Annotated in this window: 48 protein-coding genes and 2 pseudogenes (1 of these 50 running past the window's edge); 35 read left to right on the forward strand and 15 right to left on the reverse strand. The window is 73.6% G+C overall.

The features are described from left to right. Positions 1-110: the 5' end (the start) of an acyl-CoA synthetase gene (locus tag AAT21_RS19820; protein WP_046778119.1), read on the reverse strand. 1,528 nt of this gene lie to the left of the window's left edge; 110 of the gene's 1,638 nt are visible here — the first part of the coding sequence; it begins with the start codon at positions 108-110; the stop codon falls past the left edge of the window. A 189-nt stretch (positions 111-299) separates the two neighbouring features. On the opposite strand from AAT21_RS19820, the gene AAT21_RS19825 reads away from it, so the two are divergent. From AAT21_RS19825 to AAT21_RS19865, 9 genes are all read left to right on the forward strand, one after another. Beyond that, positions 300-1,100 carry a crotonase/enoyl-CoA hydratase family protein gene (locus tag AAT21_RS19825; protein WP_046778120.1) on the forward strand — a complete coding sequence of 267 codons (801 nt, stop codon included), beginning with the start codon at positions 300-302 and terminating at the stop codon, positions 1,098-1,100. Positions 1,101-1,265: 165 nt separating this feature from the next. Then, a complete protein-coding gene (locus AAT21_RS19830) occupies positions 1,266-2,228 on the forward strand; it encodes a Zn-ribbon domain-containing OB-fold protein (RefSeq protein ID WP_046778121.1) in 963 nt (320 codons plus the stop codon). Next, positions 2,228-3,343, forward strand: coding sequence for a thiolase domain-containing protein (locus AAT21_RS19835; RefSeq protein ID WP_046778122.1), 1,116 nt, complete (start codon positions 2,228-2,230; stop codon positions 3,341-3,343). Before AAT21_RS19830 ends, AAT21_RS19835 begins: the two co-directional genes overlap by 1 nt. Beyond that, positions 3,340-4,506: a thiolase domain-containing protein gene (locus AAT21_RS19840; protein WP_046778123.1), complete on the forward strand. Its 1,167-nt coding sequence runs from the start codon at positions 3,340-3,342 to the stop codon at positions 4,504-4,506. Before AAT21_RS19835 ends, AAT21_RS19840 begins: the two co-directional genes overlap by 4 nt. A gap of 132 nt (positions 4,507-4,638) precedes the next feature. Next, complete coding sequence (locus AAT21_RS19845; protein ID WP_373024377.1) at positions 4,639-4,866, forward strand: DUF397 domain-containing protein; 228 nt, start codon at positions 4,639-4,641, stop codon at positions 4,864-4,866. Between the two features lie 161 nt (positions 4,867-5,027). Next, positions 5,028-5,444: an ACT domain-containing protein gene (locus AAT21_RS19850; RefSeq protein WP_046778529.1), complete on the forward strand. Its 417-nt coding sequence runs from the start codon at positions 5,028-5,030 to the stop codon at positions 5,442-5,444. A gap of 204 nt (positions 5,445-5,648) precedes the next feature. Continuing rightward, on the forward strand, positions 5,649-8,471 hold the full coding sequence (locus AAT21_RS19855) for an ATP-binding protein (RefSeq protein WP_235438946.1): 2,823 nt from the start codon (positions 5,649-5,651) through the stop codon (positions 8,469-8,471). 34 nt (positions 8,472-8,505) lie between these two features. Further along, positions 8,506-8,859, forward strand: a complete 354-nt coding sequence (locus AAT21_RS19860; RefSeq protein WP_046778126.1) for a maleylpyruvate isomerase N-terminal domain-containing protein — start codon at positions 8,506-8,508, stop codon at positions 8,857-8,859. A 305-nt stretch (positions 8,860-9,164) separates the two neighbouring features. Further along, the gene (locus AAT21_RS19865; RefSeq protein WP_030960903.1) at positions 9,165-9,665 is read left to right on the forward strand and encodes a hypothetical protein; all 501 of its coding nucleotides are present in this window, start codon (positions 9,165-9,167) and stop codon (positions 9,663-9,665) included. Between the two features lie 64 nt (positions 9,666-9,729). Here the strand turns inward: AAT21_RS19865 and kstD are convergent, their stop codons facing one another. The 3 genes from kstD to AAT21_RS19880 all read right to left on the reverse strand — a co-directional run bounded on the left by kstD (position 9,730) and on the right by AAT21_RS19880 (position 13,346). Beyond that, a complete protein-coding gene (gene kstD / locus AAT21_RS19870) occupies positions 9,730-11,523 on the reverse strand; it encodes a 3-oxosteroid 1-dehydrogenase (protein ID WP_046778127.1) in 1,794 nt (597 codons plus the stop codon). A 149-nt stretch (positions 11,524-11,672) separates the two neighbouring features. Next, positions 11,673-12,065 carry an MmcQ/YjbR family DNA-binding protein gene (locus AAT21_RS19875; protein WP_046778128.1) on the reverse strand — a complete coding sequence of 131 codons (393 nt, stop codon included), beginning with the start codon at positions 12,063-12,065 and terminating at the stop codon, positions 11,673-11,675. A gap of 156 nt (positions 12,066-12,221) precedes the next feature. After that, positions 12,222-13,346, reverse strand: a complete 1,125-nt coding sequence (locus AAT21_RS19880) for an aminoglycoside phosphotransferase family protein (protein WP_046778129.1) — start codon at positions 13,344-13,346, stop codon at positions 12,222-12,224. Positions 13,347-13,574: 228 nt separating this feature from the next. Here AAT21_RS19880 and AAT21_RS19885 point away from each other — a divergent pair, with 228 nt between their 5' ends. Then, the gene (locus AAT21_RS19885) at positions 13,575-15,074 is read left to right on the forward strand and encodes a DNA-binding protein NsdB (RefSeq protein WP_046778130.1); all 1,500 of its coding nucleotides are present in this window, start codon (positions 13,575-13,577) and stop codon (positions 15,072-15,074) included. 172 nt (positions 15,075-15,246) lie between these two features. Here AAT21_RS19885 and AAT21_RS19890 read toward each other — a convergent pair whose 3' ends face one another. Further along, a complete protein-coding gene (locus AAT21_RS19890) occupies positions 15,247-16,668 on the reverse strand; it encodes a PP2C family protein-serine/threonine phosphatase (protein ID WP_046778131.1) in 1,422 nt (473 codons plus the stop codon). Positions 16,669-17,154: 486 nt separating this feature from the next. Between AAT21_RS19890 and AAT21_RS19895 the strand changes: the two genes are divergently transcribed. The 13 genes and pseudogenes from AAT21_RS19895 (at position 17,155) to AAT21_RS19955 (ending at position 32,019) form a co-directional block, all read left to right on the forward strand. Next, positions 17,155-19,383: a xanthine dehydrogenase family protein molybdopterin-binding subunit gene (locus AAT21_RS19895; protein ID WP_046778132.1), complete on the forward strand. Its 2,229-nt coding sequence runs from the start codon at positions 17,155-17,157 to the stop codon at positions 19,381-19,383. A gap of 21 nt (positions 19,384-19,404) precedes the next feature. Further along, complete coding sequence (locus AAT21_RS19900; protein WP_046778133.1) at positions 19,405-19,860, forward strand: (2Fe-2S)-binding protein; 456 nt, start codon at positions 19,405-19,407, stop codon at positions 19,858-19,860. A 169-nt stretch (positions 19,861-20,029) separates the two neighbouring features. Then, on the forward strand, positions 20,030-21,517 hold the full coding sequence (locus AAT21_RS19905; RefSeq protein WP_046778134.1) for a helix-turn-helix domain-containing protein: 1,488 nt from the start codon (positions 20,030-20,032) through the stop codon (positions 21,515-21,517). Between the two features lie 51 nt (positions 21,518-21,568). Then, a complete protein-coding gene (locus tag AAT21_RS19910) occupies positions 21,569-23,518 on the forward strand; it encodes an APC family permease (protein ID WP_046778135.1) in 1,950 nt (649 codons plus the stop codon). A 149-nt stretch (positions 23,519-23,667) separates the two neighbouring features. Continuing rightward, entirely contained in the window at positions 23,668-24,231 is a 564-nt protein-coding gene (locus tag AAT21_RS19915) for a TetR/AcrR family transcriptional regulator (RefSeq protein ID WP_046778136.1), read from the forward strand. A 57-nt stretch (positions 24,232-24,288) separates the two neighbouring features. Then, a complete protein-coding gene (locus tag AAT21_RS19920) occupies positions 24,289-24,909 on the forward strand; it encodes a DUF6461 domain-containing protein (protein ID WP_052757887.1) in 621 nt (206 codons plus the stop codon). 127 nt (positions 24,910-25,036) lie between these two features. Next, a pseudogene (locus tag AAT21_RS19925) lies at positions 25,037-25,258 on the forward strand (helix-turn-helix domain-containing protein); the annotation flags it as partial. 181 nt (positions 25,259-25,439) lie between these two features. Continuing rightward, positions 25,440-25,853: a hypothetical protein gene (locus AAT21_RS19930; RefSeq protein WP_046778138.1), complete on the forward strand. Its 414-nt coding sequence runs from the start codon at positions 25,440-25,442 to the stop codon at positions 25,851-25,853. Continuing rightward, positions 25,850-26,641 carry a hypothetical protein gene (locus tag AAT21_RS19935; protein ID WP_046778139.1) on the forward strand — a complete coding sequence of 264 codons (792 nt, stop codon included), beginning with the start codon at positions 25,850-25,852 and terminating at the stop codon, positions 26,639-26,641. The genes AAT21_RS19930 and AAT21_RS19935 overlap by 4 nt, the downstream gene beginning before the upstream one ends. 71 nt (positions 26,642-26,712) lie before the next feature. Then, a complete protein-coding gene (locus AAT21_RS19940) occupies positions 26,713-27,132 on the forward strand; it encodes a roadblock/LC7 domain-containing protein (protein ID WP_046778140.1) in 420 nt (139 codons plus the stop codon). A gap of 137 nt (positions 27,133-27,269) precedes the next feature. Continuing rightward, positions 27,270-27,644, forward strand: a complete 375-nt coding sequence (locus AAT21_RS19945; protein WP_030654066.1) for a hypothetical protein — start codon at positions 27,270-27,272, stop codon at positions 27,642-27,644. A gap of 190 nt (positions 27,645-27,834) precedes the next feature. Next, a complete protein-coding gene (locus AAT21_RS19950; protein ID WP_046778141.1) occupies positions 27,835-31,410 on the forward strand; it encodes a bifunctional glycosyltransferase/CDP-glycerol:glycerophosphate glycerophosphotransferase in 3,576 nt (1,191 codons plus the stop codon). 126 nt (positions 31,411-31,536) lie between these two features. Beyond that, complete coding sequence (locus tag AAT21_RS19955) at positions 31,537-32,019, forward strand: VOC family protein (RefSeq protein WP_046778142.1); 483 nt, start codon at positions 31,537-31,539, stop codon at positions 32,017-32,019. A gap of 146 nt (positions 32,020-32,165) precedes the next feature. Here the strand turns inward: AAT21_RS19955 and AAT21_RS19960 are convergent, their stop codons facing one another. Next, complete coding sequence (locus AAT21_RS19960) at positions 32,166-32,900, reverse strand: SIR2 family NAD-dependent protein deacylase (RefSeq protein ID WP_046778143.1); 735 nt, start codon at positions 32,898-32,900, stop codon at positions 32,166-32,168. Between the two features lie 162 nt (positions 32,901-33,062). On the opposite strand from AAT21_RS19960, the gene AAT21_RS19965 reads away from it, so the two are divergent. The 3 genes from AAT21_RS19965 to AAT21_RS19975 are packed head-to-tail and all read left to right on the forward strand — an operon-like array spanning position 33,063 to position 35,369. Next, entirely contained in the window at positions 33,063-33,512 is a 450-nt protein-coding gene (locus AAT21_RS19965) for a hypothetical protein (protein ID WP_235438948.1), read from the forward strand. A 43-nt stretch (positions 33,513-33,555) separates the two neighbouring features. Beyond that, positions 33,556-34,518: an ATP-grasp domain-containing protein gene (locus tag AAT21_RS19970; protein ID WP_046778144.1), complete on the forward strand. Its 963-nt coding sequence runs from the start codon at positions 33,556-33,558 to the stop codon at positions 34,516-34,518. Continuing rightward, the gene (locus tag AAT21_RS19975) at positions 34,515-35,369 is read left to right on the forward strand and encodes a GNAT family N-acetyltransferase (protein ID WP_046778145.1); all 855 of its coding nucleotides are present in this window, start codon (positions 34,515-34,517) and stop codon (positions 35,367-35,369) included. Before AAT21_RS19970 ends, AAT21_RS19975 begins: the two co-directional genes overlap by 4 nt. 78 nt (positions 35,370-35,447) lie before the next feature. Here the strand turns inward: AAT21_RS19975 and AAT21_RS19980 are convergent, their stop codons facing one another. Further along, positions 35,448-35,891 carry a subtilase-type protease inhibitor gene (locus AAT21_RS19980; RefSeq protein ID WP_046778146.1) on the reverse strand — a complete coding sequence of 148 codons (444 nt, stop codon included), beginning with the start codon at positions 35,889-35,891 and terminating at the stop codon, positions 35,448-35,450. Between the two features lie 337 nt (positions 35,892-36,228). Between AAT21_RS19980 and AAT21_RS19985 the strand changes: the two genes are divergently transcribed. Together AAT21_RS19985 and AAT21_RS19990 are read left to right on the forward strand one after the other, a co-directional pair. Next, entirely contained in the window at positions 36,229-36,966 is a 738-nt protein-coding gene (locus tag AAT21_RS19985) for an ABC transporter ATP-binding protein (protein ID WP_046778147.1), read from the forward strand. Next, positions 36,960-39,410, forward strand: coding sequence for an ABC transporter permease (locus AAT21_RS19990; RefSeq protein ID WP_046778148.1), 2,451 nt, complete (start codon positions 36,960-36,962; stop codon positions 39,408-39,410). The genes AAT21_RS19985 and AAT21_RS19990 overlap by 7 nt, the downstream gene beginning before the upstream one ends. A 53-nt stretch (positions 39,411-39,463) precedes the next feature. Here the strand turns inward: AAT21_RS19990 and AAT21_RS19995 are convergent, their stop codons facing one another. Together AAT21_RS19995 and AAT21_RS20000 are read right to left on the reverse strand one after the other, a co-directional pair. Continuing rightward, positions 39,464-39,925, reverse strand: coding sequence for a Crp/Fnr family transcriptional regulator (locus AAT21_RS19995; protein ID WP_200904424.1), 462 nt, complete (start codon positions 39,923-39,925; stop codon positions 39,464-39,466). 120 nt (positions 39,926-40,045) lie between these two features. Then, complete coding sequence (locus AAT21_RS20000; RefSeq protein WP_046778149.1) at positions 40,046-40,354, reverse strand: hypothetical protein; 309 nt, start codon at positions 40,352-40,354, stop codon at positions 40,046-40,048. Positions 40,355-40,612: 258 nt separating this feature from the next. Between AAT21_RS20000 and AAT21_RS20005 the strand changes: the two genes are divergently transcribed. After that, a complete protein-coding gene (locus AAT21_RS20005) occupies positions 40,613-42,556 on the forward strand; it encodes a glycoside hydrolase family 5 protein (protein WP_046778150.1) in 1,944 nt (647 codons plus the stop codon). Between the two features lie 267 nt (positions 42,557-42,823). Beyond that, positions 42,824-45,556 carry a DNRLRE domain-containing protein gene (locus tag AAT21_RS20010; RefSeq protein WP_046778151.1) on the forward strand — a complete coding sequence of 911 codons (2,733 nt, stop codon included), beginning with the start codon at positions 42,824-42,826 and terminating at the stop codon, positions 45,554-45,556. A 64-nt stretch (positions 45,557-45,620) separates the two neighbouring features. Here the strand turns inward: AAT21_RS20010 and AAT21_RS39165 are convergent. Beyond that, a pseudogene (locus tag AAT21_RS39165) lies at positions 45,621-45,755 on the reverse strand (GNAT family N-acetyltransferase); the annotation flags it as partial. A 46-nt stretch (positions 45,756-45,801) separates the two neighbouring features. After that, a complete protein-coding gene (locus AAT21_RS20020) occupies positions 45,802-46,257 on the reverse strand; it encodes a hypothetical protein (RefSeq protein ID WP_046778153.1) in 456 nt (151 codons plus the stop codon). Positions 46,258-46,347: 90 nt separating this feature from the next. Here AAT21_RS20020 and AAT21_RS20025 point away from each other — a divergent pair, with 90 nt between their 5' ends. Next, entirely contained in the window at positions 46,348-46,644 is a 297-nt protein-coding gene (locus AAT21_RS20025) for a hypothetical protein (protein ID WP_046778154.1), read from the forward strand. 7 nt (positions 46,645-46,651) lie between these two features. Here the strand turns inward: AAT21_RS20025 and AAT21_RS34565 are convergent, their stop codons facing one another. Continuing rightward, entirely contained in the window at positions 46,652-47,095 is a 444-nt protein-coding gene (locus tag AAT21_RS34565; RefSeq protein ID WP_052757888.1) for a hypothetical protein, read from the reverse strand. 414 nt (positions 47,096-47,509) lie between these two features. On the opposite strand from AAT21_RS34565, the gene AAT21_RS38390 reads away from it, so the two are divergent. Continuing rightward, positions 47,510-48,313, forward strand: a complete 804-nt coding sequence (locus AAT21_RS38390) for a peptidoglycan-binding protein (protein ID WP_052757889.1) — start codon at positions 47,510-47,512, stop codon at positions 48,311-48,313. Positions 48,314-48,351: 38 nt separating this feature from the next. Here AAT21_RS38390 and AAT21_RS20045 read toward each other — a convergent pair whose 3' ends face one another. Next, a complete protein-coding gene (locus AAT21_RS20045; RefSeq protein WP_046778155.1) occupies positions 48,352-49,095 on the reverse strand; it encodes an SDR family NAD(P)-dependent oxidoreductase in 744 nt (247 codons plus the stop codon). Between the two features lie 203 nt (positions 49,096-49,298). Between AAT21_RS20045 and AAT21_RS20050 the strand changes: the two genes are divergently transcribed. The 3 genes from AAT21_RS20050 (at position 49,299) to AAT21_RS20060 (ending at position 52,046) form a co-directional block, all read left to right on the forward strand. After that, positions 49,299-50,375 (forward strand): RNA ligase (ATP), encoded by a 1,077-nt coding sequence (locus AAT21_RS20050; RefSeq protein ID WP_046778156.1) that lies wholly within the window; start codon positions 49,299-49,301, stop codon positions 50,373-50,375. Between the two features lie 33 nt (positions 50,376-50,408). Beyond that, positions 50,409-51,005 carry an HD domain-containing protein gene (locus AAT21_RS20055; protein ID WP_046778157.1) on the forward strand — a complete coding sequence of 199 codons (597 nt, stop codon included), beginning with the start codon at positions 50,409-50,411 and terminating at the stop codon, positions 51,003-51,005. A 123-nt stretch (positions 51,006-51,128) separates the two neighbouring features. Continuing rightward, positions 51,129-52,046 carry an NADP-dependent oxidoreductase gene (locus AAT21_RS20060; protein WP_046778158.1) on the forward strand — a complete coding sequence of 306 codons (918 nt, stop codon included), beginning with the start codon at positions 51,129-51,131 and terminating at the stop codon, positions 52,044-52,046. Between the two features lie 23 nt (positions 52,047-52,069). On the opposite strand, the gene AAT21_RS20065 is transcribed toward AAT21_RS20060, so the two are convergent. Beyond that, a complete protein-coding gene (locus AAT21_RS20065; RefSeq protein ID WP_046778159.1) occupies positions 52,070-54,955 on the reverse strand; it encodes a poly(A) polymerase in 2,886 nt (961 codons plus the stop codon). Beyond that, complete coding sequence (locus AAT21_RS20070; protein WP_046778536.1) at positions 54,942-56,759, reverse strand: RNA ligase family protein; 1,818 nt, start codon at positions 56,757-56,759, stop codon at positions 54,942-54,944. The genes AAT21_RS20065 and AAT21_RS20070 overlap by 14 nt, the downstream gene beginning before the upstream one ends. Positions 56,760-56,772: the final 13 nt, after the last annotated feature.

A 56,772-nucleotide genomic window follows, 5' to 3' on the forward strand; every position in this document is an offset into this window, starting at 1 on the left:
GTGAGGCGGCGCTCGGCGCCGGTCCCGGGGTGGTCCACGTACACGAGGGCCTCGCGGTCCGGGACCACGTCCACGACCGACTCGAACAGGTCGGCAAGGTTGTACTCCACCGTTCCTCCTGAACCCCGTTGTTCCCGACGACTGGCCCCCGTGGCCGGCTGCTCAGGCGGTCATTAGAGCGCCGTGGCCGGCAACTGGGAAGGGAACCGTCCAAGAAATCTGACTGAGTGTCAGAAAACTATTGAACTGCACCCTCCCCTACTGCAACCTGTTCTAGGTCTTGAGACGGGAGGACGGCAATGGGTGGGACGGAACACCTGACCGTGGAACGCCGCGGCGCCACGCTGGTGCTCACCATGAACAGGCCCGAGGCGAAGAACGCGCTCTCGCTGCCACTGCTGGTGGGGCTGTACGACGGCTGGCTGGAGGCGGACGCCGACCACGAGATCCGCTCCGTGGTCCTGACCGGTGCGGGCGGCGACTTCTGCGCCGGCATGGACCTCAAGGCACTGGCCGGCAAGGGCATGGCCGGCGACCAGTACCGGGACCGTCTCAAGGCCGACCCCGACCTGCACTGGAAGGCGATGCTCCGGCACCATCGGCCGCGCAAGCCGGTGATCGCGGCGGTGGAGGGCTACTGCGTGGCCGGGGGCACCGAGATCCTCCAGGGCACCGACATCCGGGTGGCGGCCGAGAGCGCCACCTTCGGCCTCTTCGAGGTCAAACGGGGACTCTTCCCGATCGGCGGCTCCACGGTGCGGCTGCCCCGGCAGATCCCGCGCACGCACGCGCTGGAGATGCTGCTGACCGGGCGCCCGTACTCGGCCGGGGAGGCCGCGCGGATCGGGCTCGTCGGGCGGGTCGTCCCCGACGGTACGGCGCTCGAGGCGGCCCTGGAGATCGCCGAGCGGATCAACGCGTGCGGGCCGCTGGCGGTCGAGGCGGTCAAGGCGTCGGTCTACGAGACCGCCGGGCTGACGGAGGCGGAGGGCCTGGCCTCCGAACTCCTGCGCGGCTGGCCGGTCTTCGACACGGCGGACGCGAAGGAGGGGGCGCGGGCCTTTGCCGAGAAGCGGCCCGCGGTGTACCGGCGGGAGTAGCTCGGGCCCGGCCGGGCCCGGGCCCGTGGCGACCCATGGCCGTGCCCGTGTCCTTGCCCGGGTGCGGCGCCGCTGCCGGGGGCTCCGCCCCCGGACCCCCGCGCCTCAAACGCCGGCGGGGCTGGCTTTTGCCGTACCCGTAATCAATCGCATCGGAGAGTCACCATGACAGCAGCCTCCCCACCGGAGGTGCTCCGCGCGCCTCTCGTCGTCGAGTTCCCCTTCACCCGGTCCCTCGGACCGGTTCAGGGCGCGTTCCTCACCGGCCTGCGCGAGCGCGTCGTGCTCGGCGTGAAGGCCTCCGACGGCAGGGTGGTGGTTCCACCCGTCGAGTACGACCCCGTCACCTCCGAGGAGGTCCGCGAACTCGTCGAGGTCGCCGCCACCGGCACCGTCACCACCTGGGCCTGGAACGACCGGCCCCGCCCGAACCAGCCCCTCGGCACCCCCTTCGCCTGGGTCCTGGTCAAGCTCGACGGCGCGGACACCGCCCTCCTGCACGCCCTCGACGCCCCCGGCCCCGACGCCGTGCACACCGGCCTGCGCGTCCGCGTCCGCTGGGCCGCCGAACGCACCGGCGCCATCACCGACATCGCCTGCTTCGAACCGGACGAAACCCCCGCCGCCGCGACCGGGGCCACCCCCCACGACGGCGTCTTCCAGGACGCCGTCACCGGCATCGTCGCCGAGGCCCGCCTCGACTACGTCTACAGCCCCGGCCGGGCCCAGACCGCCTACATCAACGCCCTCTCCCAGCGGCGGATTGTCGGCGAGCGCTGCCCCTCCTGCCACAAGGTGTACGTCCCGCCGCGCGGCGCCTGCCCCACCTGCGGGGTCGCCACCACCGACCGGGTCGAGGTCGGTCCGGCCGGCACGGTCACCACCTTCTGCATCGTCAACATAAAGGCCAAGAACCTCGACATCGACGTTCCCTACGTCTACGCCCACATCGCCCTCGACGGCGCCGGCCTCGCCCTCCACGGCCGGATCGGCGGCATCCCGTACGACCAGGTCCGCATGGGCCTGCGCGTCGAGCCCGTCTGGACCGAGGGCGGCCGCTACCCCGACCACTACCGCCCCACCGGCGAGCCGGACGCGGACTACGAGGCGTACAAGGAGCTCATCTGATGACCGGGCCCAGGACGAGCAGGTACGCGCGCGACGTGGCCGTCGTCGCCTTCGCGCAGAGCGACCACCTGCGCCGCACCGACGAGCTCAGCGAGGTCGAGATGGTCATGCCGGTCCTCCACGAGGTGCTGGCCGCCACCGGACTGAAGGCCGGGGAGATCGGCTTCACCTGTTCCGGATCCAGCGACTACCTGGCCGGCCGAGCCTTCTCCTTCACCATGACCCTCGACGGGGTCGGCGCCTGGCCGCCGATCTCCGAGTCCCACGTCGAGATGGACGGCGCCTGGGCCCTCTACGAGGCCTGGGTCAAGATCCAGACCGGCGAGGCGGACACCGCGCTCGTCTACTCGTACGGGAAGTCCTCGCCCGGCTCTCTGCGTGACGTCCTCACCCGCCAGCTCGACCCGTACTACCTCGCCCCGCTCTGGCCCGACGCGGTGGCCCTGGCCGCCCTCCAGGCCCAGGCCCTCGTCGACGCGGGCGAGACCGACGAGTCCGCCCTGGCGGCCATCGCGGCGCGCAGCCGGGCCGACGCCGCAGCCAACCCGCACGCCCAGCTGCGCGGCGCCGTCCCGCAGGGCGACTACCAGGTGCGGCCCCTGCGGACCGGGGACTGCCCGCCCGTCGGCGACGGCGCGGCCGCCGTGGTCCTCGCCGCCGGCGACCTCGCGCGGCAGCTGTGCGAACGCCCCGCCTGGATCACCGGCATCGACCACCGCATCGAGGCGCACGGCCCGGGTCTGCGTGACCTCACCGATTCGGCGTCCACCCGGATCGCCGCCCAGCACGCCGGCGTCTTCGACGCCCCGGTGGACACGGCGGAACTGCACGCGCCGTTCTCCTCCCAGGAGGTGGTGCTCCGCAAGGCCCTCGGGCTCGGCGGCAGCGGCACAGACAGCGGCTCCGGCACAGACAGCGGCTTCGGCGCCGTTGCCGTCAATCCGTCCGGCGGGGCGCTCGCCGCCAACCCGATGATGGCCGCCGGCCTGATCCGCATCGGCGAGGCGGCCGCGCGCATCCACCGGGGCGCATCCGACCGGGCCGTCGCCCACGCCACCTCCGGCCCCTGCCTCCAGCAGAACCTGGTCGCCGTCCTGGAAGGGGACCCAAGGTGAACAAAGAGCCCGTCGCCGTCGTCGGCATCGGCCAGACCAAGCACGTGGCGGCCCGCCACGACGTCTCCATCGCCGGCCTGGTCCGCGAGGCCGCCGTGCGCGCCCTCGCCGACGCCGAGCTGACCTGGGCCGACATCGACGCGGTCGTCATCGGCAAGGCCCCCGACTTCTTCGAGGGGGTGATGATGCCGGAGCTGTACCTGGCGGACGCGCTCGGCGCCGTCGGCAAGCCGATGCTGCGCGTGCACACGGCCGGTTCGGTCGGCGGGTCCACCGCGCTCGTCGCCGCCAACCTCGTCGCCGCCCGCGTCCACCGCACGGTCCTCACCCTCGCCTTCGAGAAGCAGTCCGAATCGAACGCCATGTGGGGGCTCTCGCTCCCCGTCCCCTTCCAGCAGCCCCTGCTCGCCGGCGCCGGCGGCTTCTTCGCCCCGCACGTGCGCGCGTACATGCGGCGCACCGGCGCGCCGGACGCGGTCGGCTCGCTCGTGGCGTACAAGGACCGGCGCAACGCGCTGAAGAATCCATACGCGCACCTGCACGAGCACGACATCACCCTGGAGAAGGTCCAGGCATCGCCGATGCTGTGGGACCCGATCCGGTACTCCGAGACCTGCCCGTCCTCCGACGGCGCGTGCGCCATGGTCCTCACCGGCCGGGCGGGCGCGGCCCGTTCGCCGAAGCCGCCCGCCTGGGTGCACGGCGGGGCGATGCGCAGCGAACCCACCCTCTTCGCCGGCAAGGACTTCGTCTCGCCGCAGGCCGGCAGGGACTGCGCGGCCGACGTCTACCGGCAGGCCGGGATCACCGACCCGCGCCGGGAGATCGACGCGGTCGAGATGTATGTGCCGTTCTCCTGGTACGAGCCGATGTGGCTGGAGAACCTGGGCTTCGCCGAGGAGGGCGAGGGCTGGAAGCTCACCGAGGCCGGCGTCACCGAGCTCGACGGCGACCTTCCGGTCAACCCGTCCGGCGGCGTGCTGTCCACCAACCCGATCGGCGCGTCCGGCATGATCCGCTTCGCGGAGGCCGCCCTGCAGGTACGCGGCCAGGCCGGGGAACACCAGGTCCCGGGTGCCCGCCGGGCCATGGGGCACGCGTACGGCGGCGGCGCGCAGTTCTTCGCGATGTGGCTGGTGGGGGCGCAGGAACCGACCGGCTGAACGCAGCCGTCCGTCCCGCCCGGGTGCCGGACCGGTCACGAGTGACTCACCGTGGCCTGTGCGGCACCCGCCGCGATGGCTAACCTGGCCCCCGGACGACGTACCGGGAGGAGCACGCACGTGGCCGAGAGCATGACTTCACAACCCCTCGCCGGCTGGGGGAAGCCGGACCTCGATCTCACGGGGGCGGACTGGCAGTCGAGCAGCCGGGGAGCGGGTGACGTCCAGATCGCCTTCGTCGAGGGCTTCATCGCGATGCGCAACAGCGAGCGCCCCGAGAGCCCTTCCCTGATCTTCTCGCCGGACGAGTGGCACACGTTCGTACGCAACGCCCGGGGCGGGGAGTTCGACCTCACCTGACCGCACGCCACCGCCCCGCCCCCGCCGGGGCGGTGGACCCGGCGGGAGCCGGCCGGCGTACCTCCGGCGCACCCTGGACCGACCCGGCCGGTCGGTAGGGTGGCGGCATGAGCGGCATGAGCGGCATGAGCGGCATGAGCGGCATGAGCGGCATGAGCGGCATGAGCGGCGAGAGCGACCTGCGGAAACTGCTGAGCGGCATGCGCCCCGAGCTGAACGAGGGGGCGTACGTCTTCTGCACCGTACCCGGCAGGGCCGTCCCCGCCGGTACCGCGCCCGTCGCCACCGTCCTGGAGCCCGAGGGCCTCACCCTCGTCCTGCGCCAGGAGGACGCCGACGCCGCCGGACTCGCCTATGACTACACGGCCGGCTGGATCACCCTGCGCGTCCATTCCGCCCTCGACGCCGTCGGCCTCACCGCCGCCTTCGCCACCGAACTCGGCGCCCACGGCCTGAGCTGCAACGTCATCGCCGGACACCACCACGACCACCTCTTCGTGGCCGCGGACAGGGCCGCCGAGGCCGTGGCCCTCCTGGAAGACCTGGCGGTGCGTTCCGGACAGGAACGATCGGCTTGAGGGCCCTCTCGAACACTCCTCGAAACCTGGTCGGGACCCTGCCGGAACCCCACCGGATCCCGGCCGAAGCCCCGTCGGAAAAGAAGATCGGATTCTTTCCGACAGTGGGATCCCCCGCGATGTGCGCGGGCGTACGCTGATCTCCCAGAACAGGCCTGGGGGGTACCAGCCATGACGGACCACCGGACGCGCACACGGCGCACCATGGTCGAACGCGAAGCCGAACTCGCCATCGTCGAAGAGGCCCTGGACCAGCTCACCGGTCCCGGCCCGGACGCCGGCGGCGCGCTGCTGGCCTTCTCCGGGCCCGCCGGACTCGGCAAGACCACGCTGCTCGCCGAGCTGCGCCGCCGCGCACACGCCCGCTCCTGCACCGTCCTCGCCGCCCGCGGCGGCGAACAGGAGCAGAGCCAGCCCTTCCACGTCGCCCGCCAGCTCATCCAGCCGCAACTGGCCGGCCACTCCGAACAGGAACTGCGCGCCGCCCTCGGCAGCTGGTACTCCATCGTCGGCCCCGCCCTCGGACTCTGCGCCCCCGAACAGGGCGCCCCGCCCGACCCGCAGGGCCTGCGTGACGGCCTCGACTGGGTCCTCACCCACCTCGTCGTCAAACGCGCCCCCGTCACCCTCGTCCTCGACGACGCCCACTGGGCCGACCCCGAATCCCTGAGCTGGCTCGCCGCCTTCGCCCCGCGCGCCGAACACCTCCCGCTGCTCCTCGTCGTCGCCTACCGCCCCGACGAACTGCCCGCGCACGCCGACGCCTTCCGCACGCTGCCGGGCCGGGCGGGACAGCGCCCGCTGCCCCTCGCCCCGCTCACCCCGGCAGCCGTGGCGGCCCTCGTCCGCGAGGCCCTCGGAGACCACGCCGACGACGCCTTCTGCCAGGAAGCCTGGGCCGTCACCACCGGCAACCCCTTCGAAGCGGTCGAACTCACCGCCAAGGTCCGGGGCAGGGGACTGCGGCCCGTCGAGGAGAACGCCGCCCAGCTGGCCGACCTCGCCGCCGCACAGCGCGGCAGCGGCCTCGTCGCCCGCCTCGAACGCCTCGGCCCCTCCACCGTCCGCTTCGCCTGGGCCTGCGCCGTCCTCGGCACCGCCATCCCGCAGGACATAGCCGCCCGGGTCGCCGCCCTCGGCAGCGAGGAGGCCGTCAGCGCCACCACGCGCCTGCGGGACGCCCGCATCCTGTCCGCCGCCGGATCCACGGCGAACCAGGAGGCCGAGGCCGGGCTGGAGTTCGTCCACCCCCTCATCGCCACCGCCATCTACCGCGCCATCCCCGACGCGCTGCGCGTCGCCCTGCATGGGAAGGCCGCGGCCGCCGTCGTCGACGCGGGCCTCGGCTCCTCCGCCGCGGCCCGCCACCTGCTGGAGACTCACCCCGAGAACGACCCCTGGGTGGTGCGCACCCTGCGCGAGGCCGCCGCGGAGAACCTCCGCGCCGGAGCCCCCGACGCCGCCCGCCGCCAGCTCGCCCGTGCCCTGCGCGAGCCACCCGACTTCGGCGAACGCGCCGCCGTACTGTACGAACTGGGCTGCGCCTCCCTGCTGACCGAGCCCGCCAACACCGTCAACCACCTCCGGGCGGCACTCGCCGAGCCCTTCGACGACCCGGCCCTGCGCCAGGGCATCGTCATCCGGCTCGCCCAGGTCCTCGCGCACAGCGACCGCCTCGCCGAGGCCTCGGAGTCACTCGCCCGCGAGATCGCGCAGACCCCGGACGTACGGGCCCGGCTGCGCCTGCAGTCCGAGCAGTTCATGTGGGACGCCTTCAACGCCGCCGAGACCGACTCCCCGGCCCGTTCCCGGCGCCTCACCCGGCTCGCCGACCGCCTCACGGGCCGCGACCTCACCGAGCGGTACGTCATCGCCCTGCGCGCCTGGGACGCCTGCCTGCGGGGCGAACCGGTGGACGTGGTGCTGCACCACGCCGCCCGGGTACTGGAACGGCCCTTCAGCTGGGCCCACGAGGACCGCGGCTTCGAGGTCCCGGTACTGGCCGCCATGGTCCACATGTACGCCGACCGGCCGGGGCGGGCGGAGGAACTGTTCGAGGAGGGCACCGCCGAGTTCGAGCGCCAGGGCTGGCGCGGCGCCCACCTGTCCTTCGCCTACAGTCTGCGCGCCTACATCCGCTACCGGCGCGGACGGCTCGTGGAGGCCGAGGAACTGGCCCGGTCCGGACTGCGGCTCGCCGAACGCGTCGGCCGGCGCACCCCCGTGCACTGGTACGCCATAGCGATCCTTCTCACGACCCTGATCGCCCGGGGCCGGGTCGACGAGGCCTGGGAGCTGGCACAGGAGCACGAGTTCGGCGCCCCCTTCCCGGCCGCCGTGGTCTTCCCCGACTCCCAGACCGTCTACGCCGAACTGCTGCTCGCCCGGGGCGAGGTGCGGGAGGCCGTCGCCGAACTGGAGGCCGTGGACCGGCGGCTGACCCCGCGCGGCATCCAGAACCCGGCCTGGTGCCCGTGGCAGCTGCACCTCGCGCGGGCCGTCGCCGCGGACGATCCGCAGCGCGCCCGAGCCCTCGCCGCCGACGCGGTCCGGCGCGCCAGGGCCTTCGGCGCCCCTTCCACCATCGGCCAGGCCCTCCGGGTGGCGGCGGAGGTCGCCGCGCCACAGGACCGGACCGAGCTCCTCCGGGAGGCGGTCACCCTGCTCTCGGCCTCACCCGCCGGCTACGAACTGGCCCGCGCCCTGGCCGCACTCGGCTACGGGCTGCGCGACGCGGACCTGCTCACGGCAGCGCTGGTCACGGCCCGGGAGTGCGGCGCCGACTGGCTGGTGGAGGCGGCGACCGAGACCCTGACGGGCCTGGGCGGCGCCCTGCCGCCCGCGCCGCCCCGGGCGGACTGGGTCACCGAGGAGGAGATCCGGGCCGCCGACCTCGCCGTACGCACCGAGAAGGAGCCCGAGCCGGCGTCCCCGGACTGGGTGCTGTCCGCCGCCTGCCGCAAACTCGGCACCGACAGGTCCGGACTGCGCGCCGCCCTGGAAGCGTTCGCCCGTAGCTCAACGTGATCGGGGCCGCCGCCGGGCGGGCAGGGTCGACCTCATGGACCCCAGCGACAGGATCCCCCTGTTCCGGTCCGAGGCGGCAACCTTCGAGAAGGCGGTCCGCCGCGCGTACGACCGGGGTGATCCGGTGCCGCAGGCGCCCTCCCGCCCCGGCTGGACGGTCACCGGCCTGGTCCGGCACCTCGGCGGAGTGCACCGTTTCCTCGCGCACGGGCTGCGCGAACGGCTCATGACACCGCCGCCGGCCGTCCACCGGAGGGACGCCGAATCCGCCACCGGGGCCCCCGGCCCCCTCGACCCGGCCGCCGCCGTCGACGCCGTCACCCGGAGCATCGAGGTCATGGCACCGGCCCGCCGCACCTGGAAGCAGGCACCGCCGGGTGCGGGGTAGAGGTACCGCTTCCGGCGTACGGACGGCCCGGAATCCTGGACCGTCCTCTTCTCGGGTGACCAGGTGCTGCTGGAGCCGGGGTCCCCCGGGCCGGTGACCGTCGAGGCCGCCGGCTCCGCCTCGGACCTGGCCCTCTGCCTCTGGCGCCGCGTCCCGCCCACGCCCTGCACGTCACGGGCGCGACACGGACCTGCCGGCGCACTGGTTCACCCTGGTCCCGCCCGTCTGACGGGCCCGGTCGCGCGCGGCGGCGGGACGAGGGGCCCCCGGGCCGTAAAACTCCTGCGGCCACGTACCATGGCCGCATGTCCTTCCTCCGCCGCCACCGCGCCGCCACACCCGCCGGCCCGGACTTCGATGTCCTGGCCATGGACCCGGGGGACTGGCCGGGCAATCTCGGGGCCGGGCTGCTGCCCGCGCCCGACGGCAGCTGCCAGGGGGTCTTCCTCCGCTACGACCTGTTCGGCGGACGCGGCCCCGCGATGATCATCGGAAACCTCCCCGAGGGCTCCCCGGCCCGGGACCTCGCCGACGGCCAGGTGCCCTTCGAGGTGGCCCAGCTCCTCGACGCGCTGGAGAACGACGAGGACGTCGAGGTCACGGGCGTCGAGGACTGCCCCGTCATGCAGGGCGACAACCTCCTCATCGTCCGGAAGATCAAGCTTTCGGAGTCCCGCATCTCCTGCGTCCAGTTCGACCGCAGCGACAATGTGCTGGTCACCATCGCCAGCTGGGACCGCCCGATCACCGATGACCTCTACGCCCTCCTGAAGCCGCTCCCCGCCGAGCTCTTCCAGCAGGGCTGACCCCTCCGGGTCACCGGGACCGGCCTGCGGGCCCGTACCACCCCGCGCGGCCGGTCCCGACCGATCACGCGTCCGCGATGTCGTTCGCCGCCACGTAGCCGAACGTCATCGCGGGACCGATCGTCGACCCGGCCCCCGCGTAGCTGTGGCCCATCACCGCGGCACTGGCGTTGCCCGCCGCGTACAGGCCGCGGATCACGGAGCCGTCCGCCCGCAGGGCCCGGGCCCGCGCGTCCGTGACGATGCCGCCCTTCGTCCCGAGATCCCCCGGCACGATCTTGAACGCGTGGAACGGCGGCACCCAGACCGGCGCCAGGCACGAGTTCGGCAGCACGTTCGGATCCGTGTAGTAGTGGTCGTACGCGGTGTCGCCCCGGTGGAAGTCGGAGTCGGTACCGCTCCACGCCTGCGCGTTGAACCGGCTCAGCGTCGACCGCAGCGCTCCCGCCGGTACGCCGATCTGGCCCGCCAGCGCGTCCCACGTCCACGCCTTCTTCGCCGCGCCCGCCTCGTACCACGCGTCCGGGAAGGGCAGCGTCGGCAGGATGTCCTTGAACAGGTACTTGTTGCGGTAGTGCTGATCCACGATCAGCCACGCCGGAATGTGCGAACCGGTCGCGCCGCGGTCCTTCTCGTACATCACGTGCACCACATCGCTGTACGGCGCCGCCTCGTTGACGAACCGGGTGCCGTTCGCGTTCACGATCAGCCCGCCCGGCAGGGTGCGTTCGGCCAGACAGAAGTACGGTTCCCCGGGCAGCGGGATCGATGGTCCCCACCACGCGTCGTCCATCAACGCCAGCGCGGCCCCGGCCCGCTGACCGGCCAGGATGCCGTCGCCGGTGTTCTCCTTCGCGCCCACCGACCACTGGGTGCCGATCGGCTGCTGCTGGTACTGCACCCGCATCGCCGCGTTGTGCTCGAAGCCGCCCGAGCCGACGATCACCCCCTTGCGGGCCCGTACGACGCCCCGCACGCCCTCCTTGTCCACCACCACGCCGGTGACGGCGCCGCCCTCCTGGACCAGGTCCACCAGGGGACTGTTCAGCCACAACGGTACCCCGGCCCGCTGGAGCCCCGACCGCAGCCCGGCCGCCAGGGCCTGACCCATCGTCAGAGGCTTCTCGCCGCGCAGCGCCGCCTTGGTGCCGCGCGCCAGGCATTCGGTGGACACGGCCAGGCCCCTGGCGCTCACCGCCGCGAGGTTCAGCCACTTGTAGTCCTGGCTGAAGACCACCATCCCGGCCGGCACCGGCATGTACGCCGGGTTCAGGCGGGCCAGTTCGGTGCCCAGGATGTTCCCGTCGATCTGGTCCGGTTCGATGGACCGGCCGTTCGGCAGACCGCCCGGAAGGTTGGGGTAGTAGTCGCTGTACCCCTCCATGAAGCGGAACCGCAGCGGGCTGTTGGCCATCACGAAGTCCAGCATGCGGGGGCCGTTCGCGAGGAACGCGGCCTGGCGGTCGGCCGGAACCTCGGGCCCGACAACGGCGGACAGGTACGTCGCCGCCTTCTGCGGGGTGTCGGGCACCCCGGCGGCCAGGATCACCGAATTGTTCGGGAGCCAGATGCCGGCCCCGGAACGTGCGGCCGATCCGCCGAAGGTGGGGGCCTTCTCGATCACCAGGACGCTCAGCCCGCGCTTCGCGGCGGTGAGCGCGGCCGTCATCCCGGCTGCCCCCGAACCGACCACGACCACGTCGTACTCACCGAGCGGCGGCCCGGTCTGGACCCCGTCGGCCCGTGCCGCGCCGGACGGCAGCACGGCGGCGGCGAGCACCCCGGCCCCCGTGCCGGCGAGGACGGAGCGTCTGGACGGGAGGGGGGCGGGGGACGTGCGTGAAGCGCTTGCGGACATGGGCAGGCTCCAGCGGAGTGGGGAGGAGAGGGTGACTCCAGCATGTCTGATGCTGAGTCAGAAAAGGTGTTCGGGGGATCATGTGATGTCAAGCCATCCGGCGCCCCCGGGACCCTGCCCTCCGCCCGGTCCTCCGCCTTGCCCTCCGCTCAGTCCCCCGTCCGGTTCCGGGCGTCCAGCTCCTGCACGTGACGCTTGAGGGCCACGGTGCGGTAGCTCTCCTCCACCCACTCGCACAGCACCTGCACGGACGGCGCACCCTTGTCCGCCAGCGGTACGGACACCCAGCCGGACCGGCCGAGCCCGTACCCGGTGGGCTCCGCCCCCGGCGCGGACATCGCGTGCCCGTGCAGCGCCTCGTCCTTGAGCTTGACCGACAGCCCGGGCCGGCCCGACCCGTCGGTGTTGCCCAGAAAGACGAAGATCTTCTTGTTCACCTTCACCACGCAGTCCTCAGGGCCCCAGGGATGGTCCTCGAAGGCCTCCGGGAGGCCGAGGGCGAACCCCCGTACCGCCTCCCACTTGCGCACTCCGGACGTCATCAGCGCCTCCCGTCGATCGTCCGTTGCCCCCAGGGCTCCCACGCTAGCGGAGCCCTGTGACAGCGCCGGGCTTCCGCACCACGCTTCCGGAGTGCGAACGAGCGAAGTCCCGTGGCGGTGGGAGCCACGGGACTTCGCGTCAGGGGGGAGGAAGGGTCAGCGGGTGCCCACCGCCGCGCGGACCGCCCTGCGGGCCATCCCCGCGTCGTCGTGCAGGCGACGGAGCAGCAGCCGCTGCTCCTCCCCGGAGGACAGGGCGCCTGCCGGCAGCGGCTGCGTCGGGGCGGTCGCCAGCATGGAGCGCTGCACCGCCGTCTCGGACATCCGGATCTCCCGGGTCAGGACCAGCATCAGGTTGATCAGGAAGGCGTCCCGGGCCGCCGGACCGGCCGACTGGGCCAGCCGGCTGATCTGCGCGCGGGCGGCGGGGGCGTCACCGAGCACCGTCCACAGGGTGGCGAGGTCGTAGCCCGGCAGGTACCAGCCCGCGTGCTCCCAGTCGAGCAGCACCGGACCGGCGGGGGACAGCAGCAGGTTCGACAGCAGCGCGTCGCCGTGGTTGAACTGCAGCGCCGTCCCAGACATCTTGACCCCGTGCAGCAGTTTCTGCAGGTCCCCGAGGTCCCGGTCGGTGAGCAGCCCCAACTCGTAGTCGCGGGCGATCCGCCGCGCGTAGTTCATCGGGGTGCCGAAGAGCTCGGCCGGCGGCTGCCACTGGTTGACCCGGCAGACCGCACCCAGGGCCGCCCGGAGGTCAACCCGCGGCGGCGGCTCCACCGGGTGCCGCTGGAGCGCCGCGACCCGGCCCGCCATCCGTTCCACCACCAGCGTGCAGTTCTCCGGGTCGGCGGCGATCAGCCGCGGCACCCGGACCGGCGGGCGGTGCCGGACGAACGCCCGGTACGCCGCTATTTCGTGGCGGTAGCGCTCACGCCATTCCGGCGAGTGGTCCAGTAAAACCTTCGCCACGGCCGTCATGCGTCCGGTGGTGCCCACCAGCAGGACCGAGCGGCCGCTGCGCCGCAGCACCTGCACCGGCGCGAACTCCGGACAGATCCGCTGCACCGAGGCCAGCGCGGTGCGCAGTTGCGCCCCTTGCGGCCCCGAGAGGTCGATTCTTCCGCTGACGGGCTGCGATCCCGTACCCGGCATGCGCCGCGCGCGGACGGCGCCCTGCACCGGTACCGACGGGCGGCCGGGTTCGAGGTAGGAGCCGCCGCCCGCAGGGAGCGTGCGGTGCGACCGGACCGGTGCGGACACGGAGGACGTTGCTGCGTACATGGTGATACGGATCCCTTCGTGCGCCGACGAGTTGCGTACGCCACCCCGCCGATCCCGGCTTCACCCTGGGGAGTTCCGCCGGTGACCGGGGCGGGGAGGCGCATTCCTACCTGACACCCGGCGCAAGGTGGCGAACCATCGGGCGCGCCCTGGCGAAGCCTGGCGAATAGTCGCTGGGCATCTGACGGGGGGCTACTGTCAACTCAGCCGAGAACCTGGGGGCTTGACGTGAGCAAAGGTCCAAACACCCGCTTGAACGACCTGTTCGGCCTGGCCGGCTGGTCGAAGGGCGAACTGGCGAGGATGGTGAACCGGCAGGCGGCGGCCATGGGCCACCCGCAGCTGGCCACCGACACCTCGCGGGTGCGGCGCTGGATCGACATGGGGGAGAGCCCCCGCGAACCGGTGCCCACGGTACTGGCAGCACTGTTCACCGAGCGGCTCGGTCGTGTCGTGACCATCGAGGACCTCGGGTTCGTACGGCAGCGGCGCACCTCCAGACGGCAGCCGGACGGGGTTCGCGAGAACCCGGACGGTATGCCCTGGGCGCCCGAACGCACAGCCGCGGTCCTCACCGAATTCACGGGAATGGACCTCATGCTCAACCGTCGCGGTCTGATGGGCGCGGGCGCCGTGCTCACCGCCGGCTCCGCCCTCACCAACGCCATGTACGACTGGCTGCACACCGACCCCGTCCGGGCCAAGCAGACCCCCGGGCGATTCAGCGACTCCTTCCAGGCCGACCCAGCGGGATACGACCGCTACGAGGCCGCCCCGATCGGCTCCCAGGAGATCGAGGCGCTGGAGCGCTCCGTCGAGGTGTTCCGCGCCTGGGACGCCTCCAGAGGCGGCGGGCTGCAGCGCAAGGCCGTCGTCGGTCAGCTCAACGAGGTGGGCGGGATGCTCGCCTACCACCACCCCGACCACCTCCAGCGCCGGCTCTGGGGGGTGGCGGCCAACCTGGCGGTCCTCGCGGGCTGGATGTCGCACGACGTGGGCCTCGAACCCACCGCGCAGAAGTACTTCGTCATCGCCGCGCACGCGGCCCGCGAGGGCGGCGACCGGCCCCGCGCGGGTGAGGCGCTGTCCCGCGCCGCCCGCCAGATGGTCCACCTGGGCAAGCCGAACGAGGCCCTGGACCTGATGAAGCTCGCCCAGTCCGGTTCCGGTGAGCAGACCCTCCCGCGCACCCGCGCCATGCTGCACACCATCGAGGCCTGGGCACAGGCCGCCATGGGCAAGGGCCAGGCCATGCGCCGCACCCTGGGCGAGGCGGAGGAGCTCTTCGTCTCCGACAAGGGCGATGTACCGCCGCCGAGTTGGATGCAGCACTTCGACGAGGCGGACCTGCACGGCATGCAGGCCCTCGCCTACCGGACCCTCGCCGATCACGACGCCACGGCGGCGCCGATCGCCGCGCGCCACGCCAGGGAAGCCCTTCGGCTGCGCGGCGAGGGCTACCAGCGCTCGCAGATCTTCGACTACATCTCCATGGCCTCCGCCTGCTTCATCGCCGACGAGCCGGAACAGGCCGACCGCTACGCGCGCCTTGCCCTCGTCTCGATGAACGAGACCTCCTCGCACCGGACATGGGACCGGCTGCGCGAGATGTACCGGCTCACCGCGCAGTACGCCGGGTACGCGCGCATCGAGGACCTGCGCCAGGAGATCAAGCTGGCCCTCCCCGACTCCCCGGCGACGAGCGACCGGCCGGCCGCCGGGGTGTAGGCCCCGCCCGCCCCCCGCGTGCCCCGGTTTCCGTGTGCCTCCAGGCCCCCCACGGCCGCTACGTCGCCGACAGGTTCGCAGGCGACAGGTGCACGGACGAGAAAGGCCGCGCCCTCCGGCGCGGCCCTGATGGTCCGTACGGCCGCCCCCGCGGCCGGCCGTCACCGTGCGACTAGCCGCCGACGCGGGCGACCAGCATGCAGGCGTCGTCCTCCCGCTCGCTCTCCCCGAACTCCTCGATCACGAGCCGCACGCAGTCCTGGGCCGACCGTGCCGCCGAGAGCCGCGGGGCGAGTGCCAGCAGCCGCTCGGTCCCGTCCGCCCGGCTGAACTCGATGCTGCGCGGCGTCAGACCGTCCGTGTGCAGGACGAGTACGTCGCCCGCTTCGAGGTGCTCTTCGGCCTGCCCGTACGCGGCTCCGGAGGTCGCGCCCAGCAGGATGCCCTCCGGCGGTGTCAGGGCACGGCCCGTCCCGCGGCGGAACAGCAGGGGGGCGGGGTGACCCGCCTGGGCCCAGGACAGGACCCGGCGTGCGGGGTCGTAGCGGCAGCACACGGCCGAGCCGAGGGCCGGCTGGACGGAGGTCTCCAGGAGCTGGTTGAGCCAGCCCATCAGCGGGCCCGGCGCGATCCCGGCCATGGCCATGCCGCGCAGGGCGCCCAGCATCATCGCCATGCCGGAGGTGGCGGTCACCCCGTGCCCGGTCAGGTCGCCGACCGTCAGCATCGAGCAGCCGTCGGGGAGTTCGAGGGCGTCGTACCAGTCCCCGCCGATCAGTGCGCTGCTCGCGGACGGCAGGTAGTGCGCGGCCACGTCCAGCGTGCCCGTACCACTGTGCGGGAACCGCAGGGAGCCGCGCCACGGGGGGAGCACGGCTTCCTGCAGCTCGACCGCCAGCCGGTGCTCGGTCTGCGCGATCTCCCGCTGGCGCTGCAGCGAGTCACGGGACTCGCGCACCGCTCGCTGGCTCCGGCGCAGTTCACTCACGTCCCGCAGCACGGCCCACATGGACGCCGTGCAGCCGTCGGAGTCGAGTACCGGCTCGCCCCTCATGTGCAGCGTCCGGACCCGGCCGTCGGCCCGGACGATGCGGAACTCGCCGTCGATCGGCCTGCCGTCCACCAGGCAGGCGGTGACCCACGCGGTGAGCAGCGGCTGATCCTCGGAGAACAGCGTGGAGCCCAGCTCGTCGAGGGGGAGGGCGCCCGACTCGGGGGACCGGCCGAAGATCTGGAACAGTTCGTCGGACCAGCTGACCTCGTCGGTCAGCAGGTTCCACTCGGCGCTGCCGACGCGCGTCTGGGTCTCGGGGGCCGCCTCGGGGGCCGCCTGCGGGAACACGGTGGTCTCGGGAACCGGCGGCAGGCCCTCCTTGAGCTGGCCGAGGTGCTCGCGGAGGTCGTCGAGGTGGTGCACGGCGAGGTCGCACAGGGCGCGCTGCCAGCGGCCCTGGGCGTCGTCGTCGTCGACGACCGTGTCGCGGCGGACCGCGTCCACGTCTCCCCGGAGGCGCCGGGTCTGCGAGATCAGTGCGTCCACCGACCCCGGCTCGGGCGGCTGCGCGGGACGGTCCGCGAACAGGTGGGACGGCATGAGAACTCCGATACAGGCGCGGCACGGCCAAGTCTGAAGGAAGGACCGGTAACGACTGTTGCACAGGCGGCGACACTGTGTAAGGCGTTTGGCAACATCCGCTACGTTCTTGCTTCTGGTATATGCCACAGGCCTGCTGGGCCGCGTGTGACGTGCGAATGAATCCGGTCAGCGGCGGTTCGCGGGCGTGGAACGCGTGTCGACTGGTGGGGCGCGGGGTGTGGTCGGGACCGACGGCCGGAATCCGGCCATCCACCCCTCGTGACTCGATCAAACGCCCGACGTGTACGAGGTGTTGCGGCGGACGGCCGTACGCGGTTCCTGGTTCACTGCGCGCGCCGCGATACCCCCGAACGGATGACAGCCGTGCCGAAACGTCGGCGGAATCGAGGCTTCCCACCACAGCACCGGGTCGCTACCCTACGTGCCGGTAATAAACCGGGGGAGGTCCGCACGGGCGGGCCCGCGCAGCGCTGGGACACGACAATGAGCGGGCAGCACCACGCCACCGGCGGGAGCCGGCGTTCCTTCCTCACCTACCTCGTGGCGGCGCCCACCCTCGCCCTGGTCACCCGCGTCGGCGCCGACGCTTCGGCCCCGCAGAGCGCCCGCGCCGTGGTGCCGTCCCTGCCTGCCGTCGCCGACGTGATCGACCTCGGCGACCTCTTCATCCTGGCCGGGGCGCCCACCTCGGCCCTGCTCGCCCTCGCGGTGGAGCCGGACGGGACCATCCGCTTCCGGCTGCCGCGCGAGGAGGTCGGCCAGGGACTGACCACCGCGGTGGCCATGCTGGTCGCCGAGGAACTCGACGCGCCCCTGGCCGACGTACGCGTGGAACTGGACGACGCACGGCCCGAGCTGCTGTTCAACCAGCTCACCGGCTCCTCCAACTCCATCCGCTCCCTCTACGGGCCGGTCCGCCAGTGCGCGGCGACCGCGCGGGCCCGCCTCGTCGCGGCCGCCGCCCACCGCTGGAGCCTCTCCCCGGCGTCGCTGACCACGGCGGACGGGTCCGTCCGTGCCCCCGACGGGCGCACCGCCCGCTACGGCGAACTCGCCGCGGCCGGCGCCGACCCGGGCCTCGTCGTCCCCGGCGCCACCCCCAAGAAGACCGAGCAGCACACCCTCGTCGGCCGGCCGACGAGCCGGGTCGACGCCCGCGCCATGGTCACCGGCGCCCAGCGGTACACCCTCGACCTCGACGTCCCCGGCGCCAAGCCCTGCGTGGTGCGCCGCCCGCCCACCTTCGGCGCCGCCGTCCGCACCGTCGCCAACCTCGCCGAGGTCCGGGCCATGCCCGGAGTCCTGCACGTGGTCACCGTCCCCACCGGGGTCGCCGTCGTCGCCGAGACCTTCGGGCAGGCCATCACCGCCACGTCGGCCCTCCGGGTCACCTGGGGCCCCGGCCCCGCCGACCAGCTCTCCGATCCGGAGATCCGCACCAGGCTGCGCGCCGCCACCCCGCCGCTGCTGGTGCCGCCGCTGCTCACCCCGTACGTGGACGCCGAGTTCGACTTCGCCTTCGTCAGCCACGCCCCGATGGAGACCAACTGCGCCGTCGCCGACGTACGGGACGACCGGGCGGAGATCTGGTCCGGCCTCAAGTCCCCCATCGTGGCCCGCCAGACCATCGCCGCCGAACTCGGCCTGCCCCTGGACCGGGTGACGGTGCACGTCGTCCAGGCGGGCGGCTCCTTCGGCCGGCGGCTCTTCTTCGATGCCGCCCTGGAGGCCGCCCGGATCTCCCGGGCCTGCCGCCGCCCGGTCAAGCTCATGTGGACCCGGGTGGACGACACGCGCCACGGCCGGATGCGCCCCGCCACCCATCACAGGATCCGCGCGACGCACCTGCTGGGCGAGGTCCTCAGCTTCGAGCACCGCGTCGCCGCCGCCGAGACCGACTTCCGGCACGGGCTCGGCGAGATCATCACGGCGACCGCAGCGCACCTGCCGCTCGGCATCGGCAACGCCACCCTCGCGCAGACCCTGTTCCACACCACCGTGAAGTCCCCGTACCACTTCGGCCTCACCACCCAGGCCCTCACCGAGGTGCCGACCGGGATCCCCACCGCCTCGTGGCGCTCGGTGTACTCCGCCAACACGCGCGGGGCCGAGGAGATCATGGTGGACGAACTGGCCGCGGCCACCGGCAAGGACCCGTACCGCTTCCGGCGCACCTTCCTGAAGACCGACGCCCAGCGCGCCGTCCTGGACAAGGCCGCCACGGCAGGGAAGTGGGGGCGGGCGATGGAGCCCGGCTGCGCGCAGGGCATCGCCTTCCACGAGGAGTACAAGTCCCGTACCGCGTGCCTGGTGGAGATCGACACCCGCGATCCGCAGCGCGTCCGTGTCACCAAGGCCGTCATCGCCGTGGACGTGGGCCTGCCGGTCAACCCGCGCGGGCTGGAGGCCCAGATGATCGGCGGCCTCACCGACGCGATCTCCACCACCCTGCGGGCCGGGCTGCACATCGACAAGGGGCTCCCGCTGGAGGGCAGTTACAGCCAGTTCCACTGGGCCCGGCAGCGCGACACCCCGCGCGAGGTACGGGTCTTCGTGCTGCCGGCCACCGGTACGGAACCCGGCGGCGCGGGCGAGCTCGGCGTGCCCGCCGCGGTCGGCGCCATCGCCAACGCCTGGGCCCGGGCCACCGGTTCGAAGCCGCGCAGTTTCCCCCTCGACTTCGACGTCGACTTCACCCCCTACCCGCGCTGACCGTCGAGCCAGGAGTACGCCGTGCCCTCGCACACTTTCACCGTCAACGGGCGGAGCGTCACCGTGGACGCGCCCGACGACCTGCCCCTGCTGTGGGTTCTCCGCGACATGCTGGGCGTCCACGGCCCCAAGTACGGCTGCGGGGTGGACGTCTGCAAGGCCTGCACCAGCCACCTCGACGGGGTGGACGTCCGCCCGTGCGTGGTGCCCGTGTCGGCGTGCGCGGGCCGGGCTGTGACCACCATCGAGGGTCTCGCGGACGGTGACGACCTGCACCCCGTGCAGGAGGCCTGGCTCGAACAGGACGTCGCCCAGTGCGGTTTCTGCCAGCCCGGTCAGATCATGGCGGCCGTCGCGCTGCTGAAGCGCACCAGCGAGCCCACGGACGAGGACATCGACGCCATCGCCAACATCTGCCGGTGCGGCACCTACTTCCGCATCCGCGAGGCCATCCGCACCGCCGCCGCGAGGATGTGAGCGGCGGATCCCGGGACCTCCCCCGTGTCCGTACGCATAGCCCCGGGATCCGGCCGCTCCTGGGCAAACCTATGCGGGCGGGCGGCCGTTCGCAGGGTTCGTCCTGCCCAGTGACCCGGCGAGACCGGTATCACAGCGCACAGTGTGCGGCGGGTGGTTGAATGCGCCGGTGCCACGGTCCGACGACGTACTGAAGCTCCACCGGCTCGCCCACGGCGGGGGGTCGGCCGCGCTGCTGGGATGGCTCGCCACCCGCCTCGGCGGATGGACCGGTGTGGTCCGGCACGCCGCCTCCGGTGCCGGTGCCGGTGCCGGTGATCCGGGCGGCCCGGGCGGCCCGGGCGGCCCGGAGCAGGGAGAGCAGCCGCCCGGGGCCGCCGTCCGCGGAGCCGCCGAGATGAGCGCCCGGGGCGTGCGGTCGGCCGTGCTGCACGAAGCAGGATCCGCCACCCTGCTGTTCGCGCTGGACGACCGGCGTGCGCTGGCCGCCGTCCTGCCACTGCCCCACCCTGCCGAGGCGCCCGCGCTGCTCGCGGACGCCGTCGTGCCGCTGGCCCTCGTACTGCGCGCCGAGGAGGCCGAGCGGCGGGAGGCGCGGGCCGCGGTCGCCGAGGCGCGGTCCCGTGAGGCCGTGCTCCGCCTGCTGATGGGTGGCCAGCTCCCCATCGCCCACCAGATCGCCGAGGCGCTGCGGCCCTCACTGCCCGACCCGATGCGGATCCACGTCGCCGAGTGCCGTTCCGGGCGCCTCGCCGAAGTGGCGCGACTGTGCCAGGAGCTGACCGGCGGCCGAGCCTGGGTCGTGCGCTGCCCGGTCTACGTGCGCCACCTCATCATGCTGGTCCCGGCCGACGCGCCTGCGGTGTCCGCCGGCCACGACACCCTGGCCGGAGCGCTGACGGCGGTGGCCCCCGACTGCACGGTCGGGGTCAGCGGGGAACTGGCCCTCAGCCAGGCCCCGACCGCCTACACCCAGGCCTTCCACGCCCTGGCCGTCGCCCGCGGCCGGGGCGAACGGCACGCCCGGTTCGGGCCCGGCCCCGAGCTGGAGCTCGCCGCCCACGAGGCCGGGTCGGACTGGGCGGGCACCCTGCTCGCGCCCCTGCACGCGTACGAACCCCGGCGCCCGCAGAACCCCGACGGGCAGGAACTGCGCGCCACCGCCAACGCCTGGCTGAACTTCGGCTCGCACGCCACCCGGCTGCTGAAGGTCCACCGCAACACCCTGGCCGCCCGGCTCCGGCTGATCGAGACGCTGCTCGGACTGGACCTCACCCGCCTCGGTGACCAGGCGGCACTCTCGCTGGCGCTGCGGCTGACGCCGGGCGCGGGGCGGGGGAGCGGCGCCGCGGCCCCGGCGGGCGCCCCCGGCCTCGACGCGGTCCTGCGCGATCCGCGGCTGACCGACTGGGCCCGGGCCCACCTGAGCCGGCTGACCGGCCCGGACGCTCCGGCCGGCGCGCGGGACACCGTCCGCACCTGGCTGGCCCACGACGCGCGGCTCGTCCCGGCCGCCGCCGCGCTCGGGGTGTCCGTCCCCGGGGCCCGCAAGCGACTGGCCCGGATCGAGGCCCTGCTGGAGCGCTCGCTGCTGCAGTCCCCGAGCGCCCGGTACGACCTGTGGCTGGCCCACCGGGCCGAAGAGCTCGCCGAGTGACACAAGCCCCAAAGGGGATGTTCACCGGAAAAAATGCACGATCATGCCCGAATGAGGCGTATCAATGCGAAGCGCGTGCTGGTCGGTGAACCCCTCGACACCGCGCGGCTCGGCGAGACCCTGCTTCCCAAACGGCTCGCCCTGCCGATCTTCTGCAGCGACCCTCTCTCCTCCGTGGCCTACGCCACCGAGGAGATCCTGCTGATCCTGGCCCTCGGCGGCGTCGCCCTGCTCCACCTCACCTGGTACGCGGCCGCCGCCATCGTCTTCCTGCTCGTCGTCGTCATCGCCTCCTACCGCCAGACCTGCCACGCCTATCCCGGCGGGGGCGGCGCGTACGTCGTCAGCGCCGAGAACCTCGGGCAGACCGCCGCGCTCACCGCCGCCAGCGCCCTCCTCGTCGACTACGTGATGACCGTCGCGGTCTCCGTCGTCTCCGGGGTCTCCGCCATCACCTCGGCCGTCCCCGCGCTCAGCGACCACGAAGTGGTCATGTCGGTCGGCTTCGTGGCACTGCTGACCCTGATGAACCTGCGCGGTGTAAGGGAGTCGGGCCGGGTCTTCGCCATCCCCACCTACGGCTTCGTACTCGTCATCTACCTGATGTTCGCCGTCGCCGCCGTACGCCTCGGCACCGGCCAGACCATCCGCGCCGAATCCGCCGACCTGCCGATCATCGCGGAGGGCACGTACACCGGACTCGCCTTGGTGCTCCTGGCGATGCGCGCCTTCGCCTCGGGCTGCACCGCGCTCACCGGCGTCGAGGCGATCAGCAACGGAGTCCCCGCCTTCCGCAAACCCAAGGCCGGGAACGCCGCGACCACGCTCGCCGCGATGGGCTTCCTCTCGGTGACGATGTTCGCCGGCATCACCGCCCTCGCCATGACCTACGAGGTGCACGTCGCGGCCGACCCCACCGAACTGGGCCTGCCCCCGGGAACCCCTGCCTCCACCGCCCTCGCCCAGATCGGCCGGGCCACCTTCGGCAGCTGGCACTTCCTCTTCTACCTGCTCCAGGCCGTCACCGCCGGGGTGCTGATCCTCGCCGCGAACACCGCCTTCAACGGCTTCCCGATGCTCGCCTCGATCCTGGCCAGGGACCGGTACGCGCCCCGCCAGCTCTACAACCGCGGCGACCGGCTCGTCTACTCCAACGGCGTCGTGCTCCTCGCGCTCGCCGCCGTCGCCCTCATCGTGGCCTTCGACGCAGAGCTGACCCGCCTCATCCAGCTCTACATCATCGGCGTGTTCGTCTCCTTCACCCTCTCCCAGTCGGGCATGGTCCGGCACTGGCGGAAGGCGCTCGCCTCGCCCGCCACCCCGCGCGAGGAGCGGGTCCACATCCACCGCAGGCTCGCCATCAACGCCGTCGGCGCCACCCTGACCGCCCTGGTCCTCGTCATCGTCCTCGTCACCAAGTTCACCCACGGGGCCTGGCTGGTCGTCATCGCCATGCCGCTGCTGTTCCTCGGCATGAAGGGCGTGCGCCGCCACTACGACCAGGTCGCCCGGCAGGTCGACGTCACACCCGACGCCAGGCCGCGCCGGCCCGCCCGCCACCACGTCCTCGTCCTGGTCGCCGCCGTGCACGCCCCGACCCTCAAGGCCATCGGCTACGCGCAGGGGCTGCGCCCGGACACGCTGACGGCGGTGACCGTCGCCGCCGACGAGGCGGAGGCGGCCCGGCTGCGCGCGGCGTGGGAGGAGCACGATCCGGGCCTGTCGCTGAAGATCCTCCACTCGCCCTACCGCGAGGTGGTGGGCCCGGTCCTGGCGCACGTCGAGGAACTGGCTGCCGAACCGGCGACGGACATGCTGTCCGTAGTGATCCCCGAGTACGTCGTCGGCCACTGGTGGGAACAGCCCCTGCACAACCAGAACGCCCTCCGGCTCAAGGCCCGTCTGTTGTTCACGCCGGGGGTCGCGGTGATCGACGTGCCGTACCTGCTGGAGTCGGCGAAGCCCGCGAAGGCGGGCGAGGCCGCGGTGCGGGACGACTAGGACGACCAGAGGGATCCGGGAGGCGGCGTGGGCCGGACCGCGGGCGTCCGCTACCGTGGGCAAAGCACTGCGTCTGCAGTGCTCCGCCGGGCCGGGAGGCCGCCGGACACCGCCGGGAAGCCGCCCCCACCGACCCAGGGACCCGCCCCATGCGCCAGAACCCGCAGCGCCGCGCCGCGCTGCTCGACGCCGCCATCGAAGTCCTGGCGCGCGAGGGCTCGCGCGGCCTCACGCTGCGCGCGGTGGACGCGGAGGCGGCGGTGCCCACCGGCACCGCCTCCAACTACTTCGCCAACCGGGCCCAGCTGCTCGTACAGATCCTCCACCGCACCCGGGAGCGGCTGGTCCCGGACCCGGCCGACCTGACCGGACCGCTCGACACCAAGGTGCTGCTCGGCCGGCTCCTGGAACGCATGCGGCGCGAGCGCAGCGTCCACATCGCGATGCTGGAGCTGCGGCTGGAGGGTTTGCGGCGCCCGGAGCTCCAGGCCGAGCTGGCCGCCTTCCAGGGCGCCGAGCTGGAGGCGAACATCGACTGGCACCTCCAGGCCGGCCTGCCCGGCGACCGGCAGGGCGTGGTCCTGCTCTACCTGGCGATGCTGGGGCTGATCGTGGACGACCTGACCGTGCCGGGGCTGCTGGAGGCCCACCCGGTGGAGGGGCTCATCGAGACGATGGTCGAGCGACTCCTCCCCCAGCGGTCCGCGGACTGACTATCGTGCCGGTGGGGGAAGCACCGGCATCGCGGGACGGACCGTGGGGAGTGCAGGATGGCCGACATCACCGAGGGCAGGACCTGCGGGATCCAGTGGCTGGCGGACTGGGGTGAATGGTTCGCCGGCCTCACCTTCGCCCGGGGCATAGGTCCCGAAGAGCTCGCCGCGCGGCTCGGCGCGGTACCGGGCGTCCGCCCCGGACCCCTCGGAGCCCCCGCCGCCTGGAGCATGGTCACCGAGACCGCGGACGGTGACGGTGTGGCCCGGGTCGGCAGCTGGGGCGACTGGTCCTTCGCCGTCGAGCACGGCCTGCCGGCCGGAGCGGAACGCCTCGCCGAGGTCTCCCGGGCCGGCGTCGAGGCCGTCCACCTCGACCCGCAGCCCGACCACCCGCCCAAGCAGTTCGCGTACGCCCGGGACGGCGAGCTGGTGTGCTGTTTCGGGCTCGGCGAGGAATGCTGGCGCGGCGGCCACCGGCCGGACTTCCTGCTTCCCGAGCTGGTCGCGGCGGGCCTCCTCGGCCCGGACGGCTCGCACCCGGGCCCGGACGACGAGCCGGACGAAGGCCGCGAGCGCCGCACCCTCGCCGTCCTGGAGGACCGCTTCGGACTGGCCCTGCCACGCCACCTGATCGCGGACACCCCGCTCCCGGCGTACGTCACATGCACCCGTTAGGCGGTGCGGCCCGCGACCCCGGGTCCGGTGATCTTATGCTCGGGTTTACGCGAGTCCGCTGGTTTTGGAGCCGACGAGCGACTTTGATGGGTCTGCCAGGCCTCGTACCGGAGCAGGGGGACCATTCATGGGAACCGACCGCATCCAGAAGGACAGCACACCCACCCTGATCGGTTCCGTGCAGCGGGCCCTGCGGCTGCTGGAAGCGATGTCCGCGGAAGGCGGCATGACCGCCAAACGGCTCGCACGGCTCACCGGGATCCCGCTGCCGACCGTCTACCACCTGCTCCGCACCCTCACCCACGAGGGCTACGTGGAACGGGAGGGCGGCTCGTTCCGTCTCGCGGACGATCTTCCGCTGGCTTCGTGATCAGATTCCGACGCGTTCCGGCCAAGCTCTTACACGCTGAATGGCATGTTCCAGCGGAAAATGCCAGAACGCCCTTTCGCCCTGCGGAACTTGAGTAAGTTCCCTCCTGTCGCGCCGCACTACCGTGCACACCGCACGTCCGGCCGGGAGGGGAGCCCGCGTGCCCGGGATCGACGAATGCCTGCTCGAAGCCATGGCCCTGCCTGGTGCGCGCGGGGCCGCGCTGGTCGACTGGAGCAGTGGACTGGCTCTCGGCACCATCGGGGAATCACCCGTCGGGGACCATGAGACCACCGCCGCCGAGACCGCCGAGCTGGCCCGCGCGGCCGCGGAGTACGAATCCTTCGCCTGCGCGGATCCGGGACCGGCCCACGGAGGCGGGACGGGTCCCGTCGACCCGGCGGTCGAGGACCTGATCGTCACGACCCGCAGCGGCTTCCACGTCCTGCGCTTCGTCGAGACGAGTTTCGACAGCAGTGTCTTCCTGCACGTCTGGCTCGACCGGGCCGAGGGCAACCTCGCCTTCGCGCGGATCAAACTCAGGTCCCTGGCCGAGGGGCTGGTGCTCAGATGACCACCCCGGCAACGGCCACGAACGCCTTCGCGGCCGTCTCCCCCCTCCTCACCCGGCTCGCCGAGGAGCGGGCCACCGGAGCCCTGCTCCGCGACCGCGGCACCCTCTTCCTGGAGGACGGCCGAATAGTCCACGCGGAGAGCCCCGCCACTCCCGGCCTCGACGTCCTCCTCACCACCGGCGGCGGCCTCGCCCCCGAACGCTGGCGCGAGGCGGTGGACCGGGCCGGCGCCCGGCGCCAGGTCGCCCGTTTCCTCGTGGACAGCGGCGGGCTCGCCGGGGGAGAGCTCGAGATATGCCACGTCGCCGCCATCTTCGACGCCGCCTTCTTCGCACTGTCCCCGGGCAGCGGCCCCTCCCGGTTCCGCCGCGGGGCCACCCACTGGATCGGCTCCGTCCGCTCCGTCCCGGCAGCCGCCGTCGAACGCGAGACCCGGCGCCGCCGGGAACTGCTCGACGCGGTCTGGCCGTACCCGTTGCTCGACACCGCCCCGGTAGTGCCCCGGGCGGCCGCTCCGGGCCAGACCGTCACCGCCCGGCAGCGGATCCTGCTGGACCGGGCCGACGGTTTACGCACCCCCGCGGACCTGGCCTGGCTCCTGGGCCGGCCCGCCTTCCACACGCTGCTCGACGTACGCCGCCTCGCGGCCGCCGGACTCGTCGAGACGCCGCACAGCCCGGCCCCCCCGCCGGTCGAGGTACCCCTGCCCGACTGGATGACCCAGGCCCAATCCCCGGACGTGGCGCTGCTCCGCCGGTTACGCGACGCACTGGAGGCAAGCCTGTGAGGCTCCCGCTGCGACCGGCCCTGCGTGCCGACCGCTCCGAGCGTAGGCAGCCCGAAAGGAGAAAGGCCGACATGAGTACGGTGCCCCCCGAGGCGGAGGCCGAGATACTCGCCGAGCTCCGCAGGCTGCGCGCCCGCGTACCCCAGCTCACCGGAGCCCTCGCCGCGAGCGCCGACGGCTTCGTCCTCGCCCAGGACAGCGCCGCCGCCGAGGCCGAGGCCGTCGCGGCACTGACCGCGGCCGCCCTCGGCGTGGCCCAGCGGCTCAGTGACAGCACCGGCCAGGGAGCGTTCCGCGAACTGCTCGTGCGCGGGGCCGACGGGTACGTGGCCACGTACGCGGCGGGGGTGGCGGCCGTCCTCACCCTGACCGCCGAGCCGCGCGTCAACGTCGGGCGCCTCCATCTGGAGGCCCGGCGTTCCAGCCTGCGGATCGCCGAACTGATCGAGCACACGCTCGCGCGCCGGAACTCCGGCGGCGGAACCGCCTGACGCACCGGCGGGGTGGCACCGACAGGGCCGCCCCCAGGGTGGTCCCGTCGCATTCAGGACAACTACAGCCAGTCATATCGATTCACGACCAGCTACGACACAACGAGTACGACACAACGAAGAAAGAGGTACCTCCCATGGTCAACGTGGAGACCGCGCTCAAGGAAGCCACCACCCTCATCGAGGGCGCCATCGGCGCGGCCCTGGTGGACTACGGCAGCGGCATGGCCCTCGGCACCATCGGCGGCGGCAAGGACCTGGACCTGGCGGTCGCCGCGGCCGGCAACACGGACGTGGTGCGCGCCAAGGTCCGCACCATGGAACTGCTCGGCCTCAAGGACGAGATCGAGGACATCCTGATCACCCTCGGTAGCCAGTACCACCTGATCCGGCTGATGAAGGGGAGGGGCTCCGTGGGCTTCTTCCTCTATCTGGCCCTCGACAAGAAGCGGGCCAACCTCGCCATGGCACGCCATCAGCTGAAGAAGATCGAAGCAGAACTGGAGATCTGAACGGGTCATCCTCCAGGACGGACCGCGTCCCGTCACGGCGTCGAGGTGGCGGACGGCTGAATTCTTTGCCGTCCGCCCCGGCGATCAGTTCCCTATGTCCCATTCGGGTGGAGTTTATAGCTCTGTTACAGAGTAAGATGCTGTGAGCTGATCATCGAAAAAGCAAAAAACGCTGGAGAAACCGCCACCCATGCCCCCGCGCCTGAGCATCGTCGTCCCCGTTTACAACGTCGAGCTCTACCTCGACGAGTGCCTGGAATCCATCGCCGCTCAGACCTTCGGCGACTTTGAGGCCATCCTCGTGGACGACGGTTCCACGGACACCAGCGCCGTCATAGCCAAGGCCTTCGCAGCGCGTGACAAGCGCTTCCGGGTCGTCATGCAGGAGAACGCCGGCCTGGGCGCGGCCCGCAACGCCGGCGCCCGCCACATCCACCCGGACAGCGAGTACCTGGCCTTCGTCGACAGCGACGACACCATGCCGGACTACGCCTACCAGCGGCTGATCGAAGCACTCGACGAGACGGGCTCGGACTTCGCCGGCGGCAACGTCAAGCGCTTCCGCTCGGTCGGCATGAACCAGTCCTGGGGCCACCGCGCCGCCTTCGCCAAGACGCAGCTGAAGACCCACATCTCCAAGTTCCCGGCGCTGGTCACCGACCGCACCGCCTGGAACAAGGTCTACCGGCGCACCTTCTGGGACGAGCACGGCTTCCAGTACCCCGAGGGCATCCTCTACGAGGACGCCCCGGTCAGCATCCCCGCGCACTACTTCGCCTCCAGCGTCGACATCCTCAGCGACTGCGTCTACCACTGGCGCGTCCGCGAGACCGGCGAGCGCTCCATCACCCAGCGCTCCACCGACCCGATCTCCCTCATCGACCGCGTGAAGTCCGTCCGCCTGGTCCGGGAGTCCCTCAAGGCCAAGCAGGGCGCCAAGTACGTCCGCTACCTGCGCGACTACGACTACAACGTGCTGAGCGAGGAACTCCCGCTCATCTACAAGTACGTCGCCGAGGGCGGCCCCGACTTCCGCGCCGCGTTCGTCAAGGAGGTCGGCGGCCTCGTCCGCGAGATCGGCACCGGCCCCTGGCCCGACCTGACCGTCGCGGACCGCCTCAAGGCCTACCTGGCGGGCGAAGGCCGCGTCGAGGACTTCATCGCGCTCCTGAACCACCAGCGCGACTACCACTACAGCGTCCCGGTCAAGGGCCTCGCCCGCCCGCAGGCCGACTACCCCTTCCTGCAGGGCCGCCCCCCGGTCCCCGCCAAGATCCTCACCCTCGGCACGCGCGAGCGCCGCGTCGTCAGCCGTCTGGAGCAGGCGGCCTGGTCCGACGGCAAGCTGATGCTGCGCGGCTACGCCCTGCCCGGCCACCTCGGCGCGGAGAGCCGCCTCGGCTCCCGCAAGATGCTGATCTTCCGCGAGGGTGGCAAGCGCCGCCGCTCCGTCGTCAGCACCCGTACGGTCGCCTCCCCGATGGCCACCGTGAAGTCGCCGCACCTCGCGCTGCGGCACGCCGACTGGGCCGGCTTCACCGCCGTGGTCGACCCCTCGATCTTCCAGTCGGGCGGCAAGTGGAACGACGGCATATGGACCACGTCCATCGCCGTCACCGGCGCCGGCGGCCTGCACCGCGCCCGCCTGCGCGGCGGTGAGCACGACACCGGCCAGAACCCGCCCCCGTTCTGGGTCACCCCCGACGTCCGGATCGTCCCGGCCGTCTCCGGCGCCCTCACCATCCAGGTCGAGGTCACCCGTGCCCGCGGCCTGGACGCCCGGCCCGCCGGCGACGACGCCGTCGAGATCATCGGGGAGCTCTCCGCCGGGGTCGGCGCCACCGCCCTCAAGGCCGTCCACGTCACCACCGGCACCACCCTCGAATTCCCGCTGGAGACGGGCGCCGCCACCGCCGGCCGCACCCCCTTCACCGCCCGGGTCGCCCTGGCCGACCTGGCCGCCGTACCGGACGCCGAGTGCGAGCCCGGCGAGTGGACCCCCGAGCCGTGGAGCCTCTCCGTGGTCGGCGCCGACGGCACCGAGCACCGCCTGGCCCACGACGAGCGCGGCGGCTTCAACGGCCTGGTCCTGCCGCTGCCCGGCGGGACCGCGGGCCGCGCCCTGTTCGTCAAGCGCGGCAACACCGGCCACCTCACCCTCTCCGTCCAGCCCTCGCCGCCGCTCGTCGACGCGGTCGAGACCGCGGACGGCACCGTGACCCTGCGGGGCCGGTTCGTCGCGCCCACCGACGAGCCGTACGAACTCGTCCTGCACAACGCGCACGGCATGGAGTTCAGCTACCCCGTCACCCGCGACGGCGACACCTTCGAGACCGCCTTCCAGCCGGTGCTCCCCGAACAGTTCGCGGGCCGCACCACGCTCCCCGAGGGCCGCTGGTGGCCCACGCTGCGCCCGGCCGCCCAGGGCGGGACCACCGCCGGCCTGCTCGGCGTGGACCGCGGCGCCCCCGTGCAGATGTCCCCCGGACTCCTCTTCGGCGGCCCGCACCCCCTCACCGCGCACGGCCGCCGGATGCGGATCGAGACCCGCTTCCACGACCGTATGGCGCTTGTCGCCGACCCGCTGCTGAGCCCGCACGACCGCTCCCGCTACGCCCAGCGCGTCGCCCGCTTCGAGACCTACCCGGCGCAGCGCGCCCTGCCGGTCAAGGACATCGTCGTCTACGACACCTTCCAGGGGCAGGGCGCCGGTGACGCGCCCCGCGCCATCCACGAGGAGCTGCTGCGCCGCGGCGAGAAGCTGGAGCACATCTGGCTCGTCCGCGACGGCCGCGCCGAGGTCCCCGCGACCGCCCGCGCCGTGCAGTACGGCAGCGTGGAGTCCTGGGAGATCATGGCCCGCGCCCGCTACTTCGTGACCAACGACAGCGTGCCGACGCTGTTCCAGCGCCGGGCCGGCCAGGTCGTCGTCCAGACCTGGCACGGTACGCCGATCAAGCAGATCGGCCACGACTTCGTGCACGACTACTACACGAGCCCGGAGATCCTGGAGGGCCTCGCGCACGACAGCGCGCAGTGGACCCTGCTCGCCTCCCCGAGCTCCTACGCGACGCCGCTGCTCAAGCGTGCCCTCGGTTATGAGGGCGAGGTCATCGAGGCCGGCAGCCCGCGCACCGATGCGCTGGTGAAGCCCGACGCGGAGCGGATCGCCGAGGTCCGGCGCCGGCTCGGCCTGCCCGAGGGCAAGAAGGTCGTCCTCTACATGCCGACCTGGCGCGAGAACTGCGAGGGCTGGTCCGGCGGTTACAAGCTCGACCTGCGGATCGACCTGGAGGAGGCCCGCCGCGAGCTGGGCGAGGACCACGTCCTGCTGATCCGTGGCCACCACCACGTGACCGAGCAGGTCCGTGAGGGCGTCCGCGACGGTTTCGTCGTCGACGTGTCCCGCTGGCCCGACGCCACCGACCTGCTGCTGGTCGCCGACGTGCTGATCTCGGACTACTCCTCGGCGATCTTCGACTTCGCGCTCACCGACCGGCCGATCCTGCTCTTCACGTACGACCTGGAGCACTACCGCGACACGCTGCGCGGCTTCAACTTCGACCTGGAGGAGAAGGCGCCCGGACCGCTGCTGTCCGACTCGGCGAGCCTGATCGAGGCCGTGCGCAACGCGGACGCGGTCGGAGCCGAGTACGCCGGGGCACGTGCGGCGTTCCGCGAGGAGTTCTGCGACCTGGACAACGGCGACGCCGCCGAGCGCGTCGTCGACCGGATGCTCGCCATGGGTGCCGAGCCCGCGAAGTAGGCCGTTCGGTCGAATTCCCGGCCTCATGAGGACCGGCCCCGGGCCCACCGATGAATTTCGGGCCCGGGGCCGGTCTGTATGTGCGGAGGCGGTAACCACCGTCCACGCACCGGCCTGGAGGCAGAGATGAGCGGCAACGGATTCACCACGTGTCTGTGGTTCGACGGCGACGCGGAAGCGGCGGCCGACTACTACCTGTCCGTGTTCAAGGACGGCAGGCTCGGCCGGATCGGCCGCTACACGGACGCGGGCCCCGGCGAGGCCGGCTCGGTGATGGTGGTCGAGTTCGAGATCAACGGACAGAGGTTCATCGGGCTCAACGGCGGACCGCAGTTCCCCTTCACCGAGGCGATCTCCTTCCAGATCCACTGCGCCGACGAGGCCGAGGCGGACTACTACTACGAAGCGCTGACCCGCGACGGCGGCCAGGAGTCGGCCTGCGGCTGGGTCAAGGACAGGTTCGGGGTGTCCTGGCAGGTCACCCCTCCCGGTGCCATCGAGCTGATCAGCGACCCGGACCCGGGCCGCGCCTCCCGGGCCACCGCGGCGATGATGAAGATGAAGAAGCTGGACGTGGCGGAGATGCGCCGGGCAGCCGACGCGGGTTAGGCCCTGTCGCCGACGTCCCTCCTGGCCCGCGGCACGCGGTCCCGTCCAGGGCGCCGTCCAGGCCGAGCCGGTCCGCTTCCGGCACCGCAGCGTCCGCGCTTCGGTGCCGGCCATGATCGTCAGCTTGTGGGACGGCGGGCGCCCCCTCAGGCCCCGTTCGCGGCGATCCGGGTGAGCAGGGCCGGCAGGGCGGTTCCGATCGGCTCGCGGATCACCTCGTCGGCGAGGGTGTCGTACGGGGTCTCCTCCGCGTTCACGATGATCAGCCTGGCGCCCGCCTCCGCGGCCATGCCGGCCAGCGAGGCGGCCGGCTGCACCTGCAGTGTCGAGCCGACGGCGACGAACACCTGGCACCCCTTGGCCACGGCCATCGCCTGCCCCAGCACCACGGGGTCGAGTCGCTCGCCGAACATCACGGTGGCCGCCTTGAGGATCCCGCCGCACGTCAGGCAGGCGGGATCCGGTTCCCCGGCGGCCACCCGGGCCAGCGCCTCGTCCATCCCCGAGCGCACGTGACACGCCGTGCACACCACCGCCCGGGCGGTGCCGTGCAGCTCGAACACCTTCCGCTCGGGCATCCCGGCGAGCTGGTGCAGCCCGTCGACGTTCTGGGTGACGACCCGGACCGGGGTACCGCCGCGCTCCAGCTCGGCGACGGCCAGGTGCGCGGCGTTGGGCCGCGCTCCGAGCGCGCCGATCTCGGCCCGCATCAGCCAGGACCGCCGCCGGATCTCCGGATCGGCCATGTAGTACTCGTAGGTCACGAGCTTCTCGGCGTCGGGCTCCCGGCGCCACAGGCCCTGTGGCCCCCGATAGTCCGGAATCCCGGAGTCGGTGGACATTCCGGCCCCACTGAACACTGCGACGAGCGGCTTCCCCATGCGCCGACCCTACGTACGACCGCCGCTCGCCCGCGACCCCTTTACCGTGCGCCGACCGCACGGGGGAGGCAGAGGCGTTTCTGCGGTGAATCCCGACCCCCACAGGAGTGAGATCGGCGCCGGGCACTCCCGGTGCACCGGCCCGGCGGGTACAAACCGGACATGATGCTGAAGTCCTACGGCCTTGCTGCCCTGCTGCTGGCCCTGCCGGCGCTGCCGGTCATGCCGTCCGCCCCCGCCCCCGTCCCCGCCGTGGCGGTGCCCGTGGCCGCGCCCGCGGTCACCCCCGAGGGGCACACCGCCGACCAGATCGGCCGCTTCCTCACCCGCTTCTACGGCGCGCACGGCCCGTCCGACCACGACCGGCGGCACCACGTCTCGGAGGTGCTCCAGGACAGACAGCTGACGACCACGGAATCGGACGTCCTGCTCTGCGCCCGGAACAAGCCGCAGGACATCGGCGTCGGCCCGGTCACCGTCGCCCAGGCGGCCGGGGTCGGCTGGGCCACCGTCACCACCCACTGGGACTCGGGCAAGACCGATACCTTCACCGCCTACGTCCGCCTCGACTCCAGGCCGATCCGGATCGACGACGTGATCTGCGCGGGCTGAGCCGGCGTTCGGCGATCCGCACCACCGTCCGTAGGGTGGGTGCATGCCCACGACTCCGGCCGAGGACGCCACCACCACCGTCCTGTACTGCCACGATCCGCTGAACGAGCGCCGGGCCGACGCCCACTTCGCCGCGGAGGCGCGCCGGTTGTGCGCCGCCGGGGGCACGGCCCTGCTCGTGGACCATGACGCGCTGCTCGCCGGGGACGCCGACCGGTCCGTCGCCCGGGTGCCCGCCGGCGCGGGAGCGCTGTGGTACCGGGGCTGGATGGTTCCGGCGGACCGGTACGGCGCACTGGACGCCGCCCTGCGCCGACGCGGCTGCTCTCTCGTCGTCACCCCGGAGCAGTACCGCCGGGCCCATGAACTCCCCGGCTGGTACGGAACGTTCGCCGACCTCACCCCGGCCAGCGCCTGGCTGCCGGCTGATCCGGGGCGGACCCCGGACCCGGACCGGCTGACGGCACTCGCCGCAGGGCTGCCGCCCGGTGCCGCAGTGGTCAAGGACTACGTGAAGTCCCGCAAGCACGAGTGGGACGAGGCCTGTTACGTACCCGACCTCGGTGACGAGGCCGCCCTGCACCGGGTGGTCGGCCGGTTCGTCCGACTCCAGGAGGAGTTCCTCGCGGGCGGCGTGGTCCTGAGGGCCTTCGAGGACTTCGTCGCGCCGCTGACACCGGCGGGCGCGCCGGCCGCCGCGGAGGTGCGGGTGTGGTGGCGTGACGGGGTGCCACGGCTGGTGACCGCCCACCCCGACAGCCCGGTCGACGAGGTCGCGGCGCCCGACCTCGAACCCGTTCGCGCGGCCGTCGAAGCGCTCGGGTGCCCCTTCGTGACCACGGACATGGCCCTGCGCGAGGACGGCGTCTGGCGCGTCGTCGAAGTGGGCGACGGACAGGTCAGCGACCTCCGAAGCGGGGTCGATCCCGATGTCTTCGTCGGGATTCTGGCGGCCGGTCAGGCGCCCCTGCGCGTGCCGTCGGCATCTGGTACAACACCGCTATGACGGGATTCGAGATCACCGGGGCGAGTGCCGCCGACATGGAGATGATCCGGGGCTGGGCCGATGAGGAGGGCTGGAATCCGGGGGACTCGGACCGTTTCGCCTTCGCCGTGGCCGATCCTGAGGGGTTCCTCGTCGGACGGCTCGACGGGGAGCCGGTGGCCTGTATCTCCGCCGTCCGTTACGGAGCCGGCTTCGGCTTCATCGGCTTCTACATCGTCCGCCCCGCCCACCGGGGTCGCGGCTACGGCATCCGGCTCTGGCGGGCCGGGATGGAACGGCTCGACGGCCGGCTCGTCGGACTGGACGGTGTGGTCGAGCAGCAGGACAACTACCGCAAGTCCGGGTTCCGTCCGGCCTGGAACAACGTCCGTCTCGAAGGCGTGCCCCAGGGTGGCCGAGCGGACGGTGACACGGGTGGTGTCGCGATCGTGGACGCCGCCACGCTGCCCTTCGGCCTGCTCGCCGCCTACGACCGGCGGTTCTTCCCCGCGCCGCGGGACGCCTTCCTGTCCGCCTGGACCGCCCTGCCCGGACGGACCGCCCTGGCCGCCGTCCGTGACGGCCGGATCGAGGGCCTGGGTGTGATCCGCTCGTGCAGCGCCGCCCACCGGATCGGACCCCTGTACGCGGCCACTCCCGCGGTGGCGGAGATCCTGCTGCGGGGGCTGGCGCGGCACGCGTCCGGCGGGCCGGTGGCCGTGGACGTCCCCGACGCGAACCCCGAGGCGATGGACCTCTTCAAGAGCCTCGGTCTGGTCCCGACCTTCGAGGCGGCCCGGATGTACACCGGCCCGGCCCCGGCCCTCCCCCTGGCCGAGCTGTTCGGCGTGACCAGCCTCGAACTGGGCTGAGCCGACGGGGACCTGAGTGCTGTGCGGTGGCCGGGCGGCGGTCGCACGGCGCCGCCCGGCCGGTTCCGTCACGCGGGATCAGAAGCCGAAGAGGGCGCCCGAGGTGTTCCGCAGACCGCACGGATTGGCGAAGGTGTACGTGTAGTTGAGCCGGCGGCCCTCCCAGACACCGTCGGCCGTCACCGTCATCGGGTTCCACTCCCGGGTACAGACGGCGTCGGCGGCCGGTGCCGCGAGCGGGTCGAGCTGAGCGCCGGCCCCACGTAACTCGCGGCACGCGGCGACCGGGTTCGGGTGGGTCCCGCCGGGCCCGGGCGCGCAGACGAGCGTCACCGCCCGCAGCACCGTGCCGGTGTCGGCGTCCGGGCCGGCCGTCACGCTGAGCACCAGCGCGGACGGCGCGTACAGACTCTGCGCACCGGCCGGCGCGGCGCCGGCCGTGCCGGGCCACACCAGCGCGGTGAGCGCGGCGAGCGCCATGGCGGCGGAACCGAGTCCGAGACCCCTTGCGATGGACCGCATTTCGAACACTCCCTTGGGTTGGTGTTTCGGATAGCGGACGCAGTCTTGCCGACGTGAGCCGCGAACGCCCGTTCGCACCCCCATTTTTCGTCACCGATCGTGTACGAATGACAGCAGACCGCAGCCATGCCGAGGAGTTGACCTGTGGAGGAGCAGGGCGCCGAATCGGCCGAACACCGACCGGGAGACCTCCCCGCAACACCCGCAGGCCCGCCTTCATCCGCCCGTAACAGGGCCTGGTATGCCCGGCGGGACTCCCGGGGTGGGGCCTGCCCCACCCCGACAACACCCACCAGGCCCGCTGTGCCGGGCCGCCCCGCCCGGTTGGCTCAAGGGCATGGAAAACGACGCGATCCGACTCCTGGACGTCAGCAGGGTCCACACGGCCGGCGGCCACCAAGTCACCGCCCTCGACCAGGTCTCCCTCCGCTTCCCCCACGGCACCTTCACCGCCGTCATGGGCCCCTCCGGCTCCGGCAAAACCACCCTCCTCCACTGCGCGGCCGGACTCGACCGGCCCACCTCCGGCACCGTGACCCTGGGCGGCACCGACCTCGGCGGGCTCGGCGAGACCCGCCTGACCCTGCTGCGGCGCGAGCGCATCGGCTTCGTCTTCCAGGCCTTCAACCTGCTGCCCGCCCTCACCGCCGAGCAGAACGTGGCCCTGCCGCTGCGCCTGGCCGGCCGCCGGCCCGCCCGGGCGGAGGTACGCGAGGTCCTCGCCCGCGTGGGACTCGCCGACCGGGCCCGCCACCGCCCCTCCCGGATGTCCGGCGGCCAGCAGCAGCGCGTCGCCCTGGCCCGCGCCCTGATCACCCGGCCCGAGGTGCTCTTCGCCGACGAACCCACCGGCGCCCTGGACTCGCGGACCGGCCGCGACGTGCTCACCCTGCTCCGGGACATGGCCGACACCGAACACCAGACGGTCGTCATGGTCACCCACGACCCCGTGGCCGCCTCCTACGCGGACCGGGTCGTCTTCCTCGCCGACGGCCGCCTCAGCGGCGAACTCGCCGGCGCGAGCGCCCAGCACATCGCCGCCCGCATGACGACCCTGGAGGCCGCACCGTGCTGACCGCCGCACTCCGCACCGCACGCGCCCGCTGGACCACCTTCGTCGGCAGCTTCGTCGCCGTCGCCCTCGGCGTCGGCCTGATCACCACCATGGGCCTCGCACTGGCCGCCACCCTCAACGCCCCCGAACCCGGGCCGGAACGCTTCGCCCGGGCCCCCGTCGTCGTCCAGGGCAACGACGTCCTGCGCGTCCCGACGCCCGCCGGGGACCGCACCCGCACCCTGGCCCACCCCACCTCCCTCACCCCCGAACTCCTACGGCGGCTCGCGGACCTCGGCCCCCTCACCCCGGACCGCTCCTTCCCCGTCCGCGCCGACGGCGGGCCGCAGCGGCTGGTCGGCCACCCCTGGCCGGTCGCCGCCTTCGCCCCGTACACCCTCGACGCCGGCCGCGCCCCCAGCGCCGACGACGAGGTGGTCACCACCGGCTGGGCCCGCCCCGGCACCCGGCTGACCACCGAGCACGGCCCCGTCACCGTCGTCGGCACCGTCGCCGACCGGGGCTTCGAAGCAGCCGTGTTCTGGACCGAGACCCGATCGGCCGCGCTCTCACCTGCCGTCCACCGGGTCGTCGTCGCCGCGGACCCCGCCGCCGTACGGGCCGCCGTGGGCCAGGACCCCGACGTACGGGTACTGACCGGCGGTGACCGCCGGTACGCCGACCCCGACCCGGACCGCGACGCCAGGGCCCTCCTCGCCGTCAACGCCCTGCTCGGCACCGCCGGCGGGGTCACCGGCTTCGTCTCGGTGTTCGTCGTCGCCTCCACCTTCGCCTTCGCGGTCGCCCAGCGCCGCAAGGAGTTCGCGCTGCTGCGCACCGCCGGAGCCACCCCCGGCCAGGTCCGGCGCATGGTGTACGCGGAGGCGCTGCTCCTCGGCACGTCGGCCTCCGCCGCGGGCTGCCTGCTCGGCGGGTACGGTGCCCCCCTGCTCGCGCGGTGGCTGGCCGAAAACGGCACCGCGCCGGCCCGGTTCGCCATCGGCGACGCCGTCTGGCCCTACCACCTGGCCTTCTGGACCGGCCTGTTCGTCGCCTTCGCGGGAGCCGTCGCCGCGTCATGGCGGGCCGGACGCGTCGGCCCCGGTGAGGCGCTGCGCGAAGCCGCCGTCGAGACGAAGGTCATGACCCCGGGCCGCTGGATCCTCGGCGCCGGCCTGCTGCTGGCCGGGCTCGGCACCCTCGCCCACACCCTGCTCACCGACCCGTCGGACCTGCTCCACCGCAAGACGTACACCACCCGCCCGATGCTGCTCATCGTCGCCTTCGCGCTCCTGGCCCCGGTGCTGGTCCGGCCGTTGGTCCGGCTCGTCGCCTGGATCCCGGCCCGGCTGCCGGGCGCCGGCGGGATGCTGATCCGGGAGAACGCCACCGCGGGAGTCCGCCGCACGGCCGCCGTTGCCGCGCCCGTGCTCGTCACCGTGGCCCTCGCCGGCTCCCTGCTCGGCACCACCGCGACCCTGAACGAGGCCAGGACCTCGGAGATCCGGCAGCGGACCACTGCCGACTTCGTGATCACGGGCGGTCCGGGCGGGTTCGCCCCGGCCGCCGTGGAACGGGTGCGGGCGGTGCCCGGCACGGAGGTGTCCGCCACCGCCGCGACCGAGGTCCACGTACTGGAGGAGGGCGTCGCGCTGATCCGGTCCGAAGCCCGGGCCGCCGACCCGCGCGCTCTCGCCCGGACCGCCGACCTGCCGCTCGTCGCGGGCCGCGTCACCGACCTCGACGACGGTTCCGTCATCGTCACCGAGGAGTGGGAGCGCCGCACCGTCGGTTCGACCGTGGAGGTCCGGCTCGGCGACGGCACGCCCAGGACTCTGAAGATCGCCGCCGTGATGAGCATCGGAACCGGGAACAACGGCGCCTACGTCACCCCGGCCAACGCCCCCGGCGCTCCGGTGGACCGGATCGACGTACGCCTCGCGCCGGGCGCGGACAGCGCCGCGGCCACGTCCGGGCTGGCCGAGGCGGCCCGGGAGGCCGGGGGCCGGCTTCTCACCAGGGACCAGTGGACGGCCGACGGCCACCCGGGAACCAAGCCCACCACCCGGACGGGCTTCCTGCTGGTCCTCTGCATCGCCCTGCTCTACACCGGCATCGCGCTCGCCAACACCCTCGTGACGGCCACCGCGGACCGGGCCCGCGACCTCGCGGCCCTGCGGCTGGCGGGCGCCACCCGGTGGCAGGTCCTCCGGGTGGTGGCGGGGGAGTCCCTGACGGCCGTCCTCGTCGGCGCCGCCACGGGCACCCTCGTCGCCGCCCTGAACCTGGCCGGGATCCAGGGGGCCCTGCGGCTCCTGCACGTCAACAGCGGGATCGTCATCCCGTACGAGGCCCTCGGGGCGACGACGGCCGCCTGCACGGCTGTGGCCGTGGTCTCCGCCGTCGTCCCGGCCGCGCTGTGCCTGCGACGCCGGGCGGTCGGGACGGCCGGCGTACGGGACTGATCCGCGGCCACGGCCGGTCGGCCACAGCCGGCCGCGCGCCGGCCGGCCGCGCGTCAGCCGGCCGCGCCCAGGCGCGGGGCGTACAGGTCCAGCAGGCGGGTGCGGGTCTGCTGGAGCCGCATCGCGAGCACGCGACCGACCCAGTGCCCGACCGCGGACCCGAAGGCGGGATCGGCGTCCATCAGCATCCGCACGGCCGCCGCGTCGAACTCGTACGCCCGCACCGGAGTCATCGCCTCCGCGCCCAGCTGCCACACGTACGGAGGGAACAGCCAGGACCAGCCGACCAGCTCGCCGGGGCCGAGGTTCTCCACCTGCGCGGGCCGGCGGCCGGCCACCGGAACCTCCAGGGTCACGGTGCCGGAGCGCACGATCCAGAAGGAGTCCGCCCGGTGGCCTTCGTCGAAGATCCGCGCGTTCTCCGGGAAATTGACCTCACGGGCCTGCGCCATCAGCCGTCCACGGTGCTCCGCGGACAGCACGGCGGCGATTCGGATGGGGGAAGGTGTGCTCACGACGGCCTCCGATCGGACCCCCCACGACGCTCCTGCTGCTCCCAGTGTCGCCGACCCGGCCCGAACGGGACCGGGCCGTGCCGCGCCTTTCTCCCGCCGGAAAGCGTCAGGGGGTGTCGTTTAGGGGGTGTCCTCCGCGTTCGCCTCCATGCACGCCAGTTCCATCGCGTCCAGCACCGCCTCGTGACTGCGCCCGCTCAGCTCGGCCACGTTCTCGATCTGGGCCGTGGCCCAGGCCGCCAGGGTCATCACCAGGACCCGGAGCCCGTCGGTGCCGAACTCGGCCAGGACCGCGTCGGCCACGACCATGGCCTCCTCGGGCACCTGCTCGGGAGGCTCCAGGCCGGCGAGGCCGCGCAGCATGACGAGGGTGCGGCGCGATATCTCCGGCGTCATCCCCGCCAGCCGCATGTCCTCTTCCTCGTTCATCCGCCCCGCCCTCCGCTGCCGAGCCCCGTCCCTCAGGGCACCGTAGAGGGGCGCGGCCGCACGCGGGGCCGTTTCCGCAGGGTGACCCTGCGTGAGAGGGTGCGGGCGGCCGGAACCGGACGGGTCCGGCCGGTGCGCGGCAGCGGCGGAGCGCGCGGAAGGCGTGCGGGCGTTCGACTTCCCCCGACGGCGACCCGCCGGTAACTTGACCCGCGGCAACCGCCCGACCGGGCGGCCGAAACCCCCGGCAGGAGCACGATGAAGAGCCTGTTACGCGCCGCCCTGTGCGCCCTCCTGCTGACGGCCGGCACCGTCCCCGCACAGGCCGCGCAAGCCGCACAGGCGGCGCAAGCGGCACGGACCGCCGCCCCGGCGCCCGTCGCGAACGCCGCCGAGGCCTGGACCCCGCCGCTCTCCACACGTGGCCGGTACATCGTCGACGCGCAGGGCAACCGGTTCCGCCTGCGCTCCGGCAACTGGGACGGGGCCCAGGGCTCCTGGAACGGTTCGGGCGACCGCAACGACCCCGCCACGCACCACAGCGGCCAGAACGCAGGCGGCATCCCTCTCGGCCTGGACCGGGTCCCGCTGCCCACCCTCCTCGCCGATTTCCGCGCGCTCGGGCTCAACAGCATCCGGCTGCCCTTCTCCAACGAGATGCTGCGCACCACCACCCCGGTCCCGGACGCGGCCGTCGCCGCCAACCCGGCCCTGCGCGGACGCACCCCGCTGCAGGTCTTCGACGCCGTGGTCGCCGCCCTCACCGACGGCGGCTTCGCCGTCATCCTCAACAACCACACCGTCACCACCCGCTGGTGCTGCGGCCTCGACGGCAACGAACGCTGGAACAGCGGCCGTTCCACGGCCCAGTGGGCCGACGACTGGGTCTTCCTCGCCCGCCGCTACCGCGACAACCCGCGCGTGGTCGGCGCCGACCTCTACAACGAGGTCCGCCGCGACGTCTTTCACGACCCCAACTGGGGACTCGGCGACGACCGTGACTGGCACGCCGCCGCCCAGGAGGCCGCCGACCGCATCCTCACCGAGGCCAACCCGAACCTGCTGATCGTGGTCGAGGGCATCAACTGGTTCGGCCTGCCCGTGGACGGCTTCCCGCACGGCCGCCCCACCCTCACGCCCGTACGGACCCTCTCGCACACCCTGGTCGTCTCGAACAAGCTCGTCTACTCCGCCCACTTCTACGGGTACACCGGCCCCCACCACAGCGGAGCCACCGGTATCGGCGAGACCAGCGACCTGCGCTACCAGGACATGAGCGCCGCGCAGCTCGAACAAACCCTCTACGACCAGGCCTTCTTCGTCTCCGCGGAGACCGGCGCGCACTTCACCGCTCCCGTCTGGATCAGCGAGTTCGGCATCGGGGCGGACGAGACCGGCGCCGCCCCGCGCACCTGGTTCGACCGCCTCACCGGACAACTGGCCGCCAAGGAAGCCGACTTCGCGTACTGGCCGCTCGTCGGCTGGAGCACCGACGCCCAGGGCAACCCCGGCGGCGACACCTGGGCGATGCTCCGCTACGACGCGGCCGGCCGCCGCACCGGCGTCCTGGACGCGGGGGACTGGCGCACCGCACGCTGGTCCGGGCTCCTCGCCGCACCCGCCCGCACCGGGCCCGTCCCCGCCACCACCGCCTGGTACCAGCTGACCACCGACCACCGTGACCACAACGCCTCGCTGCTCACCCGGGCCGGCGGGGACTGGGACAGCGGGGCCCGCAAGGCGGTCTGCCCCGACGGCTCCCGCCTCAGCGGCCTCTCCCACACCGGCGGCCGCGCCCTGTGCACCGGCTCCGGCCTGCGCGCCCCGGCCGGCGGGCACACCGTGGTCCGAGACGAGAGGTACGTACCGGCCGGCGGCGACTGGGCCACCGGGTACACGAAGTTCCAGTGCCCGGCAGGCCAGTTCCTGATCGGCCACAGCCTGCGCGGTGAGCGGGTCTCGGCAGCGCTGTGCGCCCCGGCGCGCACCGCCCTCCCGGCGGGCGGCCGGACGCTCTGGTTCGACCGCGGGGACAACCGGCCGCCCGGTGGCCCCGGCGGCGAGTACGCCCTCGGGCACTACAAGGGCCAGTGCCTTCCCACCGAGTACGCGGCGGGCATCGCCTTCACGACCCGGTTCGCCTCGCGTCCCTCCCCGGCCGCACTGCTGTGCCGACCCCTGCCGGGCCCCGAGGGGAGCTGAGCCCCGTCCCGTCGGCCGCGGCGGACCGGGCTCGCCCGGCCGCCGCGAGTGCAAGTGCGAGTGCGAGGAGGACCAGGGTTGCCGCCGGCCGACCGGTGCGGCCCTGGCGCGATTTCGGCGCCGGAATGCGCCAAGTGGGGTGAACCGAGCGCCGAACCGATCTAAGGTGCGCCCGTAAGCATCGTCGCGGACACCTGTTCGGCGGTTTCCGGCCATGCCTCGCCAGTGGCGCCTTCCGGCCGCACCGCGCACTCAACTGGGGGGTTCATGCGCAGATCCCGAGGGGCGGCGGCCCTGCTCGCCCTGTCCCTGGCCGCAACCGGAGCAGGGCTGGGTCTCGCCCTCGCCCCGCAGGCGGCCGCCATCACGCCGCCCGTCGCCTTCACTGCCGACGCGCTGTCCACCTGGCAGCCCAACGGCGTCGTATGGGCCCTCGCCGAGGCCGGCGGACAGGTCTTCGCCGGCGGTACCTTCTCCACGGTCCGCCCGCCCGCGGGCGGCGCCGGCAGCGAACAGCAGGCCGTGAACTTCGTGGCGCTGGACGCCGCGACGGGCGCGCCGACCTCCTGCAAACTCTCCTTCACCGTGGGCTCCGGCACCGCGACGGTCCGTGCGCTCGCCCTCTCACCGGACAAGACGACCCTCTACGCGGGCGGGTACTTCGGCGCGGTGAACGGCACCGCCGTCTCCAGCCTCGCCGCCGTCGATGTGGCGAGCTGTACGGTGAAGACCGCCTTCCGGCCGGCCTTCGCGGCCACCGTCCGGGCCCTCGCCGTCACCGGCGACACGGTCTACGCGGGCGGCGACTTCCTCACCGTCGCGGGCCAGCCGCGCCAGCGCTTCGCCGCCGTCGGCGCCGCCGACGGGGCGCTCAAGCCCTTCACCGCCGACGCCGACGAGCCCGGACGCGCCGTCGAGGTCACCCCGGACGGCGAGAACGTCGTCCTCGGCGGGGACTTCTTCACCGTCAACGGTACGAACACCCACGCGCTGGCCGTAGTCGATTCGGCGAGCGGCGCGCTCACCAAGGCCTACCCCGGCTTCATCGAGACCAACTCCGTCGTCAAGGACATCGCGACCGACGACACCGGCTTCTACACCGCCAACGAGGGCACCGGCGGCGGCGTCTTCGACGGCCGGATCGCGCTCGACCTCCCCGGCTTCGGCCAGCGCTGGCGCGACACCTGCCTCGGCGCCACCCAGGCCGTGCTGCCGTACCACAACGTCCTCTACAGCGCCTCGCACGCCCACGACTGCTCCAGCGTGGGGGAGTTCCCCGACGGCCAGCGTCACCACCTGCTCGCCCAGCCCACCACGGGCACCGGAAAGCTCGGCTGGGCCCCCGACACCAACGACGGCATCGGCGAGGGCATCGGCCCGCGCGTGATGACGGTCGGGTCGAAGAACGGAGTGGAGTACCTGTGGGTCGGCGGTGAGTTCACCACCGTCAACGGCGCCGCGCAGCAGAGCCTCACCCGGTTCGCCTCCACCGGCGACACCGGCGCGCCCACCGTGCCCGCGGCGAGCGCGGTCAGCTTCAGGCCGGGTGAGGTCCAGGTGCGCTGGCGCACCAGCCTCGACCTCGACGACAGCGCGCTGACCTACAAGATCTACCGCAACGGCGCGGCCACGCCGATCGCCACGGTCACGGCCGACTCGCTCTTCTTCAAGCGCCCGCAGGCCTCCTGGACCGACACCACCGTCGCGGCGGGCCAGTCGTACACCTACCGGGTGACGGCCACCGACGCGGCCGGCAACACCAGCGCCCTGTCCGCCACGGCGAGCGTGACCGTCCCGACCACGGTGGACGGATACCCGAACCAGGTCCGGGCCGACGGAGCCACGCAGTACTGGCGCTACGACGAGTCGGCCCTGCCCTTCGTCGCGGACTCCTCGGCCGGCGGCAACCGGGCCGGCGTGCACCTGAACGCCCCCGCCCTGCGGCAGACGCCCGGCGCGGTCTCCGGCGCCGGCACAGCCATCGGCTTCAACGGCACCGACACCCAGGTGTACGGGGACCACCGGCAGACCGTGGGCAGCACCTACAGCATCGAGACCTGGTTCCGCACGAACACCACCCGCGGCGGCAAGCTCTTCGGCTTCGGGAACAACCAGACCCGCGGCAGCAATCAGTACGACAAGCACATCTACATGACCAACAGTGGGCGGCTGGTCTACGGCGTCTACACCGGAACCACCCGTACCGTCACCACCGCCACCGCGTACAACGACAACGCGTGGCACCACGTCGTCGCGACCCAGGGCCCCGGCGGCATGACCCTCTACGTCGACGGCGTCCAGAAGGGCACCCTCGCCGTCACCACGCACGAGAACTTCTCCGGCTACTGGCACGCCGGCGGCGACAGCCTCGGCGGCTGGCCCGACCGCCCGACGAGCGAGTACTGGGCGGGACAGCTCGACGAGAGCGCCGTCTACCCGACCGTCCTGAGCGCCGCGCAGGTGCAGAACCACTACGCCCTCGCCACCGCCCCGGCCGACTCGGTGATCCAGGTCACCGCCGCGGAGGACACCTACGCCAACGCCGGAGCGCCCGGGACCAACTACGGCACCTCGTCCTCGCTCGCCGTCCGAGGCACCTCGTTCTACGCGAGCTACCTGCGCTTCGACCTGCCGGCGGCGCCCGCGGGCACGGTGCTGAAGTCGGCCACGCTCGGGGTGAAGACGAGCACGATGAGCGGCGCCGGTACGACGGACACCGTCTCGGTCGTCCCGGTCACCGGAGCGTGGAGCGAGGGCGGGACGACGTACACCAACCGCCCATCCCTGGGCGCCCCGGCCCTCGGCGCCTACCCGGGGATCCCCGACGGCTCGGCGGTGCACACCGCCACGCTGACCACGGGATCCGTCGCGGCGGCACTCGGCAGCAGCCTCGGCCTGGCGCTGACCAGCCCGGGCACGGACGCCCTGTGGCTGTGGTCCTCCGAGGCGCAGGCGGGCGAGGGCACTCCGCAGCTGACGCTCACCTTCGGCGCGCCGTGACCTGACGGCCGGCCGGACAGGAGGGGCGCGGACCACACCGGTCCGCGCCCCTCTGCCACGTCCGGGCGCCCCCGGTGAGGGCGTGCAGGGCGGGATCGGCGAGGACGAGACTCATCTCGTCGGCGTGCTCCGGCAGCAGCGGGAGCAGGTCCAGGCGTGCGGTGGCGAGCGTGACGGGCCGGACCGGGGACCGGCGCACCTTCGCGTCCGCCCCCGGCCACCGGATTACGCCCCGGCCGACACGGTCAGCGCGGGGGTTCCACCTCCAGGAAGCGGCGCCCGCGGGGCCCCCGGTACAGCAGGCACACCCAGCCCTGTTCCTCCAGCACGGCCGCGCAGGCCGTCAGACGCTCCTGCTCCTCCCCGGCCGCACCACCGCCCGGTGGGCCGACCCAGGTCACCTCCACCCGTTCCGCCCCGGACGCGGCGGCCACCCGGTAGCCCGTCCGCGTACGGCGCCCCTCCGCGTCCACCGCCGACGGCGTGATCCCCGACGCCTCCAGCACGAGGGCCACCGCGCGCGCCGGCCGCGCCACCTCCCACGGCGCGGGAACCCCCGCGCCCGCCGGGCCGTTGACCAGACGCCGGATCTGCAACAGCCCCTCGTACGCCGTGCGCAGCTCGGCCTCCCGCCGCCCGGCCGGCACCTCCGCGCCGTCCCCGGTCGCCGGATCGAAGCCCCGCCCCGGATCCGTCACCACCCCACCACCCGCCCGTCTGAGTACCTCACGCCCGACGGCCTGAGTATCCGCCCCGATTCCCCGGAACGCCGCCGCTGGTCGAATGGGGCCATGACCTACGACGCCCCGAGCAGCGCGCCCGCCCGCCCGCGCGTGCAGCACGTGACCACCGCCGGCTCGGCCCTCGCCGTGGCCCTGGTCCCGCTCGTGATCGGCGTCCTGTTCGCCAAGGCCATGGCCGCCGACCCGATGACCCCGGTCAACGCCCTCATCGCGGGCGGCGGCCAGCGGGCCGCCCTGCCGCGGGGCGAGTGGAAGCGTCGCGGCCACACCACCCTGCACCGGCTGCGCACCGCCCGCCGCGACACGGCCCGGCGCTGCGCCCGCGCCTGCGGCCGCCGTCCCTGAGGGGTTCTCAGCGGCCGTACTGCCGCAGGCACAGGTCGACGATGGACGGCGGTACGACGCCGTCTGCGGCCGCGCACAGCTCGTCCATGCGGGGCGGCGGCGCCGGCCGGCGGTGCGGGTGTGCGGTCGCGGACCCGGGCAGCCGGTTCCGCCGGGGCGGCGCCGCCTGCTTCGCGCGCGGCCGCTCGCGGGGTGCGGTAGCGGCGGGCGCCCGGTTCTGATCCGCGACCGGCTCCCGGGCGGTGTCCGGGGCCGGCTCGGGCGGGACGGCCGGGGGCAGTTCCCCCAGGGGCAGGGCCGGCGGCGCGGACCGCTCGGGCGTGTCGGCCGACGGTACGGACCCGCGTACGGGAGCCGGGTCCGGAGCCGGGTCGTGCGGGCCGACGGAGACACAGCCGGCGCTCGCCAGGAGCGCGACGAGGGAGAGGGGCAGGGCCCGGCGTAACTGCATCCGACCACCTTGCCGCACGGCCCGTCGCCGCCCGCTCCCCGCCTCACGCATCCGGGTGACACCGGGCGGCGACGGCGGCGGCTTCGGCGTGTGCGAGACGGATCGGGCCCGACAGAACGGGTGGACCGGAGCAGATCGGACATGGGGCTTGACCCGGCCGGTGCCGGAGGGCAAGAGTGCGCCCGATCACGAACGTCAGTTCTGGCCGCACCCCGGAGATACCTCAGATGTCCATANGTCCCCCCGCCGCTCGCCCCGCCCGCGATCGGCGGTTCTCCGGCACTCGGCACGCCCGGCGCCCACGGCGGCGGCGCGGCTCAGGCTCCCGCCGCCCGGCTGCGCAGAGCCTGACCGGCCGGACGGGGGCCGGCACCGCACCGCCGCGCCGGACCCCGACCCCGCCGGGAGACAGCCATGTCCCAGGATCCTGAAGAGAACGGGCTCGCCCACGACGACGCCCTGTTCGTACGCCCGTACGTCGCCCCCTCGGGCCCGCCGGCCCGCGCGGAGGCTCCCGCCTGGCCGCAGTCCGGGCCGTACGCCTTCCCCGACCCCGCGGACGATCCCGCGGGCGACCCCGCAGACGGTTTCGCGGGCGGTTTTGCGGGCGGCCAGGGGCACCGCCCGGACGACGGAGTTCCGGCACCGGTGCCCGGGCCCACCAGCCCTCCCGCGGCCGCCGCCCGCCATGCCAGGCATTCCGCGGGCGCGGCCCGCCGCAGCCGCCTCCCGCTGGCCGTGGGCGCCGTACTCGGGCTCGCGGCCGTGGGCGGCCTTGTGCTCCTGCTGACCGGCCCCGACCCGCAGCCGCCCCGGGCCGAGGCGCCGGCCGACCTGACCGTGCCGGCACTTCCGGGCGGCCCGGGCGGCGGTGACGAATCCCCCGACCCCACGGCGTCCGCCCGGTCCGCGGCACCGTCCGCCTCGGCCACCGGGGCGTCGGCCACGACGACGAGCCCGGCGGCGAAGCCGTCCACCGCGGCCGGCGCGGCCGTACGGCCGTCGAGCGGGTACGTGACCCTGCGCATGGGCGACAGCGGGCCCGAGGTGCGGGCCCTGCAGGAGCTGCTCCAAGGGCAGGGCTTCACCTATGTCTCCGTCACCGGCGTCTACGACGGCCAGACCAAGCGCGGTGTCGGCCAGCTCCAGCGCGACCGGTCCATCAAGGGCGACCCCCAGGGCGTCTACGGCCCGAACACCCAGGCGGCCATGGGGTAGGGGGTGAGCGGGTGTGCCGGCGCCGGGCGCCCGCCCGGTCAGCGGCCGCCCGCGACCCGCAGCACCGTGCCCGTCGTGTACGAGGCGTCCGGGGACAGCAGCCAGGCGATCGCCCCGGCGATGTCCTCGGGCCGGCCGGGGCGCCCGAGCGGGGTCGCGGCCCCGATACGGGCCGCGCGGCCGGGGTCGCCCATCGCGGCGTGCATGCCGGTCTCGATGGTGCCGGGCGCGACGGCGTTGACCCGGATCCCGTCCGGGCCCAGCTCCTTGGAGAGCCCCACCGTCAGCGCGTCGGTAGCCGCCTTGGTCGCCGCGTAGTGCACGTACTCCCCGGGGCTGCCCAGGGTCGCCGCCGCCGAGGAGACGTTCACGATCGCCCCGCCCCCGGACTCCGCCATGTCACGGGCGGCCCGGCGGCAGCACAGCAGGTACCCGAGGAGGTTGACCTCGACCACCCGGCGCAGATCCTCGGTGCGGGCGTCGGCGAGCCGGCCCAGCGGCCCCGTCACCCCGGCGTTGTTGACCAGGCCCGTCACCGTGCCCAGTTCGGCGCCGGCGATGTCGAAGAGCCGCTCGACCGCGCATTCCTCGGACGTGTCGGCCTGAACGGTCACGCAGCGGACCCCGGCAGCCCGTACGCGCGCGGCGACCGCCTCGGCCGCCGCCTCGTCGCGGACGTAGCCCAGCACCAGGTCGTGTCCGTCCGCGGCCAGCCGCAGACAGGTCGCCGCGCCGATGCCCCTGCTGCCGCCGGTGACGACGGTGACCGGGCGACGTGACATGTGGGCCTCCAGCGGGACGCGGATCGTGGGGCGGGCGCGTGCGGGCGCCCTCGCGTCGCACGGTGCGGCAGGCTAACACCGTGATAATCGCTGGACCAGCGAAAATGCCGGGACGGAGAGTGGCGTCACCGATGTGCCGCACCACCTGCCGTCCGCAAGTGCAGCCGCCGGTACCGTCCATGACGACCCGTTGGAGCCAACCCATGTCGACCTTGCGCGTCACCGCCGAAGAGCTGACCGTCCACGACCATCCGAACGCCGACGCGTTGGAGCTGGCCCAGGTGGGCCTCTACCGGGCGGTGATCGCCAAGGGGTCCTACCGCACCGGTGACTTCGCCCTCTACATACCCGAACAGGCGGTACTGCCCGCCGGGTTGATCGAGGAGCTGGGCCTCACCGGGCGGCTCGCCGGCGGCAACGCCGACCGGGTCAAGGCCGTCCGGCTGCGCGGCGAACTCTCCCAGGGCCTGGTGTGCCGGCCCCGAGCCCTCGCCGACGTCGACCTGGTCCAGGCGGCCGAGAAGGGCACCGACTTCGCCGAACTGCTCGGCATCACCAAATGGGCCCCGCCCATCCCCACCACCATGAGCGGCGACGTCGAGGCCGCCGCCGACCTGATGCCGTGGGTGGACATCGAGAACCTCCAGCGCTATCCGCACATCTTCGAGGTCGGCGAGAGCGTGGTCCTCACCGAGAAGCTGCACGGAACGGCGAGCCTGTTCACGTACGTCGTCGAGGGCGGACGCTCGATCGTCTCCTCCAAGGGCTTCGGCGCCAAGGGACTCGCCCTCAAGGAGGACGAGCGCAACCTCTACTGGCGCGCTGTACGCGGCCACGGGGTGCCCGCCGTCGCCGAAGCGCTGGCCGGACGCCTCGGCGCGACCCGCATCGGGATCTTCGGCGAGGTGTACGGCGCGGGCGTCCAGGACCTGGCGTACGGGACCGACGTGCGCACCGCCGACACGCCGCCCGGATACGCCGTCTTCGACGTGTCCGCCGAGATCGACGGACAGATCCGCTGGCTGGACCCGGCCGCCGTCCTCGCCGACGGCGAACTCCCGCTGGTGCCAAGGCTGTACGAGGGCCCGTACGACCTGGACACGGTGCTGGAGCACGCCAGCGGGCGCGAGACGGTGTCCGGGCGGGCCGTGCACCTGCGGGAGGGCGTGGTCATCCGCCCGGCGGCCGAGCGGTACAGCCCGGTCGTCGGCGGCCGCGCCATCGCCAAGGCGGTCAGCCCGGCCTACCTGACCCGCAAGGGCGGCACGGAGTACGAGTGATCACCGCCCGGGCGCACCCCCTAGGGTGACCGGATGCCTGCCACCGACGCACTGAGCCGGGCGCTCGACGCCCCCGGGGACCCGTACGTGCGGCTCCTGCCGCCCGCCGTGTCCGAACTGCTGCGCACGCTCGCCGCCCCGCCCCGGCTGGCCGCGCACCTGCGGCTCGTGCACGACGTCGCACACGACCTGGCCGACTGGCTGGCCGGGTACTGCCCCGGCCTGGAGTTCGACCGGGAGGCCGTGCTGTTCGGGGCGGCCACGCACGACATCGGCAAGGCGGTGCACACCGCGGAGCTGAGCGGCCCCGGCTCCGCGCACGAGCCGGCGGGCCGGGAACTCCTGCTCGCGCACGGGTTCCCGGCCCGCCTGGCCCGCTTCGCCGCCACCCACGCGAGCTGGCACGGGGGCTCCGTGAGCATCGAGGAGCTGCTGGTCAGCGCCGCCGACAAGGTGTGGAAGGGCAAGCGGGTCCAGGACCTGGAGGACCTCCTGGTGGACCGTCTCGCCGAGGCCACGGGCGCCGAGCGCTGGGCCGCGTACCTGGACCTCGACGGGGTGCTCGGGCGGATGGCCGAGGGGGCGGACGGGCGGCTCGCCTTCCAGGCCGCCTTCCCGGTGTACGCCTGACCGGTCGGTCGTGTCCGACCGGCCGGGCCGTGGCGTGCGTGGTGGGATGGGCCGGGGCGGGGTCCACCAGCACACGGAGAGGTCGGGTACATGTCCGAGTCGGGCCGGAGCGGTCAGGAAACCATGCGGGCGATGGCGTACGAGACGTACGGCGGGACGGAGGTGCTCTCCGAGACCCGGCTGCCGCTGCCCAAGCTCGGCCCCGGCGAGGTCCTCGTCCGGGTGAAGTGCGCCGCCGTCAACCCCGTCGACTGGAAGATCATGGCGGGCGGGCTGGACCCCCTCATGGACGTCGTCTACCCGGTGGTCCCCGGCTGGGACGTCGCCGGCACGGTCGAGAAGGTCGGCATCGACGTCCCCGAGTACGCCGTAGGCGACGAGGTCATCGCCTACGCCCGCAAGGACTACGTGCACGGCGGGACCTTCGCCGAGTTCGTCACCGTGCCCGTCCGCGCCCTCGCGCACAAGCCCGCCTCGCTGAGCTGGGCCGAGGCCGCCGGGCTGCCGCTCGCCGGACTCACCGCCTACCAGCTGCTCACCCGCCTCGGCACGGGCAAGGACGACACCGTCCTCATCCACGGCGCCGCGGGCGGCGTCGGCTCCTTCGGCGTGCAGATCGCCCGCTCGCTGGGCGCCCGCGTCATCGGCACCGCGTCCCCCCGCAATCACGACCGGGTGCGCGAACTCGGCGCCGAGCCCGTCGCATACGGCGAGGGGCTCGCCGAACGCGTCCGTGCCCTCGTGCCCGACGGGCCCACCGTCGTCGCGGACTTCGTCGGCGGGGTCGGCGGCGTCACCCGCGAGGTCCTCCACGACGACGGCCGGCACGCCTCCATCGCCGACCCCAGCGTGCTCGGCTCCGGCGGCGAATGGATCTGGGTCCGCCCCGTCGGCAGCGATCTGGCCGAACTGGGCCGGCTCGCCGACAGCGGACAGCTGAAGGTGCCGGTCGCGAAGACCTTCCCGCTGGCCGAGCTGGCGGCGGCCTTCGAGCTCAGCCAGGGCGGCCACACACCAGGAAAGATCATCATCGAGGTCTGATCCCGCCCGCCGAGGCACGCGGTTCAGGTACCCAGGTCCGGCACCTCACCACCTGTCGCCCAGGACACCTCGACCCCCCGCAGGCCGGCCCGCCACCGGTCGGCCGGACCGGCCAGGTGCGCCACGTCCGGCGGCACGGCGCCCAGGCCGATCGCGTACCGGGCGAGGCCCGGACCGGACTCGAAGGGGCGGGGCCAGGCGTGCGCACCGGTGGCGCCGGCCTCCTCGAAGGCGCCGAGGAGCGCCCGCAACCGCCCGCGCACCCGGCCCCGTACCTCCTCGAACTCCGCCTCGGCCGCCCGTACGGTCACCACCGCCCAGGCGGCGTGCCGGCGGTGCGGTGGCGGCGCGGCCGCGGCCAGGGCGTCCGCCCCGACCCCCGACTCCAGCAGCTCCCACGCCCCGTACAGCTCCTGCACCAGGAGGTCCCGCAGGCCCGGTGTCACCTGGGCGGTGCAACTGCGCACCGGCGCCGACGGGGTGAGGACCGTGACCGGATCCGGATCCGGATCCGGATCCGGATCCGGATCCGGGCCGGGGCCGGGCGCGGCAGCGGTGACCGGACCCGGCGACGCGACCGGCTCGCGCCAGTCCCAGGCCGCCCACCGCCCGAAGAACTCCCGCAGGAGGGCGTCCGGCGGCAGGGCCCCCGCCTCCCGGACCGTGTGCGCCGCGAGGACCGACCAGGCCAGTCCCGGCAGCCCCCCGAACGGCGCCGAGTCCAGCCCCCGGGCCCGCGCCCAGGCCTTCACCCGCCGCGCGAGCCCGGCGAAGGCGGCATGCTCCGCCCCCACCGCCTCCCGTACGGCGTCGGCGTCGCTCACCGCGCTCAGCGCGACGGCGGCCGCCTCGCCCAGCTCCGCCCGCCGCTCCACCGCACGCGCCGGATCCAGCTCGCCGGCGGAGACCACCACCAGGTCCACGGACAGTGACCCGACACGGAAGCGCAGCCCCGGCACCCGGGCCCCCACCACCTCGCGCAGCCCCCGGGCCTGCGGCAGCGCGGCCGCCACCTGCTCGCGCACCCGGGCGACGTCGGCCGCTCCCGGCAGCGCCGCCACCAGGTCCAGGTCGGCGCCCGGCAGGGCGCAGCCCATCCGGCGGGAGCCGGCGACGTGCACCCGCGCACCGGGCAGCGCCGCCTCGACGCGTGCGGTGACCGTCTCGGCCCGATCGTTCCCGGGCTCCGGCCGGGCTTCCGGAAGGGGCTCCGGAGCCCAGCGCACCTCGCCCGTGCCCAGCGCCACCGTCGCCCGGACCCGCATCGGTCCGTCCCCGCGCCGCGAGAGCACGGCCAGTTCCCCGACCCGCGCGGACAGAGCCCCGCCGAGGCGCGCCGCGATTTCCGCGACGGCCCGCTGCGGGTCGCGGCTGCGCCCGAGCGTCAGATGCGGGGTGTAGCCCCCGATCCCGCCCGAACGCCCCCGGCAGCCGGGGAACCGGTTCGTCAGCGCCCGCCGGAGCTCCTGCCACGGCGCCTCGCCGCCGGCCGCCGGATCCAGCCAGACGGTGGCCTCCTCACGGTGCCCAAAACTGTGCACACCCTCCAGCCGGGCCTCGAACGCAGCGGTCCCCGCGGCCACTTCGGCCAGCAGCGGGACGGCCTCGGCGAAGGAGGACTCCGGTACGAAGCCGAAGAGCAGGTTCACGTGCGCGGGCCAGCGGCCGGCCGCCGGGTCGTGCTCCCGGCGCACCTCACCCACCGCGTCCGGCAGGCCCGGCGGCAGCCACGCCACCGCGGTCCGCACCGTCGCCGGCACGTCGAGCCGGGCCGGCGCCTCGCCGTGCGCCCCGAACTCCACCGTGGCCTCCACCCCGAAGTGGTCGGAGACGAACAGTCCGTCGGGGGCGGGGGAGTCGCCGCGCAACGCCGCCCGGGTCACCCGGGCCGGGGTGGAGCCCAGCAGGATCCGGTCCAGCCGGCCGGCGCGGCCCGTCAGCGAACCGACCGCGGCCAGCGGATTGGCCGCCGGGTCGAAGGTCGGTGTCGTGTCGGCCGCCCCGTGCACCTCGCTCCAGGCGTCGCGCATACCGAGCGAGGGCGCCGGCCCCTCGGCCCCGTGGCGACCGTCGTTGAAGTCGCCCAGCAGGACCACGCCAGCCTCGACGCCGCCCAGGCCCTCCGCGAGGCGGGCCAGTTCGGCCTCCCGCCGCTCGTGCCCGTTCTCGGTGTGGTCGCTGGTCAGGTGGGTGCCGGCGACGACCAGCGGCCCGGCCGCGGTGTCCACCGTCACGGCGGTCACCGCCTTGTGCGGGCGGAACATGTGCAGGCCCGCCTCCCGCACCGGCAGCCGGCTCAGGAGCAGCAGCCCGCACGCGGAGACGTCCCGGCCGCCGGGGTCCGTGCCGAGGGTGTACCCGGCCCGCACCCACGGCGCCGCCAGCAGCATGCCGAGCAGCTCCGGCTCCACCTCCTGGAGCGCGATGACGTCGGCGTCCGCGACGGCCAGATCGTCCAGCAGGAGCGGTCTGCGCCGCGCGGTGGCGATCCGCGGGGCGTCATAGCGGTCCCAGAGCGTGTTCCAGGTCAGCAGCCGCACCGAGGACGGTGCCGCCGCGGCGTCCGCGGGAGCCGTCCGCGCGGGACGCCACGCGCCGCCGCCCGAGGGATCCCACGCGTACGGGGTGCGGGCGGTGAAGAAGGGGGCCCGCAGCAGCCGTGGATCGTGGACCCGGCCCGCCGCGGTCACGTCGATCAGGTCCACGCCGGTCGCCCGGTCCCACACCAGCTCGCCGTCGGCCTCGACGAACAGCACCCGGTGCCAGGGGATGTCCCCGCCGGGCACGAAGGAGGGCAGCGGGACCCGCTTGGGAGCCGCACCGCGCTGGAGCAGGCCGAGCACGAACCGCGCCGGATCGAACCGGGGGTCCCAGCGGACCTGGTGGTAGAGCTGCTCACTGGTGCGCATCGGTGCCTCCACCCGCCGTGAACGTGAACGTGGACGGGCCGGGCGCGAGCGTGCCCGCCGTGTCCTCCACCCGCCCGCCGGCGCCGACGTACCACGTACGGTGCGCCCGGCCCGCGTACGGCGGGCTGAACCGGTGCAGCTGCGAGGTCAGCACCTGCGGCGGCACCGGATGCGGGCGCACCCCGTTGCGGCGCACCAGCTCCGCCTCCTCGACCAGCACCACGGCATGGGTGACCAGCGCGTCGCGCCGGCGCGCCACCGAACCGGCCAGCCCGCGCTGCTGGTCGGTGAGCGACGTGGCGTCCCACACCACCGTCCCGCCGCGCGCCAGGGCGGCGTCGAGCCGGTCCAGGCCCGCGCTCAGCACCTCGGCGTTGGCCCGCTGGTCCGTGCGCGAACCCCGGGCGCTGCGCAGGTCGTCGAGCGAGACGTACGCGTCCACACCGGGCAGGCCGCGCCCGAAGGTGCTCTTCCCGCTGCCCGAGGGGCCGCACAGCTGCACCAGCCGGGGAAACGATCCGTCACGCCACTGCCACGTCGCCGCCACCGCCTCCTCCACCACGGAACCGGAGATCCTGCCGTCCGCGAACGCCCGCCGGGCCTCCGCCCAGCAGCGGTCGGCCGCAGCCGCGCCCAGCCCGGCGAGGGGCTCCCGCAGCGCGGTCCGCAGGGCCTCCAGCGGATCCGGGCCGCCCAGCAGCCCCGCCTCCTCGGCCCACAGCGCGGACCACTCCACGCACTCCCGCGCCTGCGGCCCTTCGGCCAGCGCCCCGGCGAGCGCGTGCAGCACCCCGAGATCGGCCGCCGCGGCCATCCGTACGAGTCCGGCCCGCCGGTCCGCGTCGGAGAACGGCCGCTGGAGGTACGGGTACAGGCCCAGCAGGTCGCCGACCCGCCGCGCGAGCGGCATCCCGGCCGGACCGGCCGCGAGCCGCGCGGCTGTCCGGGCACGCGGGGCCCGGCGCAGCACGGCGGCGAGCACTCCGGCCAGCCGGTGGTCGCCGGTCCGCCCCGAGGCGTCGATCCGGGCGGTGACCTCGGCGACCACGTCGGTGTCGGTTTCGGCTCCGGTGGTCGCGGTCGCGGTCGCGGTCGTGTCCGTGGCCGTGGATCCGTCCATGCCGACGGCGGCGGACAGGGCCGCTGCATCGGGCTCGGCACCCGAGCGCACCGCCCACAACGGGGCTGCCGGACCGAGCCCGTTGGGTACGACCTCCGCGTACATCCAGTGCGTGTCGGTCTGCACGTGCCCGACCCGCACCCACTTGGCCACGCACCGGCCGAAGTCCGCCCGGGAGAAACCGGCGGCGGTCCGCACGACGTAACCCTCCTGCCGGGCGGTGTCGAGCCTGAGCCTGCGCAGCGCCCGCTCGTCGAAGGTGCCGCGCCACAGCACCCGTGGAACGGGCACCCCGAGACCCCGCAGGAACCGTACGGTCCGGTCCCAGTCCAGGCACTGCTCCCCGTCCCACACCGAGAAGCCGTAGAACCAGCTGTCCAGGTCCTCGTACGGGATCGAGTGCCGGGCGTAGAGGTTCTCCCCGCACACCCGCCACCCGGCGGGGATGCCGGGGCCGATCCGCCCCTGGAGGCCCTTGACCCAGGCCCGGGAGGGATGGTGCCCGGAGTCGAGCGAGCGGGCGTGCAGCCCGTCCGTGTACAGGGTGGTGTTCTCCCCGTCGAGCTTCTCGGTGACCACGACCTCGCGTCCGGTCAGCCCCGCCAGTCCGAGCGACCGGACGTCGTCCGCCGAAGCCCCGGGTGACCAGGGCAGATGGGGCGTTCGGGGATAGTGGGTGCGCATGATCCGCTCCGGT

This window comes from Streptomyces yangpuensis (assembly GCF_001005295.1).
Lineage (GTDB): Bacteria > Actinomycetota > Actinomycetes > Streptomycetales > Streptomycetaceae > Streptomyces > Streptomyces yangpuensis.

Excerpts from the sequence above, each read along its gene's own strand:
- AAT21_RS19980 (WP_046778146.1), bottom strand. The coding sequence starts at position 35,891 with ATGCGGTCCATCGCAAGGGGTCTCGGACTCGGTTCCGCCGCCATGGCG.
- AAT21_RS19835 (WP_046778122.1), top strand. The coding sequence starts at position 2,228 with ATGACCGGGCCCAGGACGAGCAGGTACGCGCGCGACGTGGCCGTCGTC.
- AAT21_RS19860 (WP_046778126.1), top strand. The coding sequence starts at position 8,506 with ATGGACCCCAGCGACAGGATCCCCCTGTTCCGGTCCGAGGCGGCAACC.
- AAT21_RS19955 (WP_046778142.1), top strand. The coding sequence starts at position 31,537 with ATGAGCGGCAACGGATTCACCACGTGTCTGTGGTTCGACGGCGACGCG.
- AAT21_RS20010 (WP_046778151.1), top strand. The coding sequence starts at position 42,824 with ATGCGCAGATCCCGAGGGGCGGCGGCCCTGCTCGCCCTGTCCCTGGCC.
- AAT21_RS19890 (WP_046778131.1), bottom strand. The coding sequence starts at position 16,668 with ATGCCGTCCCACCTGTTCGCGGACCGTCCCGCGCAGCCGCCCGAGCCG.
- AAT21_RS19855 (WP_235438946.1), top strand. The coding sequence starts at position 5,649 with ATGGTCGAACGCGAAGCCGAACTCGCCATCGTCGAAGAGGCCCTGGAC.
- AAT21_RS19865 (WP_030960903.1), top strand. The coding sequence starts at position 9,165 with ATGTCCTTCCTCCGCCGCCACCGCGCCGCCACACCCGCCGGCCCGGAC.
- AAT21_RS34565 (WP_052757888.1), bottom strand. The coding sequence starts at position 47,095 with ATGCAGTTACGCCGGGCCCTGCCCCTCTCCCTCGTCGCGCTCCTGGCG.
- AAT21_RS19935 (WP_046778139.1), top strand. The coding sequence starts at position 25,850 with ATGACCACCCCGGCAACGGCCACGAACGCCTTCGCGGCCGTCTCCCCC.
- AAT21_RS19960 (WP_046778143.1), bottom strand. The coding sequence starts at position 32,900 with ATGGGGAAGCCGCTCGTCGCAGTGTTCAGTGGGGCCGGAATGTCCACC.
- AAT21_RS19985 (WP_046778147.1), top strand. The coding sequence starts at position 36,229 with ATGGAAAACGACGCGATCCGACTCCTGGACGTCAGCAGGGTCCACACG.
- AAT21_RS19915 (WP_046778136.1), top strand. The coding sequence starts at position 23,668 with ATGCGCCAGAACCCGCAGCGCCGCGCCGCGCTGCTCGACGCCGCCATC.
- AAT21_RS19975 (WP_046778145.1), top strand. The coding sequence starts at position 34,515 with ATGACGGGATTCGAGATCACCGGGGCGAGTGCCGCCGACATGGAGATG.
- AAT21_RS20045 (WP_046778155.1), bottom strand. The coding sequence starts at position 49,095 with ATGTCACGTCGCCCGGTCACCGTCGTCACCGGCGGCAGCAGGGGCATC.
- AAT21_RS19945 (WP_030654066.1), top strand. The coding sequence starts at position 27,270 with ATGGTCAACGTGGAGACCGCGCTCAAGGAAGCCACCACCCTCATCGAG.
- AAT21_RS19875 (WP_046778128.1), bottom strand. The coding sequence starts at position 12,065 with ATGACGTCCGGAGTGCGCAAGTGGGAGGCGGTACGGGGGTTCGCCCTC.
- AAT21_RS19910 (WP_046778135.1), top strand. The coding sequence starts at position 21,569 with ATGAGGCGTATCAATGCGAAGCGCGTGCTGGTCGGTGAACCCCTCGAC.
- AAT21_RS19845 (WP_373024377.1), top strand. The coding sequence starts at position 4,639 with ATGACTTCACAACCCCTCGCCGGCTGGGGGAAGCCGGACCTCGATCTC.
- AAT21_RS19825 (WP_046778120.1), top strand. The coding sequence starts at position 300 with ATGGGTGGGACGGAACACCTGACCGTGGAACGCCGCGGCGCCACGCTG.
- kstD (WP_046778127.1), bottom strand. The coding sequence starts at position 11,523 with ATGTCCGCAAGCGCTTCACGCACGTCCCCCGCCCCCCTCCCGTCCAGA.
- AAT21_RS20025 (WP_046778154.1), top strand. The coding sequence starts at position 46,348 with ATGACCTACGACGCCCCGAGCAGCGCGCCCGCCCGCCCGCGCGTGCAG.
- AAT21_RS38390 (WP_052757889.1), top strand. The coding sequence starts at position 47,510 with ATGTCCCAGGATCCTGAAGAGAACGGGCTCGCCCACGACGACGCCCTG.
- AAT21_RS20005 (WP_046778150.1), top strand. The coding sequence starts at position 40,613 with ATGAAGAGCCTGTTACGCGCCGCCCTGTGCGCCCTCCTGCTGACGGCC.
- AAT21_RS19830 (WP_046778121.1), top strand. The coding sequence starts at position 1,266 with ATGACAGCAGCCTCCCCACCGGAGGTGCTCCGCGCGCCTCTCGTCGTC.
- AAT21_RS19965 (WP_235438948.1), top strand. The coding sequence starts at position 33,063 with ATGATGCTGAAGTCCTACGGCCTTGCTGCCCTGCTGCTGGCCCTGCCG.
- AAT21_RS20070 (WP_046778536.1), bottom strand. The coding sequence starts at position 56,759 with ATGCGCACCCACTATCCCCGAACGCCCCATCTGCCCTGGTCACCCGGG.
- AAT21_RS19940 (WP_046778140.1), top strand. The coding sequence starts at position 26,713 with ATGAGTACGGTGCCCCCCGAGGCGGAGGCCGAGATACTCGCCGAGCTC.
- AAT21_RS20050 (WP_046778156.1), top strand. The coding sequence starts at position 49,299 with ATGTCGACCTTGCGCGTCACCGCCGAAGAGCTGACCGTCCACGACCAT.
- AAT21_RS19895 (WP_046778132.1), top strand. The coding sequence starts at position 17,155 with ATGAGCGGGCAGCACCACGCCACCGGCGGGAGCCGGCGTTCCTTCCTC.
- AAT21_RS20065 (WP_046778159.1), bottom strand. The coding sequence starts at position 54,955 with ATGCGCACCAGTGAGCAGCTCTACCACCAGGTCCGCTGGGACCCCCGG.
- AAT21_RS19850 (WP_046778529.1), top strand. The coding sequence starts at position 5,028 with ATGAGCGGCGAGAGCGACCTGCGGAAACTGCTGAGCGGCATGCGCCCC.
- AAT21_RS19950 (WP_046778141.1), top strand. The coding sequence starts at position 27,835 with ATGCCCCCGCGCCTGAGCATCGTCGTCCCCGTTTACAACGTCGAGCTC.
- AAT21_RS19970 (WP_046778144.1), top strand. The coding sequence starts at position 33,556 with ATGCCCACGACTCCGGCCGAGGACGCCACCACCACCGTCCTGTACTGC.
- AAT21_RS20055 (WP_046778157.1), top strand. The coding sequence starts at position 50,409 with ATGCCTGCCACCGACGCACTGAGCCGGGCGCTCGACGCCCCCGGGGAC.
- AAT21_RS20000 (WP_046778149.1), bottom strand. The coding sequence starts at position 40,354 with ATGAACGAGGAAGAGGACATGCGGCTGGCGGGGATGACGCCGGAGATA.
- AAT21_RS19880 (WP_046778129.1), bottom strand. The coding sequence starts at position 13,346 with ATGTACGCAGCAACGTCCTCCGTGTCCGCACCGGTCCGGTCGCACCGC.
- AAT21_RS19920 (WP_052757887.1), top strand. The coding sequence starts at position 24,289 with ATGGCCGACATCACCGAGGGCAGGACCTGCGGGATCCAGTGGCTGGCG.
- AAT21_RS20060 (WP_046778158.1), top strand. The coding sequence starts at position 51,129 with ATGCGGGCGATGGCGTACGAGACGTACGGCGGGACGGAGGTGCTCTCC.